This window comes from Halorubrum xinjiangense, assembly GCF_049604745.1.
Lineage (GTDB): Archaea > Halobacteriota > Halobacteria > Halobacteriales > Haloferacaceae > Halorubrum > Halorubrum xinjiangense_A.
Genome location: NZ_CP187140.1, coordinates 827,129 through 881,885, shown reverse-complemented (window position 1 = coordinate 881,885; position 54,757 = coordinate 827,129). Strand labels below are relative to the sequence as shown.

Annotated in this window: 50 protein-coding genes (2 of these 50 cut by a window edge); 19 read left to right on the top strand and 31 right to left on the bottom strand. The window is 68.9% G+C overall.

Translation table 11 applies throughout. The features are described 5' to 3' along the window. Positions 1–1,077 carry the 5' portion of an MFS transporter gene (locus ACOZ35_RS05385; RefSeq protein WP_424015415.1) on the bottom strand. The gene continues 108 nt to the left of window position 1, outside the view, so only the first 1,077 of its 1,185 coding nucleotides appear in the window; the start codon lies at positions 1,075–1,077; its stop codon lies off the left edge, out of view. An 85-nt stretch (positions 1,078–1,162) separates the two neighbouring features. Then, a complete protein-coding gene (locus ACOZ35_RS05380) occupies positions 1,163–2,350 on the bottom strand; it encodes a M24 family metallopeptidase (RefSeq protein ID WP_424015414.1) in 1,188 nt (395 codons plus the stop codon). A 309-nt stretch (positions 2,351–2,659) separates the two neighbouring features. On the opposite strand from ACOZ35_RS05380, the gene ACOZ35_RS05375 reads away from it, so the two are divergent. The 3 genes from ACOZ35_RS05375 to ACOZ35_RS05365 all read left to right on the top strand — a co-directional run bounded on the left by ACOZ35_RS05375 (position 2,660) and on the right by ACOZ35_RS05365 (position 6,602). After that, positions 2,660–3,637 (top strand): transcription initiation factor IIB, encoded by a 978-nt coding sequence (locus ACOZ35_RS05375; RefSeq protein ID WP_424015413.1) that lies wholly within the window; start codon positions 2,660–2,662, stop codon positions 3,635–3,637. Positions 3,638–3,719: 82 nt separating this feature from the next. Beyond that, positions 3,720–4,193: an NUDIX hydrolase gene (locus tag ACOZ35_RS05370; protein WP_424015412.1), complete on the top strand. Its 474-nt coding sequence runs from the start codon at positions 3,720–3,722 to the stop codon at positions 4,191–4,193. 129 nt (positions 4,194–4,322) lie between these two features. Then, positions 4,323–6,602 carry a DUF7527 domain-containing protein gene (locus ACOZ35_RS05365; protein WP_424015411.1) on the top strand — a complete coding sequence of 760 codons (2,280 nt, stop codon included), beginning with the start codon at positions 4,323–4,325 and terminating at the stop codon, positions 6,600–6,602. A gap of 82 nt (positions 6,603–6,684) precedes the next feature. Here the strand turns inward: ACOZ35_RS05365 and ACOZ35_RS05360 are convergent, their stop codons facing one another. Next, positions 6,685–6,990 (bottom strand): hypothetical protein, encoded by a 306-nt coding sequence (locus ACOZ35_RS05360; RefSeq protein ID WP_004595838.1) that lies wholly within the window; start codon positions 6,988–6,990, stop codon positions 6,685–6,687. Positions 6,991–7,283: 293 nt separating this feature from the next. Here ACOZ35_RS05360 and ACOZ35_RS05355 point away from each other — a divergent pair, with 293 nt between their 5' ends. Both ACOZ35_RS05355 and ACOZ35_RS05350 read left to right on the top strand, forming a co-directional pair. Further along, on the top strand, positions 7,284–8,639 hold the full coding sequence (locus ACOZ35_RS05355) for an adenylosuccinate synthase (RefSeq protein ID WP_424015410.1): 1,356 nt from the start codon (positions 7,284–7,286) through the stop codon (positions 8,637–8,639). Between the two features lie 86 nt (positions 8,640–8,725). Then, entirely contained in the window at positions 8,726–9,541 is an 816-nt protein-coding gene (locus ACOZ35_RS05350; protein ID WP_424015409.1) for a hypothetical protein, read from the top strand. Positions 9,542–9,570: 29 nt separating this feature from the next. On the opposite strand, the gene ACOZ35_RS05345 is transcribed toward ACOZ35_RS05350, so the two are convergent. From ACOZ35_RS05345 to ACOZ35_RS05335, 3 genes are all read right to left on the bottom strand, one after another. Beyond that, entirely contained in the window at positions 9,571–10,434 is an 864-nt protein-coding gene (locus tag ACOZ35_RS05345) for an aldo/keto reductase (protein ID WP_424015408.1), read from the bottom strand. A gap of 76 nt (positions 10,435–10,510) precedes the next feature. Then, a complete protein-coding gene (locus ACOZ35_RS05340; RefSeq protein WP_424015407.1) occupies positions 10,511–10,774 on the bottom strand; it encodes a type II toxin-antitoxin system RelE family toxin in 264 nt (87 codons plus the stop codon). Further along, on the bottom strand, positions 10,767–11,042 hold the full coding sequence (locus ACOZ35_RS05335; protein ID WP_050024136.1) for a ribbon-helix-helix domain-containing protein: 276 nt from the start codon (positions 11,040–11,042) through the stop codon (positions 10,767–10,769). The genes ACOZ35_RS05340 and ACOZ35_RS05335 overlap by 8 nt, the downstream gene beginning before the upstream one ends. A 129-nt stretch (positions 11,043–11,171) precedes the next feature. Between ACOZ35_RS05335 and ACOZ35_RS05330 the strand changes: the two genes are divergently transcribed. From ACOZ35_RS05330 to ACOZ35_RS05310, 5 genes are all read left to right on the top strand, one after another. Next, complete coding sequence (locus ACOZ35_RS05330; RefSeq protein ID WP_424015406.1) at positions 11,172–11,660, top strand: Lrp/AsnC family transcriptional regulator; 489 nt, start codon at positions 11,172–11,174, stop codon at positions 11,658–11,660. Further along, the gene (locus tag ACOZ35_RS05325) at positions 11,657–12,796 is read left to right on the top strand and encodes a pyridoxal phosphate-dependent aminotransferase (protein WP_424015405.1); all 1,140 of its coding nucleotides are present in this window, start codon (positions 11,657–11,659) and stop codon (positions 12,794–12,796) included. Before ACOZ35_RS05330 ends, ACOZ35_RS05325 begins: the two co-directional genes overlap by 4 nt. 42 nt (positions 12,797–12,838) lie before the next feature. Continuing rightward, the gene (locus tag ACOZ35_RS05320; RefSeq protein WP_424015404.1) at positions 12,839–13,159 is read left to right on the top strand and encodes an antibiotic biosynthesis monooxygenase; all 321 of its coding nucleotides are present in this window, start codon (positions 12,839–12,841) and stop codon (positions 13,157–13,159) included. Positions 13,160–13,274: 115 nt separating this feature from the next. After that, positions 13,275–14,429 (top strand): acyl-CoA dehydrogenase family protein, encoded by a 1,155-nt coding sequence (locus ACOZ35_RS05315; protein WP_424015403.1) that lies wholly within the window; start codon positions 13,275–13,277, stop codon positions 14,427–14,429. A 70-nt stretch (positions 14,430–14,499) separates the two neighbouring features. Further along, positions 14,500–15,252: a sensor histidine kinase gene (locus ACOZ35_RS05310; RefSeq protein WP_424015402.1), complete on the top strand. Its 753-nt coding sequence runs from the start codon at positions 14,500–14,502 to the stop codon at positions 15,250–15,252. Positions 15,253–15,582: 330 nt separating this feature from the next. On the opposite strand, the gene msrB is transcribed toward ACOZ35_RS05310, so the two are convergent. Next, the gene (gene msrB, locus ACOZ35_RS05305; protein ID WP_424015401.1) at positions 15,583–15,993 is read right to left on the bottom strand and encodes a peptide-methionine (R)-S-oxide reductase MsrB; all 411 of its coding nucleotides are present in this window, start codon (positions 15,991–15,993) and stop codon (positions 15,583–15,585) included. A gap of 108 nt (positions 15,994–16,101) precedes the next feature. Here msrB and ACOZ35_RS05300 point away from each other — a divergent pair, with 108 nt between their 5' ends. Continuing rightward, on the top strand, positions 16,102–16,338 hold the full coding sequence (locus ACOZ35_RS05300) for a CDGSH iron-sulfur domain-containing protein (RefSeq protein WP_424015400.1): 237 nt from the start codon (positions 16,102–16,104) through the stop codon (positions 16,336–16,338). 19 nt (positions 16,339–16,357) lie between these two features. Here ACOZ35_RS05300 and ACOZ35_RS05295 read toward each other — a convergent pair whose 3' ends face one another. Beyond that, complete coding sequence (locus ACOZ35_RS05295) at positions 16,358–17,443, bottom strand: DNA topoisomerase IV subunit A (RefSeq protein WP_424015399.1); 1,086 nt, start codon at positions 17,441–17,443, stop codon at positions 16,358–16,360. Continuing rightward, the gene (locus tag ACOZ35_RS05290) at positions 17,444–21,601 is read right to left on the bottom strand and encodes an ATP-binding protein (RefSeq protein WP_424016035.1); all 4,158 of its coding nucleotides are present in this window, start codon (positions 21,599–21,601) and stop codon (positions 17,444–17,446) included. A 256-nt stretch (positions 21,602–21,857) separates the two neighbouring features. Here ACOZ35_RS05290 and ACOZ35_RS05285 point away from each other — a divergent pair, with 256 nt between their 5' ends. Continuing rightward, entirely contained in the window at positions 21,858–22,913 is a 1,056-nt protein-coding gene (locus ACOZ35_RS05285) for a hypothetical protein (protein WP_424015398.1), read from the top strand. 93 nt (positions 22,914–23,006) lie between these two features. Further along, positions 23,007–23,984 (top strand): oxidoreductase, encoded by a 978-nt coding sequence (locus tag ACOZ35_RS05280; protein ID WP_424015397.1) that lies wholly within the window; start codon positions 23,007–23,009, stop codon positions 23,982–23,984. A 43-nt stretch (positions 23,985–24,027) separates the two neighbouring features. Here ACOZ35_RS05280 and ACOZ35_RS05275 read toward each other — a convergent pair whose 3' ends face one another. From ACOZ35_RS05275 to ACOZ35_RS05260, 4 genes are all read right to left on the bottom strand, one after another. Then, entirely contained in the window at positions 24,028–24,468 is a 441-nt protein-coding gene (locus ACOZ35_RS05275; protein WP_424015396.1) for a twin-arginine translocation signal domain-containing protein, read from the bottom strand. Positions 24,469–24,531: 63 nt separating this feature from the next. Further along, a complete protein-coding gene (locus ACOZ35_RS05270; protein WP_424015395.1) occupies positions 24,532–25,071 on the bottom strand; it encodes a hypothetical protein in 540 nt (179 codons plus the stop codon). A gap of 117 nt (positions 25,072–25,188) precedes the next feature. After that, positions 25,189–25,383: a cold-shock protein gene (locus tag ACOZ35_RS05265; RefSeq protein ID WP_004045866.1), complete on the bottom strand. Its 195-nt coding sequence runs from the start codon at positions 25,381–25,383 to the stop codon at positions 25,189–25,191. A gap of 149 nt (positions 25,384–25,532) precedes the next feature. Further along, a complete protein-coding gene (locus ACOZ35_RS05260; protein WP_424015394.1) occupies positions 25,533–26,303 on the bottom strand; it encodes an MOSC domain-containing protein in 771 nt (256 codons plus the stop codon). Positions 26,304–26,550: 247 nt separating this feature from the next. Here ACOZ35_RS05260 and ACOZ35_RS05255 point away from each other — a divergent pair, with 247 nt between their 5' ends. Further along, the gene (locus ACOZ35_RS05255) at positions 26,551–29,232 is read left to right on the top strand and encodes a heavy metal translocating P-type ATPase (RefSeq protein WP_424015393.1); all 2,682 of its coding nucleotides are present in this window, start codon (positions 26,551–26,553) and stop codon (positions 29,230–29,232) included. Between the two features lie 69 nt (positions 29,233–29,301). Beyond that, positions 29,302–29,958, top strand: coding sequence for an NAD-dependent epimerase/dehydratase family protein (locus tag ACOZ35_RS05250; protein WP_424015392.1), 657 nt, complete (start codon positions 29,302–29,304; stop codon positions 29,956–29,958). 33 nt (positions 29,959–29,991) lie between these two features. Here the strand turns inward: ACOZ35_RS05250 and ACOZ35_RS05245 are convergent, their stop codons facing one another. The 11 genes from ACOZ35_RS05245 to ACOZ35_RS05195 all read right to left on the bottom strand — a co-directional run bounded on the left by ACOZ35_RS05245 (position 29,992) and on the right by ACOZ35_RS05195 (position 42,696). Continuing rightward, positions 29,992–30,267, bottom strand: coding sequence for a hypothetical protein (locus tag ACOZ35_RS05245; protein ID WP_424015391.1), 276 nt, complete (start codon positions 30,265–30,267; stop codon positions 29,992–29,994). A gap of 131 nt (positions 30,268–30,398) precedes the next feature. Further along, a complete protein-coding gene (locus ACOZ35_RS05240; RefSeq protein WP_424015390.1) occupies positions 30,399–30,860 on the bottom strand; it encodes a universal stress protein in 462 nt (153 codons plus the stop codon). 3 nt (positions 30,861–30,863) lie between these two features. Continuing rightward, on the bottom strand, positions 30,864–32,621 hold the full coding sequence (locus tag ACOZ35_RS05235) for a VC_2705 family sodium/solute symporter (protein WP_424015389.1): 1,758 nt from the start codon (positions 32,619–32,621) through the stop codon (positions 30,864–30,866). Beyond that, entirely contained in the window at positions 32,618–33,166 is a 549-nt protein-coding gene (locus ACOZ35_RS05230) for a DUF4212 domain-containing protein (RefSeq protein ID WP_424015388.1), read from the bottom strand. The genes ACOZ35_RS05235 and ACOZ35_RS05230 overlap by 4 nt, the downstream gene beginning before the upstream one ends. 106 nt (positions 33,167–33,272) lie before the next feature. After that, positions 33,273–35,267, bottom strand: coding sequence for an acetate--CoA ligase (gene acs / locus ACOZ35_RS05225; RefSeq protein ID WP_424015387.1), 1,995 nt, complete (start codon positions 35,265–35,267; stop codon positions 33,273–33,275). A 146-nt stretch (positions 35,268–35,413) separates the two neighbouring features. After that, complete coding sequence (locus ACOZ35_RS05220; protein WP_424015386.1) at positions 35,414–37,201, bottom strand: bacterio-opsin activator domain-containing protein; 1,788 nt, start codon at positions 37,199–37,201, stop codon at positions 35,414–35,416. Positions 37,202–37,360: 159 nt separating this feature from the next. Beyond that, positions 37,361–37,600 (bottom strand): DUF2061 domain-containing protein, encoded by a 240-nt coding sequence (locus tag ACOZ35_RS05215; protein WP_424015385.1) that lies wholly within the window; start codon positions 37,598–37,600, stop codon positions 37,361–37,363. A 69-nt stretch (positions 37,601–37,669) separates the two neighbouring features. Next, positions 37,670–39,625, bottom strand: a complete 1,956-nt coding sequence (gene acs, locus ACOZ35_RS05210; RefSeq protein ID WP_424015384.1) for an acetate--CoA ligase — start codon at positions 39,623–39,625, stop codon at positions 37,670–37,672. A 143-nt stretch (positions 39,626–39,768) separates the two neighbouring features. Then, a complete protein-coding gene (gene hflX / locus ACOZ35_RS05205; protein WP_424015383.1) occupies positions 39,769–41,127 on the bottom strand; it encodes a GTPase HflX in 1,359 nt (452 codons plus the stop codon). Beyond that, positions 41,124–41,480: a DUF2209 family protein gene (locus tag ACOZ35_RS05200; protein WP_424015382.1), complete on the bottom strand. Its 357-nt coding sequence runs from the start codon at positions 41,478–41,480 to the stop codon at positions 41,124–41,126. Before ACOZ35_RS05200 ends, hflX begins: the two co-directional genes overlap by 4 nt. 169 nt (positions 41,481–41,649) lie before the next feature. Continuing rightward, positions 41,650–42,696: a threonine aldolase family protein gene (locus ACOZ35_RS05195; RefSeq protein WP_424015381.1), complete on the bottom strand. Its 1,047-nt coding sequence runs from the start codon at positions 42,694–42,696 to the stop codon at positions 41,650–41,652. Between the two features lie 145 nt (positions 42,697–42,841). On the opposite strand from ACOZ35_RS05195, the gene ACOZ35_RS05190 reads away from it, so the two are divergent. Next, a complete protein-coding gene (locus tag ACOZ35_RS05190) occupies positions 42,842–44,368 on the top strand; it encodes a carboxypeptidase M32 (protein ID WP_424015380.1) in 1,527 nt (508 codons plus the stop codon). A 720-nt stretch (positions 44,369–45,088) separates the two neighbouring features. Here ACOZ35_RS05190 and ACOZ35_RS05185 read toward each other — a convergent pair. Together ACOZ35_RS05185 and ACOZ35_RS05180 are read right to left on the bottom strand one after the other, a co-directional pair. Next, positions 45,089–45,706: a hypothetical protein gene (locus ACOZ35_RS05185; RefSeq protein WP_424015379.1), complete on the bottom strand. Its 618-nt coding sequence runs from the start codon at positions 45,704–45,706 to the stop codon at positions 45,089–45,091. A gap of 97 nt (positions 45,707–45,803) precedes the next feature. Continuing rightward, positions 45,804–46,976 carry a 3-dehydroquinate synthase II gene (locus tag ACOZ35_RS05180; protein WP_424015378.1) on the bottom strand — a complete coding sequence of 391 codons (1,173 nt, stop codon included), beginning with the start codon at positions 46,974–46,976 and terminating at the stop codon, positions 45,804–45,806. Between the two features lie 121 nt (positions 46,977–47,097). Here ACOZ35_RS05180 and ACOZ35_RS05175 point away from each other — a divergent pair, with 121 nt between their 5' ends. Next, complete coding sequence (locus ACOZ35_RS05175) at positions 47,098–48,651, top strand: HTTM domain-containing protein (protein WP_424015377.1); 1,554 nt, start codon at positions 47,098–47,100, stop codon at positions 48,649–48,651. 54 nt (positions 48,652–48,705) lie between these two features. On the opposite strand, the gene ACOZ35_RS05170 is transcribed toward ACOZ35_RS05175, so the two are convergent. The 4 genes from ACOZ35_RS05170 to trpC form a co-directional block, all read right to left on the bottom strand. Then, a complete protein-coding gene (locus tag ACOZ35_RS05170; protein ID WP_424015376.1) occupies positions 48,706–49,497 on the bottom strand; it encodes a 2-amino-3,7-dideoxy-D-threo-hept-6-ulosonate synthase in 792 nt (263 codons plus the stop codon). Positions 49,498–49,577: 80 nt separating this feature from the next. Further along, entirely contained in the window at positions 49,578–50,432 is an 855-nt protein-coding gene (gene trpA, locus ACOZ35_RS05165; protein WP_424015375.1) for a tryptophan synthase subunit alpha, read from the bottom strand. Continuing rightward, on the bottom strand, positions 50,433–51,737 hold the full coding sequence (gene trpB, locus ACOZ35_RS05160) for a tryptophan synthase subunit beta (protein WP_424015374.1): 1,305 nt from the start codon (positions 51,735–51,737) through the stop codon (positions 50,433–50,435). Next, positions 51,734–52,564: an indole-3-glycerol phosphate synthase gene (gene trpC / locus ACOZ35_RS05155; protein WP_424015373.1), complete on the bottom strand. Its 831-nt coding sequence runs from the start codon at positions 52,562–52,564 to the stop codon at positions 51,734–51,736. The genes trpB and trpC overlap by 4 nt, the downstream gene beginning before the upstream one ends. A 133-nt stretch (positions 52,565–52,697) precedes the next feature. On the opposite strand from trpC, the gene ACOZ35_RS05150 reads away from it, so the two are divergent. Further along, the gene (locus ACOZ35_RS05150) at positions 52,698–53,162 is read left to right on the top strand and encodes an MGMT family protein (RefSeq protein WP_424015372.1); all 465 of its coding nucleotides are present in this window, start codon (positions 52,698–52,700) and stop codon (positions 53,160–53,162) included. A gap of 28 nt (positions 53,163–53,190) precedes the next feature. Here ACOZ35_RS05150 and cmk read toward each other — a convergent pair whose 3' ends face one another. After that, the gene (cmk, locus tag ACOZ35_RS05145; RefSeq protein WP_424015371.1) at positions 53,191–53,805 is read right to left on the bottom strand and encodes a (d)CMP kinase; all 615 of its coding nucleotides are present in this window, start codon (positions 53,803–53,805) and stop codon (positions 53,191–53,193) included. A gap of 92 nt (positions 53,806–53,897) precedes the next feature. Between cmk and ACOZ35_RS05140 the strand changes: the two genes are divergently transcribed. Beyond that, positions 53,898–54,757: the 5' end (the start) of an ATP-dependent helicase gene (locus tag ACOZ35_RS05140; protein ID WP_424015370.1), read on the top strand. Its footprint extends 2,092 nt past the window's final position; only the first 860 of its 2,952 coding nucleotides appear in the window; the start codon lies at positions 53,898–53,900; the stop codon falls past the right edge of the window.

Sequence of the window (54,757 nt, the reverse complement as noted above, 5' to 3'; positions counted from 1 at the left end):
GGCTCCGACGACGACGCTGCCGGAGGCGCCCGTCACCATGTACGCGGTCCGGACGAGTCCGAAGCCGGCGCCGCGCTCGGCGTCGGACAGCAGGTCCATAAACCGCGACTGGATCGGCGCCCCCCACGACATCGCGAGGCCGACGAGGCCGACGGCCGGTATCACGGCGAGGAGTCCCAAATCAAGCGTCGCGGCCGCGACGAGGGCCCCGTAGCCGACGACGCCGGCGCCCATCGTCACCATCGCGGTGGCGTCGCGGCCGATCCGGTCGGACACCGAGCCGGTCACCGGCTGGGTGCCGCCGTGGACGAGGAAGTAGGCCGAGAACAAAAGCGCCGACAGCGCGCTCGACAGACCGGTTCCGACCTCTAAGAACGTCGGGAGGAAGGAGGCGGTCGCCTGCCACGTGAACGCGCCCATCGTCGCCAGCGCGGTCGTGTAGAGGATCCGCGGCCGAGAGAGCAGCTCGGCGAGCGGGCCGACGGCGAACCGCTCGCCCATCGGCTGGTCGGGGCGCAGGGGTTCGGTCGGTCGGACCCGCCACGCGAACAGGGCGAAGACGGGAATCGCGACGGCCGCGCCGAGGAGGACGCCGGCGCGCCAGCCGTACCGCGACCCGACCAAGGCGGCGGCGGGCGGCGCGGCGAGGCCCGCGAGCGGCCCGCCGGCCACGTGGACGCCGATGGCGCGGCCGGTGTCGTCGAACTGCCGCGTGAGGAACGTCGTCGCGACCGAGTAGTGGAGCCCCGCACCGACGCCCAGCGCGGCCGCAAACAGCCCGAACGCGAGGATCGAGGGCGAGGCGGCGAGAAGCACCGACGCGACCGCGGTGGCGCCGACCGCGACGAGGATGACGCGGCGCTCGCCGTAGCGGTCGCCGAGGACGCCGGAGGGGAACTGCGCCAGCGCGTAGGTGAGCCACATCCCGCTGAGCGCGAGCCCGACGGTCCCGTTGGTGACGCCGAACTGCCTCGTGATCTCCGGGACGAGCGGGCTGACGACCAGCCGCGCCACCATCGTGCCGGTGAACGCGAGCGTACAGAGCGCGAGCGCCGTGTGTTCGTACCGCCAGTTCACGGTCGCCGTTCCCGGTACGGGTCAAAGCGGCTTCCGATCGCGGTCAGACGGGCCGGAGACTCGACCGGTCAGACGAGGGGGCGGTTCACTCAGCGACGAACCGAATCGGGTAGTCGGTGAGGTTCTCGTAGCCGTCCTCGGTGACGACGACGAGGTCCTCGATCCGGACGCCGCCGACCTCGGGGTCGTAGAGGCCGGGCTCGACGGTGATCACGTGGCCCGGCTCCAGCTCCTCGCCCCCGCTCGAGAGCCGCGGCGACTCGTGGACGTCGAGGCCGATCCCGTGGCCGGTCGAGTGGATGAACCCGGTCTCGGTCTCGGGGTCGGTCCGGAAGGTGGGCTCGCCCGCCTCCTCGTACACCTCGCAGGCTGCGGCGTGGACGTCCTCCCCGGTCGCGCCCGGCTCGACCGCGTCGAGCGCGGCCTCCAGCGCGCTCTCGGTGAGGTCGTACCACTCGCGGAGCGTCTCGTTCGGCTCGCCGACGCAGAACGTCCGCGTCATGTCGGCGTTGTACTTCGTCGCTTTCGAGCGCGGGAAGATGTCGACGATGATAGCCTCGTTCGCGCGGAGCGGGCCCGACCCGCGGTCGTGGGGGTCCGCGGCCTGCGCGCCGCCGGCGACGATCGTCTCGTCGAGCGCGCAGCCGTGGCGCAGCAGCGTCACCTCGATCTCCTCGGTCACGCGCTCGCTGGTGAGCGGCTCGCCCTCGCGGAGCAGGACGCCGGGCTCGACGTCGCCGTCCGCCGGAACGTCCTCTCCGGCCACGTCGGCGCCGGCGATCAGCTCCTCGGCGGCGCGCATGGCGGCCTCGTTCGCCGCCTGCGCCTCGCGAATCGCGTCGATCTCCTCGTCGGTCTTCACCGCCCGGACCGCCTGGAGCCGGTCGTCGGTGTCGACGGCGACGTCGACACCGCGCTCGCGGAGGGCGTCCGCGGTGCCGACCGGGCCGCGCGGCGGCATCGAGACGGACTCGACGCCCTTGTCGCGGACGAACGCGGCGTACATGTCGTTGCGCTCCTCGCGGCCGCCGTACTCGTAGTCGTAGTCGGCGTGGCGCTCCACGGTGTCGGCCGCCGCCTCGCTCGTCGCGCGACCGTACTCCAGCCCGCTGACGAGGAGGTGGACCTCGCCGTCGGCGTACAGCGTGAGGAACGGGTCGGGGCCGGTGAACCCGGAGAGATACAGCTGGTTGGCGTCCTCCTGCGAGGCGTCGAGTAGGTAGCCGTCCGTATCGAGGTCCGCGAGGCGGTCGTCGAGTCGCGCTCGGTTCATACCTCCTCTGTTCGGGCGACCGTCAAAGCGGTTGTCCTCGCGGAACCGCGAGGGGCCTCCGGAGCCCCGACCGCTCGCGAAACGCCTATATATCATACCTCGCTCGCCACCCGTCAGTCTCGCGCTCGTCGTCGTTGGACGCCGCCGCTCGACGATACCGAATTATACAGGGTTCTACACGCTGAATTCGGCCGTGTCTCGGCGACGCCAAGCACGCAAACATTTAAGTGCGTCGCTCACTTACCCGAAGGTGAGGAAAACACCGAGACCCGTCTCTCGGTTTCGTTGTTCCCTCCACGCACCAAACCAATGAGCGAGAACCTTCGAACGTACACGACCGAGAACGTCGACGACGAGAGCGAGACCGAGTCGGAGAACGAGGCAGAGGACCTACACTGCCCCGAATGCGGCGGCCAGCTCGCGACCGACACCGAACACGGCGAGACCGTCTGCGTCGACTGCGGCCTCGTCGTCGAGGAAGACGAGATCGACCGCGGGCCGGAGTGGCGCGCGTTCGACTCCAAGGAGAAGGACAGCAAGTCCCGGGTTGGGGCCCCGACGACGAACATGATGCACGACAAGGGGCTCTCGACGAACATCGGCTGGCAGGATAAAGACGCCTACGGCAAGTCACTGTCCAGCCGCCAGCGCGAGAAGATGCAGCGGCTGCGGACGTGGAACGAGCGGTTCCGCACACGCGACTCCAAGGAGCGCAACCTCAAGCAGGCACTCGGCGAGATCGACCGCATGGCCAGCGCGCTCGGCCTCCCGGACAACGTCCGCGAGACCGCGTCCGTCATCTACCGCCGCGCGCTCGACGAGGACCTGCTCCCCGGTCGCTCCATCGAGGGCGTCTCGACGGCATCGCTGTACGCCGCGGCCCGACAGGCGGGGACGCCGCGCAGCCTCGACGAGATCGCCGGCGTCTCCCGGGTCGAGAAGGACGAGATCGCGCGGACGTACCGCTACGTCGTCCGCGAGCTGAAGCTGGAGATCCAGCCCGCCGACCCCGAGAGCTACGTCCCGCGGTTCGCCTCCGACCTCGGCCTCTCCGACGAGGCCGAGCGCCGCGCCCGCAGCCTGCTCGACACGGCGAAGGACCAGGGGATCCACTCCGGGAAGTCGCCGGTCGGGCTCGCCGCCGCCGCCGTCTACGCCGCCTCCCTGCTCGTCAACGAGAAGGTGACCCAGAGCGAGGTCAGCGAGGTCGCGAACATCAGCGAGGTCACCATCCGGAACCGGTACCACGAGCTCCTCGAGGCCGAGGACTCGGTCGCGCTGAACTGACTCCCTTTTCCGGTCGGTCTCGGTCAGTCCCGACGTTCGCCCGAGCCGAAACCGCGAAGGCGGCGCGTTTCTACCCCGGATTATGGAGACGACTCGCCACTTCACGGCGACGACGTACATCGTCCACGACGGGGCGACCGCGCTTCACGACCACGAGCGGCTCGGAATCAAGCTCCCCCCCGGCGGCCACGTCGACCGCGACGAGCTCCCGCACGAGGCCGCGCGCCGCGAGGTCCGCGAGGAGACGGGGTTGACCCCGGAGCTCGTCGCGACGGAGTCACAGATTACGGGCCCGAACACCCGCGGGCTCCCGGAGCCGGCCCACCTCATGCTCCACGACATCAACGTCCACGAGGACGGGTCGGTGGGCCACCAGCACGTCGATCACCTCTACTACGCCCGCGTCGACTCCCGGGAGATCGCTCCCGACGGCGACGACGAGGTCGACCCGGCGCGCTGGCGCTGGTACACCTCGGCGGAGCTGGCGGCGAGCGACCTCCCGGACGACGTCGTCGACCTCGGTCGAGAAGCCATCGCCGCGGTCGCCGACGACTGACCGAATCGGTCGATCACGCCGACCGATCCGGGTCGCAGTCGAGCGGTTCGAACAGCCATTTGCGGCGTCAGACGGCCGTCTCACGCTCCGGAAGGTATTTGGGTCGGTGTTGGCGACGTAAACGCAAGGATGGACGCACAGCGACGGGAAGCGATCACCGAGTGGGACGACCGCTCGTTCTCCGACGGGTTCGCGGGGCTCCGGCGGATCGTCGACGACGGGTTCTCCGGCGCGGCGACCGACGGGACCGGGTGGATCTTCCTCGTCGACGGGCGCGTCGTCGGCGTCGTGGACGCGACGCTCGACGCCTTCGCCGACGCCTCTGGGACCGTCTACCGGGCCCCGGACGACGCGCTCCCCGTGCTCTTCGCGATGCAGGAGCTGGGCGGCGAGCCGCGGGCGAAGTACTACACCAACGACACACCCCTGCGTGAGGCGGACCAGAAGCTCTCGCAGGGCGGGTTCACCGGCTACATCGAACTGTCGGAGAACGTCCTCTCCGGCGACTACTACGTCGCGTACACCGGCGGCGAGTCGATGGCGGCAGCGTACGTCGGCAACGCGCGGCGGCTGGAGACGGGCGACGACGCGTTCGACCTCGCCGCCGACGAGGTCGGCATCTACACGGTGTACGAGGTCGACCTCGACGTCCGCCCGCTCCCAGACGGCGACGACGCGGACGACGCGAACGCTGCGGGAGCCGCGGGCGCCGTGGCCGACCCGACTGACACCGCCGATTCTGACGGCGCGAGCGACGCGGACGACGGATCGCCCGACGGGCTGGCGGACGACGGGAGAGACGGCGAGTCGGAGGCGGACGAAGACGACGATGAGGACCACGACGGTCCAGCGGGCGCCGTCGACCCCGCGCCGAGCGCAGGCCGAGACGGCGAACCGACCGCCGCGAGCCGAAGCGACGAATCGCCGGGCGTCGACGCGAGATCGGCCGCGGACAACCGCGACGAAGCCGAGAAGAGCGACGAGGCAGCGGGGACGGGCGGGTCGACGCCCGACGAGGTCCGGATCGGCGACACCGAGTCCGCCGGCCGAGACGCCGACGGTTCAGCTGAGACGGGCCGCGCGCGCGGGTCGCCGACAGAGTCCGAGGCGACGCCCGCTCCGGCGGCCGAAACCGGGGAATCGCCCGACCCAAACGCCGCCGACGCGCCGGACTCCGAGGACGTCTTCTCGGAGGAGGCCGAGTGGCGGGAACAGAAGTCGATCCCGGCGCTCGACCCGTCCGAGGCGGCCGGGGAGCCCCGGAGCGCCGAGGAGCGCCGCGCCGCGTCGTCGCAGCGCTCTCGCTCGGGCGACGACCGCGGTCGGGTCGAGCGGAGCGGGTCGAACGCGAACGGCGGGTCACCGTCGCCGCGCTCCACCGAGACGGCGTCGGGGCCGTCGGCGGTGTCGAAACGCGACGGGCGCGACGCGCAGGGCGGCGCCGACCCCGAGCGGCTCCGGAAGCTCGAGGCGGCCTTAGAGGAGACGGAGACGGAGCGACAGTCGCTCGCGGAGGAACGCGACCGGCTGGCGGCCGAGCGCGACGAGATCGAGTCGGAGCGCGACGAGCTGGCCGACGAGGTCGACCGGCTCGAATCCGAGGTCGACGAGCTACGGGAGGAGCGCGACAAGCTCCGGCGCGAGCTCTCGAACGCCAAGGAGCGGCTCCCCGACGCAGAGCGGACGCTCACGCCCGCGGAGGCGCGAAACGGGACGAACCTGTTCATCAGGTACGACTCGAAGGAGGGCGCGACGCTGGCGGACGCCCATGAGGGGAGCGCCGACCGCGAGGCGCTCCGCGAGAACCTCCGGGTCGAACACCACACGAGCTTCGAGACGGAGGGCCTCGCGGTGGACGGGCAGCCGTTCGCGGAGTTCTTAGAAGACACCATCGAGTACGGCTTCACCCGCTGGCTCGTCGAGGATCTCCCGTTCGAGGTCCGCGGCACCGGCAACGAGGGGACGCTCCGCGACCTCTACGACGCGCTCCCGGAGATCGACCGCGCCGAGATCGGCGGGACGGTGTCCGTCGAGCTCCGTGAGGGCGGCGAGGAGGTCCGCGAGCAGCGGTCGTTCGACCTCGTGTTGCGAGACCGGATGGGTCACCCGCTTTTCGTCGCCGACCTGAACGACAGCCGGGACCCGACTGCCGAGGGCACGCTGGAGTCGCTCGTCGGGAACGGGCGCGACATTGCCGAGTCGAACGAGACGTTCGCCGGCGCGTTCGCGGTGACGGAGAGTTTCTTCGAGCCGGGCGCCTTAGAGACCGCGAGCGACGCCGTCGGCGGCGGCCTGTTCAGCCGGTCCAAGCGAGCGAGCTTCGTGAAGCTCTCACGCAAGCAGGGATACCACCTGTGTCTCGTCGAGGCGCGCGATGGCGGGTTCCACATGACGGTCCCGGACCTGTAGCCGTCACGGGACCCTATCGGAGACGGTTACGCGGGGCGCAGAAACGCGGCAGTTACGTCACCGGTCGAAATCGAAATCCCGGTCAGTTCTCGAGTTCTGCGGCGTCGTCGATCCGCATGGAGCCGAGCTTCTCGACGGTCTCGTCGAGCTTCTCGTCGAGTTCGTCGACGAACTCGTGGGTCCGCTCCGTGGTGATCGCGCCCTGGCTGGACGGCTCGATGAGGTTCTCCTCCTCGAGGACGCGCAGCGAGTAGCGGACCTTGTGGTGCGGGTAGCCCGTCTCGTTCGACATCTTCACGATGCCGATCGGCTCGTTCTCGATGACCATCCGCAGGACTTGGAGGTGACGTTCCAGCATGTCTACCTCCTTCTCTAGTCGATCTATCATGGCACATGTTAACTCGTCATGCCCCTGTTTAAAAGTTGCTGTCGGCGGCCGGGGAGGCCACGTCAGATCGCACGCTTTGACGTGGGAGTAGTTAACGTGTTCGATCGCGGCACGGCAGACTGGTCGCACGCACGAGGGAGCGCGCGACGGGAGGCCTCGCGGGGCGACGCCGAGAGAATACACGAACGAGCGTATTCTCTGTGGTGGGCGTATTTTTTTGATCCACGTCTGTGTCGGTCTCGCGGTCACAGACCGTAATCGGTTTTACCCCCCGCCGGGAATCGGCATGTCGTATGACACTCACCATCGTCGGCTCCCAGCTCGGCGACGAGGGCAAGGGCGCGCTCGTCGACCGGTGGGGAGGGGACGCGGACGTCGTAGTCCGTTATCAGGGCGGCGACAACGCCGGCCACACCGTCGTCGAAGGCGGCGCGGAGTACAAGCTCTCTCTGGTTCCCAGCGGCGCGGTCCGGGGAACCGTCGGCATCCTCGGCAACGGCTGCGTCGTCAACCCGCGCACGCTGTTCACCGAGATAGACGACCTGCGAGAGCGGGGGCTCGACCCCGACGTGCGCGTCGCCCGCCGCGCGCACGTCATCATGCCGTACCACCGCGTGCTGGACGGGATCGAAGAGGAGGTCAAGGCCGACGACGACGCCGGCGACGAGGTCGGCACCACGGGGCGCGGCATCGGCCCGACCTACGAGGACAAGGCCGGCCGCCGCGGGATCCGGATCGCGGACCTGCTCGATCCCGATGCGCTCCGCGAGAAGCTCGAATACGCCGTGCCGCAGAAGCGCGCGCTCGTCGAGGACGTGTACGGCCTCGAAATCGAGGGGGATGACGACCGCGCCGAAGCCTTCGACGTCGACGCGCTCCACGAGGAGTTCGCCGCGATCGGCGAGCGCCTCGCCGACGAGGGGATGACCGTCAACTGCTCCGACTACCTCCACCGCCGCCACGCGGCGGGCGACGAGATACTCTTCGAGGGCGCACAGGGGACCCACATCGACGTCGACCACGGGAACTACCCGTTCGTCACCTCGTCGAACCCGACCGCCGGCGGCGCGGCGGTCGGCTCCGGGCTCGGCGTCACGACGGTCGGCGACGGCGAGGTCGTCGGCATCGTGAAGGCGTACCTCTCGCGGGTCGGCGAGGGGCCGCTCCCGACCGAGCTCGACGGCGACGCCGACGAGGAGGCGCTCGCCGACGAGATCCGCGAGAAGGGCGGCGAGTTCGGCACTGTGACGGGTCGCCCCCGCAGGATCGGCTGGCTCGACCTCCCGATGCTCCGCCACGCCGCGCGCGTCTCGGGCTTCACCGGCGTCGCGGTCAACCACGTCGACGTGCTCGCCGGGCTCGACGAGCTGAAGGTGTGTACGGGGTACGAGCTGAACGGTGAAGAGCTCGACACCGTCCCCACCACCACCGACCGGTGGGAGCGCTGCGAGCCGATCTACGAGACGCTCGACACGTGGGAGGAATTCGACTCGGCCGCGGTCGCCGAGGCGGGCTACGACGCCTTACCGGAGGCCGCACGCGAGTACTTGGAGTTCCTCGCCGACGAGATCGACACCCCGGTGTACGCGGTCGGCGTCGGCCCCGACCGCGAGGAGACGATCGAACTGACGAACCCGTTCGACGAGTAGCGTCGCCGCCGCGGGGCAAGTCCGGCACAGTGTGCGGGTATCGCGGACGACCGACGCTTTTGTGAGTCGAAGGCGATCCCCCAGACATGGCCGAGCCCTCCACCGGTCCGTCAGACGGCGCGCAGTCCGCTCCGGAACCGCTCGTCGAACGCACGTTCGCACACCTCTCGCGGTTGCTCCCGCTCGCGCTCGTCCCGCTCGCGACCGCGCTGTTGAACGGGAGCGACCTGCTGGCGGCGTCGCGGACGAACGGAATCTCGATCCGGGCGTCGTTCCCCGTCTACCGGTACGACCTCTGGAGCTTCATTGAGTCGCCGACCGGCGGCGGGCTCTCGGTCGCGCTCCCGTTCGGCACCGTGGAGTCGGTCGTGCTCTTCGTCCCGCTGCTCGGCGCCTACGTCGTCGTCTCGGGGGCGCTGAGCGCGGGGTACTTCGGCGCAATCGCCGAGGGGATCACGACCGGACAGTTCGACTTCGCCGCGGGCGTGCGCCGGTTCGGTGTCCGGATGATTCTCCTCGAAGCAATCGTTATCGTCGGGTTGGCGGCCGTCTTCCTCCCGCTGCTCGTCGTCCCGCCGCTGTTTGTGGCCGCGGTCCTCGTGGCGCTCGTGCTCTCGTACCTGTTTTTCCCGACGGTGTACGTCCTCGCCTTGGAGGACCGTGGCATCGAGTCCGCAGCCCGGCGGGCGCGCGAACTCACGGCCCGTCACCAGCCGCTTGGCTTCTTCCTCGCCGTCGCACTCGTCACGGCGCTCTGTTCGGTTCCGCTGAGCCTCCTGACGCACGCTGGGCCCGCGGGCGCCCTGCTCGCTGCGGTCGTCGCCGCGCCGCTGGGGCTCGCGTTCAACGTCGCGACCGCGCTGAAGGTCGCCGAGATGGCCGACGTGGAGACGGTCGAGTGAGCGCTCGACCGGGGTGAGCCGCCCGTTTCTTACTGCGGGTCGACGTCGTTCAGCGCGGCGCGGTCCTCGTCGGTAAGCGACAGGTCCGCGGCCGCGAGGTTGGACTCGAGGTGGTCGACGCTCGACGTGCCCGGAATCGGCAGCGTCACGTCGGAGTGGTCGAGAAGCCACGCGAGCGCGACCTGCCGCGTCGTCGCGTCCCGGCGCTCGGCGACCTTGTCGAGCGCGTCGGCTGACTCGTCGTCGCCGACCGCGTACATCGGTCCCCACGGGATGAAGCCGACGTCGTGGCGCTCGCAGGCGGCCAGCACGTCCTCGTCGTCGCGGTGGCCGACGTTGTAGCGGTTCTGGACGGTGGCGACGTCGACGATCTCCATGGCGGTCTCCAGCTGCTCGACGGTGACGTTCGAGAGGCCGACGTGGGCGATCTGCCCGGCGTCTTTCATCTCCGCGAACGCGTGGACCGACGCCTCGAAGTCGGTGTCGGGGTCCGGGCGGTGGTACTGGTAGAGGTCGATCGTGTCGGTGTCGAGCCGGTCGAGGCTACACAGCACCTGGTTCTTTAGGAAGTCGGGGTCGCCGTGGGGGAGCCAGTCGCCCTCGCGGTTGCGGAGTAGGCCCGCCTTCGAGGCGACGACGACGTCGTCGGGGTCGCCGAGCGCCTCGCCGATGAGTCTCTCTGAGACGCCCGGCCCGTAGGAGTCGGCGGTGTCGACGAAGTCGACGCCGAGGTCGACGGCCCGCTCGAGTACGTCCTTCGCCGCATCCTCGTCATCGGGGCGACCGATGATGTCCTCGCCCGTGATTCGCATCGCGCCGAAGCCGAGGCGGTTGACGGTCAGGTCGCCGCCGATGTCGAACGTCTCGCTCCCGCTGGTGGTGTTCGAAGCCATGGACGAGCATTCGCGTGCCACCCGGAAAGCCGTGGGGATGGCGGAAGGGGACGTGGCGGAGCGGGACGGAACGCGCTCAGGGAGGGAGGTGTCGGTCGTACACGTTCCGGCGGTGACCGACGGCCTCAACGCGGATGACGTCGGCGCCCCGATCCCACGCCACGATAGCGCGGTAGTCGCCGGCTCGCAGCTTGTAGTACGGGTACCCGGAGAGAGATTCCAATCGGTGCTCGGTCCACTCCGTCGCCTCGTCGACCTTGTTCAGGATCCGGTCGGCGGCCTGTGGATCGAGGGATTCGAGATGAGAAAGCGCCTGCTCGGTGTACTCGACCTCAGTCATCCAGACCCAGCCGTTCGCGGGCTTCCTCGGCCGACACCGTCTCGTCGCGTTCCGCCTGCTCCCGACTCTCCGCCAGGTCCGACAGCGTCTCCTCGGAGAGCGTCACCGACGGGTCCACCCAGTCGCGTAGCGCGTCGCGGATCGCCTCGGACTTGCTCGCGTACCCCCGTCGCTCCCACTCTTCGTCGATCCGGTCCAGCAGGGACTTCGGCACCCGAACGTTGATCTTCTCCATCCGATCGTCGCCGGCGTTCGCGTCGGTGCTCATATGCTGTGATACAAGTGTATCACTGAAAAGGATTCGGGGCGCGTGTGCGACGCCGGACTGTCGCGTCTCTGGCTCCGCCCGTGTTGCGTCCGTCGCTACTCATAAACCGCCCCCGCGTAATTTAGGGGCATGGACGCCAAGCGCGAGGTACTCGACGTGTTGGCGCGGAACGCCCGCGAGGACATCGACGACATCGCGGCCCAGACGGGCCTCGACGCGGACGCGGTAGCGGACGCGATCGACGCGCTGGAGGCGAAAAGCGTGGTTCACGGCTACCAGGCCGTCGTCGACTGGGACCGCGTCGACGAGGGGAAGATCCGCGCGGTCGTCGAGATCAACGTCGAACTCGACCGCGAGACGGGGTACGAGCAGGTCGCGGACCGGATCGCGAAGTTCCCCGCGGTCGACGCCTTACACCTCGTCTCCGGCGACTACGACTTCGCCGTCGAGGTGCTGGGCGAGAACATGCAGGACGTCTCCGAGTTCATCTCCGAGCAGGTCGCGCCCATGCCGGAGGTCACACAGACGGTGACCCACTACATCATGGAGACGTACAAGGACGGCGGGATTCGGTTCGAAGACGGCGACGACGACGACCGCCTCTCCGTGTCGCCATGAGACTGTCGGACCGCGCGCGCACCCTCCCCGAGTCCGGGATCCGGAAGTTCTTCGAGCTGGCGGAGGCGCGCGACGACGTCATCTCGCTCGGCGTCGGCGAGCCCGACTTCTCGGCGCCGTGGACCGCGCGAACCGCCGCGATCGACTCACTCGAACGTGGGAAGACCTCCTACACGTCGAACCGCGGGATGGCCGCACTCCGCGAGCGGATCGCCGACCACCACGAGCGCTACGACCAGTCGTACGACCCGGAGTCGGAGGTGCTCGTCACGACCGGCGCGAGCGAGGCGGTCGACCTCGCCTTCCGCGCCCTCGTCGATCCCGGTGACACCGTCGCGGTCCACGAGCCGACGTACATCTCCTACGGGCCGGGGATCGAGCTCGCGGGCGGCGAGCAGCTGACGGTTCCGACCCGCGCCGCGGACGACTTCGCGCTCACCCGCGAGTCGCTGGAGGCGGCCGGCGCGGCCGAGGCCGACCTGCTCGTGCTCTGTTACCCGAACAACCCCACGGGCGCGACGATGACCGACGAGGAGCTGGCCGAGGTCGCTACATTCTGTCGCGACAACGACCTCCGCGTGGTCGCCGATGAGATCTACGCCGCGCTCACTTACGGCGCCGACCACAACTCGATCGCCACCCAACCGGGGATGCGCGAGCGCACGGTCGTCGTCAACGGCTTCTCGAAGGCGTACGCGATGACCGGGCTCCGGCTCGGATACGCGCTGGGTCCCGCGGAGGCGATCGACGCGATGAACCGGATCCACCAGTACACGATGCTGTCGGCGCCGACGACCCCGCAGTACGCGGCCATCGAGGCGCTCGACCGCTGCGACGACGAGGTGACGGAGATGGTCGACGAGTACAACCGTCGCCGGCGACTGGTCGTCTCCCGGTTCAACGAGATGGCCCTCGACACGTTCGAGCCCGGCGGCGCGTTCTACGCGTTCCCCGAGTGCGGCGGCGACGACGAGGCGTTCGCTGAGGAGCTGCTGGAGGCGGAGGGGGTCGCGGTCGTCCCCGGCTCCGTCTTCGGCGAGGGCGGCGAGGGGCACCTCCGCGTCTCGTACGCGACCTCGATGCGCGAGCTGAAGGAGGCGACCGACCGGATCGCGGCGTTCGTGGAGGGTCGATGACCGAGTCCGTCAGGGACCGATGATCGAGTTGGTCGAGGACCGATGATCGACAGGATCTGGCACGGCTGGACGACCCCGGAGGACGCGGACGAGTACGAGCGGCTGCTCCGCGAGGAGATCCTCCCCTCGTTCGCCGACGCGGACAACGACGGCTACCGGGGCGCCAGACTGCTCCGCCGGGAGCCCGACGGCGAGGAGGTTGAGTTCGTCACGATCCTCCGATTTGACTCCATCGAGTCGGTGAAGGCGTTCGCGGGCGAGGAGTACCGGGAGGCCCACGTTCCGACCGCGGCCCGCGAGGTCCTCGAACGATTCGACGACCGCGCGCGACACTACGAGGTCCGCGAGGAGCGCGAGTACTGAGCGGCGACCTCTCATCTCCCCGTCGCCGCGAACGCGCGACGCGTAAACGAACAACTCCTCGCGAATTCATCGCCGTTCGCCAACGATTATCACGTTCGATCCGGATCTACGGGGCATGGAGTTCCAGCTAACGGACGAGCAGAAGCAGCTGCGCGAGGAGGTACGGAAGTTCGCCGACGAGGAGATCCGGCCGGTCGCGACCGAGTACGACGTCGACGAGGCGTACCCCCACGAGGTGATGGACAAGGCGGCCGACATGGGCCTGCTCGCGCCGCACGTCCCGGTCGAGTACGGCGGGATCGGCTACTCCTCGCTGGAGAACGCCATCCTCACCGAGGAGCTGTTCGCGGCCGACCCCGGGATCGGGCTCTGTATCTCCAGCGCCGGGTTCGGTGCGGAGGCGCTGATGGAGTTCGGCACGGAGGAACAGAAGGAGCGCGTCCTCCCCGAGGTGACCGCCGGCGACGCGGTGATGGGCTCGGCCATCTCGGAGCCGCAGGCGGGCTCGGACGTCACCTCGGTCGCGACGCGCGCGGAGAAAGACGGCGACGAGTGGGTGATCAACGGCTCGAAGATGTGGATCACGAACGGCACCGTCGCCGACTACTTCGTCGTCGTCTGCGAGACGGACCCCGAGATTGACGACCGCTACTCCGGCTACTCGCAGATCCTCGTCGAGGGCGACCGCGACGGGCTCACCCGCGACAAGATCACCGGGAAGCTCGGAATCCGCGCGAGCGACACCGCGGAACTGCGCTTCGACGACGTGCGGGTGCCCGAGGAGAACCTCATCGGCCAGCGCGGGATGGGCTTTCTCCAGCTCATGCAGTTCTTCGACGAGACCCGCACCGCGGTCGCCGCGCAGGGCGTCGGCATCGCCCGCGGCGCCGCCGAGCGCGCGCTGGAGTACGCCGAGGAGCGCGAGCAGTTCGACCGTCCGATCAGCGACTTTCAGGCGATCAAACACAAGCTCTCGGAGATGCACACGAACACCGAGGCCGCCCGGTGGCTCACCTACCGCTCGGCGTGGGCGGTCGACAACGAGTCGGGCGACCTGACCGCCCTCGCGTCGATGGCCAAGGAGTTCGCCTCGCGGACCGCGGTCGAGGTCGCCGACGAGGCGGTCCAGGTCCACGGCGGCGCAGGCTACGTTAACGACCACGACGTCGAGCGGCTCTACCGCGACGCGAAGATCACCCAGATCTACGAGGGGACCACGGAAATCCAGAAGAACATCATTGCCCGCGAGCTGCTCGACGAGGGGATGTGAGCCGGCGGGCGTCGGCCACCTGCCGTCCCCAACCGGTACGTAAAATCACGAGGGAGCGTAGGTCCCCGGCATGAGCGACCACGCGGGCGCCGAACCGGGCGACGACGTGATCTTCGACGCGAGCGACGAGGCGGACCCCGAGGAGCGCCTCAAGCGCCAGCGCGACGACCTCCGGCTGTTGAACCAGGTGATGCGACACGACATCCGCAACGACCTCCAGCTCGTCGGCGCGTACGCCGAGCTGCTCGACGACCACGTCGACGAGGAGGGAAGAGAGTATCTGGAGGTGATAAAGCGGAACACCCAGAGCGCCGTCTCGCTCACCACGACCGTCCGCGACCTCGCGGAAGTGATGCTCCGGGACGACGCCGAGCCGAGCCGGGTCGCGCTCGACCGAGTCCTCTCACAGCAGGTCGAGGAGGTCCGCTCCGCCTACTCCGAGGCCGTCTTCACCGTCGAGGGGTCGTTCCCCGAGGCCGAGGTCGTCGGCGACGAGATGCTGAGCTCCGTGTTCCGGAACCTTCTCCGGAACGCGGTCCAGCACAACGACGAGACCCCGCCGAAGGTGACGGTGTCCGCGACGGTCGAGGCGGCCGACGGCGTCGCCGAGGTCCGGATCGCGGACAACGGACCCGGGATCCCCGAGGGGCAGCGCGACGAGGTGTTCGGCAAAGGCGAGAAGGGACTCGACAGCCCGGGCGCCGGGATCGGACTGTACCTGGTCCGCTCGCTCGTCGAAATCTACGGCGGCGACGTGTGGATCGAGGACAACGAGCCGAAAGGCGCCGTGTTCGTCGTCCAACTGCCGCTCTGTGAGGGATGATAAATAGTAGACTCGGAGCCGATCAATTAAAAAAAAAACAACGCGGTGGCGCGCGCCTCCGAGCGGCCGATAGGCCGCGAGGAGCGCGTGCGAGGGAGTCAGTCGCCGGAGCGGAGCGACGGCGACTGACGAGGCTTGGGAGGTGTGAGGTGCGGTTGCTGTGCGGTGGGGTGGGACTCAAAGGGGCAGTCGCGAGGACAGCGCAGGTGACGTAAGGACCACAACGAGGGAGCGAACGAAGTGAGCGACCGAGTGAGGACCGCAGCGAGCGTGCGCTGTCCTCGCGACTGGGGCTTTGGCGGTGTTCACCGCCGAGTCACTAACAACGATTTATTCGTCGTCGTACTCCATCGCTACCGAGTTGATACAGAACCGCTTCCCGGTGGGCTCGGGGCCGTCATCGAACACGTGGCCGAGATGCGAGTCGCAGTTCGCACACCGGACCTCGGTGCGGCGCATCCCGTGGCTGGTGTCCACCGTCGTGGTCACGGACTCCTCCTCGGCGGCGTAGAAGGCGGGCCAGCCGCAGCCGGACTCGTACTTCGTCTCGGCCTCGAAGAGGACGGTACCGCAGGCCCGACAGCGGTACTCCCCGTCGTCGGGATGGTGGTCGACGTACTCGCCGGAGAACTTCGCCTCCGTGCCGCTCTCGCGGAGCACGCGGTACTCCTCCTCGGAGAGCCGTTCGCGCCACTCCTCGTCGGTCAGTTCCTTCGGGTCGCGCTCGTCGGTCTCGCTCATACCACCGATACGGCCCCCACGGGCAAGGGGGTTGCGGCGGTCGGGGCGGCCGCGACGGCGCGTCGGTGTCGACCCAATTGGTTTCACCCTCGCGGCGGATCGGTTCGCATGGCACGCGAAGTCACCCACGAGGAGCGCGGGCCGGCAAAGCTCGACGAGTCCGACATGGGAGACGACGGGATGATATACGTCTGCCAGTGCGGTCTCTCAGACGAGAAGCCGCTCTGTGACGGCTCGCACAACGCGACGACCGACGAGGACGACGGCGTCGTTTATAAATATCCGAACGACGACGCGGACGCCAAGCGGCGAGAGGTCGACGAGATCGTTTACGCCGACGAGTAGGGCGCCCTCGACGACGCGCTTAGATCACGCCCATTTCCCCGAGCCGCTCGGGGAGGTAGGTGTCGGTGACGAAGTCGAGGCCGCGGCTCGCGAGCGACTGCTGTTCGGACTTCTTCCCGATGTCGAGCTGGAGCTCGATCTGCTCTTCCCAGTAGTCGGTCTGGAAGCGCGGGTCCTCCAGCTCGGATTCTAAGGCGTTGATGTCCGAATCCGAGAGCGGGTCCGAGGGCAGGTCGTACTCGACGATGTCCTCCGGCTGGATGCCGATGAACCGCGCCTCGGGCGTCGCGAGGTACTTCGAGAGGTGCGCGGACTTGATCGAGCCGTACGCCACGGAGCCGTAGATCCGGTAGGACCACGGGTCGCCGTCAGTGAACACCACCACCGGGAGGTCGAGCTCGTCGCGGAAGCGCTTCGTCAGCCGGCGCGTGGCGCGCGCGGGCTGGCCGCCGAGGTGGACGACGAGGGCGTCGTGTTCCTCGTCGAACCCGTTCTCGACGAGCCGGTCGCGCATCCCGCCGGTCTCGACGCAGAGGACGAACTCGGCGTCGTTGTCGAGGAACTCGATGGTGTCCGGGTTGTTGGGGATCTGGTAGCCGCCCTGGCCGACGTCGAGCTGACAGTGGATCTCGCGGTCGCCGCGGTTGGTCTGCTCGCGGATCTCCAGCGGGCCCATCACCTTCGCGCCCGACTCCTCCGGGCGCATGTGGAAGTCCTCGCGGGTGACGCCCGTGACGATCTCTAAGTCCTCGACGAGGTCGTTCGACTCGTCTTGGCTCTTGAACTGCGCCTCGTCGTTGTCCCACGACTCCGAGAGGTAGTAGAGCTCACGCAGCGTCGACGAGCGGTCGTCGTCGAGCTGATTCGCGAGGAACTCGATCGTGTAGGCTGCCTTCAGTAGCTTGCGCGCGCCCCGGACCGAGTTGGCGCTGCGCGTCGAGGTGCGGTCGCCGTAGGTCCAGACGCCGCTCGCCTCGTCGTACTCGATGTTGCTCTTCGTCCGCGTGGGAAGCGTCATCTCCGGGATCTTCCCGTCGGCGAACTGGTCGTAGAAGTCCGCCGCCAGGTCGATCAGCTCGTCTCGTGCGTCGCTTTCGGTCGTCATTTAATCGTTCACCGTGAGTTTCTCGGTCTCCACGCCGCCGACGCTGACCTCGAACTCGGGGTCGCCGTCGACCGCGTACGTCAGTTCCCGCTCGTCGCCCGAGGGCACCTCGGGCTTCCACTGGACGAACCACTCGCCGTCCATGTCCACCACCGTCCCGTCCGAGAGGTCGGTGGGCTCCGTCGAGACGATGTCCGTGATCTCCAGCTGTTCGTTCACGTCGGAGTGGTTCTCGACGACGAGCGTCACCGTCTCGTCGTCCACCTCGCGCTCGACGCTCACGTTGTTCATGATCCGCGCCAGCGCGCCGTCGATGTCGGGGCGCGGCCGGCCCGTGACCTCCGAGACCTTGTCGGCCATCTCCGGGAGGATCCGGCCGAGCACGTCCTGTTTCTCCCGGCGCTGCTGCATCGAGCGCCGCTTGTTGAGGAACGACTTCAGCTCGCGGGCGGCCTCCCGCACGGCGAGCTCGATCTCGTCTTCGATCTCGGGGACGTTCGCGAGCGCGTCCTTCGACTCGCTCGTGAACGGAACGTTCGTGGAGGCGACGTGGATGCTTATCACCGCCGGCCCGTTCGGCATCCCCGAGCCGCCGGGCTGGTCGAGCCCGTAGTTGCGCCAGCCGATCGACTTTATCACGTCCGTCGTCGCGCAGGCGCCGCGCTGGTAGACGAGCGGGACGCGGTTCGCGAACCGGAGCAGTTCCACCGACCCCTCCGCCGGAATCTCCCCGCCGTAGGCGATGCCGGCCTCGACGATAAACGGGTCGCCGCCGTGGACCTCGGCGTCGCGGGTCGCGGCCGCGTAGAAGTCGGCGTCGTACTCCTTCCGCAGCCCGGCCTCGACCAGCTCCGCTGTGATCGGCGCGAGGCAGTCGGTCGGCGGCGCGAGGATGTCCGTCGTCCGCATCGCTTCGAGCAGGTCGGCGGCGGCGTCGCGGTCGCCCCCGATCGCCTTCACCTTCGGCGGGTCGTCCGGCACCGTCTGCGCCCGCGACCAGAACGCCTCGACGACGTTCTCGCGGGCGGTCTCCCCGAACGTCGCGTCGCGCTGCTCGGCGACGAAACTGGCCGCGTCCGCCACGAGCCGTTCGAGGTCGTCGCGGGTGATCCGGAACGCGTCGCCGTCGAGGTTCTCGAAGCGCCGTGCGAGCGCCTCGGCCATCGCCTGAACGGCGGCGTCGTCCTTCCGCGTCGACGTCGCCTCGTCGACGAGGGCGTACACATCGGGGACGAGCGGCGACTCTTCGACCTCGTCGTCGTCCGACTCTGTGTCCGCGTCACCCTCGCTGCCGATCCCCGTCACCGCCCGCCACGCGGCGTCGACCGCGTTTTCGCGGACGGTCCCGCCGAACGTCTTGCCGGTGTCGCCCTCGACCGTCTCCGCGGTGTTGTCGACGATCTCAGCGAGTTCGGAGCGGGTGATCCGATCGTGGTTCCCGAGCGTCTCGGCGACGCCGTCCGCGAAGGCGGTCGTCGCCTCCGCGCCCTTGTTGGCGACCGCGTCCGCGACCGCGCTCGCGACGTCGCGGTCGTCGTGTGCGCGCGGCGGCGACCAGGCGAGCTCGCGGCCGTAGTACACGTCGCGGAAGTTGTCGATCACGCTGTCGGCGGTCTTCTTACCGACCCGCGTGAACTCCTCTTGGAGGAACCCGGAGACGGAGTACGACTCGGTCGCCTCCAGCATCTTGATCAGCGTTCCGAGCTCGACGCCGTGCGGGTGCGGGCGGATCTCCTTCGTCTCCGCGGGCAGCTCGTCGGTCGCGCGCTCGAACTTCAGCGGCTCGTCGAGCCCGGGCTCGCGCAGTTCGAGCCGCGCGTGGGGGTTGACGACCGCGGTGTGTTTCACGTAGTCGTGGAGCTGCTGGCGGGCGCGCATGTTCGCCTCCATCTCCAGCTCGATCCGGGTGCCGTGCGGGCGGTCCCAGGTCGTCTCCTCGTCGGCCTGGATCTCCGGCTCGTTCGTGTCCGTGTCGATGATGAGCTCGAAGTACTGCGCCCGCGACTGGCCCTTCGGGCGCGAGGTGATCTTCGCCGGCTGGCCGGAAGTCAACTGAGAGTACAGTACAGCCGCTGAAATCCCGATCCCCTGCTGGCCGCGACTGTTTTTCACGCTCAGTGCGCCCTCGTTGGAGACGACGAAGTTTTCATCAGTCCCGGATTCGCCCGGAACGGAGATGTCGTACACGTACTCCGGCGGCTCGGTCTCGGTTACGTTCTTCACCGAGAGCAAGCACATGTCCGTGTCCGTGATTCCGTGTAGGTCGGTGACCGTTTCCCAGAGCGAATCGAGCAAACCTGTCGCGAAGCCGGCGTCGTCGAGGAGCCCGTACTCCTGAAGGTTGTGTGCGTACCTCGGCTCGTCGATCTGATCCCCGTCCAGAGCGCGTTCGATCAGTGAGGCGTAGGTCTCCGCGTGTTCTCGGTTCGATCCGATTCCGGCACCCATCAGCAATCCGGGAATCGTGTCGGGTACCGTTTCAGTGTCGGCGTCGCTGACACGCACGTCGTCGAGTAGCGCGGTCGGGACTCGCTTGTACTGCTGTGTCCGCGGGGAATCCGAGCTTTTGAGCGCATCGACGGTATCGATGTCGGACCCGTACACCTTCGTCCGGTACTTCGTGGAGATACCGTCGCCGTACCCGTCGGTGTCTTCCGAAACCTCCGTACTCGCGAGGACGCCCTGCATGTTCCAGAGCGTCGAGACCTGACGAGCTAACGTCTCGCTTCGCGTCGTGTGAGACAGTTCGTTGCTCGGGTGCGAATCGGACCCGTCTCCCTCGTAGAGCGCTCCGATAAACCGGCGCTGGAGGTCCGGATCGAGGTCGAAGACGAAGCCCGGAACCCGCTTATTATCGGCGGCATCGCCGCAGACGGATTTCAAGAACAGCGCCAGCGGAGAGCCGAACGCCTTCACGCGCGTCGAGTTGCGCTCTCGTTCGACTGTCGTCGTCGCTCCACCGATCGTCTGTACTGCCTGTTCCGTCGCTTCGATCAGATCCGATTCATGGCTTCCGAACGTGAATCCGACTTGTCGCGGTCCCGCGTGTCCCTCGGACACGTAGTACGCCAGCATCTCGACCAGCGACTCGTCGACCGGGAGCGACACCGGAAGCGTCGTCTCGTCGCCGCCGACCCGGTACGTCTTGAAATCGCAGTCGGCTGCTTTCTCTTCCCAACCGAGTTCCAAGACCGTCTCCGCCGGGAGATACCCTTTCTGGATGTAGTTCTGGTCGAGGCTGTCCTTCAGGATCTCGACACCGTCGTATCGGTAATACGTGCGCTTTCGGTCGCTTTCTCCCGTCGGCTTCCGGCGAACCGTCTCTTCGGTCTGGAGCTGCTTGAGCGTCTCTTGTTCGAAACCGTAGACGTAGACACGCCGATCGGCAAACTCCTCGCGGTCGACGTGCTCGAGGAGATTGATCTCCTCGACGGTCCGATCGGTCGATGGTAGCGTGCGGGGCGTGAGGAGCGTGTCTCCGGATTCGAGTTCGCCGGCTTTCACCTCCTGTGTGTCTCCGTTCGAGTCGACGCTGAACACGCTGTGGTTCCCGGTGACCTCGACGGTTCTCCCCTTCTGGGTCTCTATCTCGTAGGTACGTTCGTCCGTTTCGTGACGGATCGCGTGAGTGACCGGCTGCCAGCTCATTTCCTGCGTCTCGCGATTGAACGATGGAACTTCAATCGCGTCGGGGATCGGAGCAGTCGCGTCACCGTCTCCCGAGAGGTACGCGTCACAGAGTACCCCGATAGGGATGTACTCCACGTTTCCGTCCCGTCTAACGAGCAGTTGTTGGTCCGGAGTTAGCGACTGCTCCCTGGCATGAAAACGACTCCCATACAGGAGCTTCCCGAACACTTTCGGGAGCTGTTCTTTCGTGATGCCCGGCCCGTTGTCCTCGATGACGAGCCGGTAGTAGTCGCCCACCTCCTCGATCTCGATGTAGATGTCGGGGAGGTACCCGGCCTCCTCGGTCGCGTCGAGGGCGTTGTCGACCGCCTCTTTGACGGCAGTGACGAGCCCGCGGGCGCCCGAGTCGAACCCGAGCATGTGTTTGTTCTTCTCGAAGAACTCGGCGATGGAGATCTCGCGCTGGCCCTCGGCCAGCTCCTCCGCGATCCCCTCCTCGTCGCCGATCGTCGACTGGAAGGACGTCATTCGGTACACCTTCCTACCTCCGAGGCACCTAAAAACGCACCGGCGGCGAGGTGAAAGTGGAGCCCGGCGTCAGACGTCATCTCGACCGGCTGTGTGGGTCGCTCTCGCGGACAGAGTGCCGAGACGAGCGCAAACCGCTCCGTGTCGACCGCTCGGCGCCTCACGCGCCGATACATTGAAATAATTTAAATATATTGAATAGTTTGACACGGTGACGTGTCACTTGACACCAACTGTGTCGGGAGGGAGCACACTGATGACAGACGAAGACGCGACGGGAGGGGCGAACCGAGCGCGAAGCACGACTCGACAGCGGGAGGCGAACCGACGGGCGGTGCTCCGGGGCGCGGCCGCGGCCGGCGCCGCTCTCGTCTGGGGGGCGGGGGGCGTCGCGGGCGAACCGGGACGAGGTCGGGAAAACGGCCCCGGCGGATTTCCGCCGACGGGAATCACCGAGTACGGGCGGAGCGTCGACCTCGGGAACGGGTCGGTCAGGACGTTCACGACGGAGACGCCGTCGGGCAAGCCGAAGTACCACGGGGTGGAGTTCGGCCGGGCGGCGCTGGAGGGGTTGCCGGACACGGCGGCTCTCAAGGACGCCGACAACCGCGACGAGGACGACAAGTACGGCGCCAGCGGGCAGGCGACGACGGTCCACTTCAAGCAGTCACTACAGTTCTTCGTCGAGTTCCCGGCCGCGGAGCGAACGCCGTTTACGTTCCTTGGACTCAACTGGAATCCGGACGGTCACTTGGGCGGCAAAGGCGCGTGGGAAGCACCCCACTTCGACATCCACTTCCACATGCTCGACCCGGAGACGGTCGACGCAGTCGAGGGGCCGCAGCTCCCGCCGTACGACACCGGGAACGGCGAGTACACAGACGGCCCGGCTCCGGATCTCGACGGTAAAGTGGCGGAGACGAGCTTCGATTACGACCAGCTTCCGGACGGGTACGAACGCTCGCCCGATCCGGTTGCCGACCAGCGCTACATCACTGATATGGGCGAACACACGGCTCCCGCAGACGCACCCGAACTCCCGGATGGGCCGGGTGAGCCGGGGACCCCGGAAGATTTCGATAACACACTCATCCAAGGGTTCACCGGCGACGCCGAAACGTCGCAGCTGGCGTTCGTCAAGCCGATGATCACCCGGGCGTTCCTCAAGGACTTCGACGGCAACGAGACGTACGAGGTCCCGCAGCCGCAGGAGTACCCGCACGAGCAGCAGCATCCGACCGAGTACGGCGTCCGCGACGTGCCGTCGAAAGACGCGATCGCGGTTGTGCTCGGGGGGTTCGAGCAAGTCTGATCGGACGGCTCCGACCTCGCTTCGGTACAGATTTTTCGGATCACCGGTTCGGGCGCCGACAGGTTTCTCCCCGTGACGCCCCTTCGATACTTCATGGCAGACTGGACGACCGACGAGATGCCGCGACTGGACGAGAAGACGGTCGTCGTCACGGGCGCGAACAGCGGGCTCGGCTTCGAGGGGACCCGCGCGTTCGCCGCCCGGGGCGCGACCGTCGTGATGGCGTGTCGGAGCGTCGACCGCGGCGAGGAGGCGGCCCGCGAGATCCGCGCCGACGCGGGCGGCGAGGTCGACGGCGAACTCGACGTCCGCGAGTGCGACCTCGCTTCGCTCGACTCGGTCGAGTCGTTCGCTGAGGACCTCGGCGCCGACTACGACGCGGTCGACGTCCTCTGTAACAACGCCGGGGTGATGGCGATCCCGCGGAGCGAGACCGCTGACGGCTTCGAGACGCAGTTCGGCGTCAACCACCTCGGGCACTTCGCGCTCACGGGCCGGCTGTTCGACCTCCTCGACGCGGCGGAGGGGATCGACGGCGACGCCCGCGTCGTCACGCAGTCGTCGGGCGCCCACGAGCAGGGCGAGATGGACTTCGCCGACCTCAACTGGGAGGAGTCGTACGGCAAGTGGAAGGCGTACGGGCGCAGCAAGCTCGCGAACCTGCTGTTCGCCTACGAGCTTCAGCGGCGCCTCGACGCGACGAATGGCGACAGCGACGAGACCGACGAGCCCGACGAGCCCGGGATCCGCAGCGTCGCCTGCCACCCCGGCTACACCGACACGAATCTCCAAATGCGGACGGCGGCCGAGAGCGGGAACCCTCTCATGAAGGTCGGCATGAAGGCCGCGAACGCGGTGCTGGGGCAAGACCCCGAGATCGGCGTTGAACCCATGCTATACGCGGCGACGACCGACGTCGACGGCGGCGCCTACGTCGAGCCCGGCGGCCTCATGAACATGCGCGGCCACCCGACCGTCGGCCGGTCGAACGACGCCTCCTACGACCGCGCGGACGCCCGGAAGCTCTGGGAGTACTCGACCGAGGCGACCGGCGTCGAGTACCCGCTCTGAGCGGCACGACACTCTGGGACCCCGTGCGGCCCAGTTCCGCGACTTACAGGAAGGGCGCGTCGGACGAGCACGTGGTCTGCGAGAACGCGACGCCGCCCTCCGGGTTGAAGCGGACGAGGACGCCGATGTCGTACGGATCGTCGTCGGAACAGTCCGGTTGGTAGTGATAATGGTGCGAACTCCGGGTACTCCGGTCTTCGACCTCGATCCGGTACGGCCGGTCCGAGAGGATATCCTCGACCGTCCAAGGGTCGTCCGAGCCCGCGTCCGGCGGAACCTCGACGTTTTTGCGATAGACGAGCGCCTCGCTCCGCTCCGTGACGTCCGACCGGAGGAACCGCACGCCGAGGTCGACGGCGGTGTCGCGCACGTTACTCACGGTGAGGTCCAGCATCGGCCGCGGAGCCGGGACCGCCGAACACCCCGCGAGGCCGGCGAGAGCGCCCGCCGCCCCTGCTCGGAGGAATCGTCTGCGGGAGGGCATGTCACGCGCGTTTCACCGGAGCGACTTGAAGATCCGGCTTCCGGCGCCGGTCTCTCAAACGCGTTAGTGGAGCGTCCCCTCCCGCACGTGGGCGTCGTGCGCGAACAGCGCATATCCCACGTCGACCGCGCGGTGCCCCGTTTCGTCGGCGATCTCGCGGATCGGCTCGATCATCGTCACGTAGTCCGCGGCGTTGAACGACTCCTTGCGGCCGTCGAGGTAGCCGAGCCGCTCTAAGGACGCCCAGACGCGCGTGTCGACGACGGCGTGGCGGTCGCCGTCGAGCGCGGCCAGCACGCACGAGGCGGTCGGTGCCTTGAATCCCGCGAGGCCGGTGATCAGGTGGATCGCCGAGAAGTCACCGTCGACGGCGCGGGCGTTGCGCGTCACCTCACGACACCGGGACTCGGGGTTCTTCTCGACGTGGTAGGCGCTCCGCGTGGACGACTCGTAGGCGATCTCGTACAGCTGATCGCGGGTCAGGTGCCCCTGCGACCGGTACCGCTCGCCGAACTCGTCGAGCCGCTCGGGGAGGACGCCCTGCGTCTCGGCGTAGCGGTCGAGGTTCTCGGCGACGAACGCGTCGAGGTCGTCTGCCTCCATGCGAATCGATCCCGGCTCGCCGACCAAAACGGCGGCGCCGTCGCTCGCGGTGATAATATACGCGGAACGCGTTTCGAGAGCTGTCCGATTTCGCCGGTAGCGGATGCCGCGACCGAGCTACAGCCGAGTGAGGTTCGTCGCGCGCGGACCCTTGTCCGCCTCCTCAATCTCGAACTCTACCTCCTGTCCCTCCTCGAGGTCCGGGCCGCCGACGTCTTCCATGTGGAAGAACACGTCCTCGTCAGCGTCGTCAGTCTCGATGAATCCGTAGCCGCCAGTGTCGTTGAAGAAGTCAACCTTGCCTGTCGCCATCGCACCCTAACAGTCACCCGACGTGGTCATAAGTGTTGCGTGCCGCGCCGGATCGCCGCCGCGTGCGCTCTCTCCGGGGTCTTCGGCGCTCGTGACGGGAATTTCGGCGTTGGACCGAGCGCGTGCGACCGACGAGTCCGCTCTCGCGCTCAGTCGCCGACCGTGACCTCGTCGCCGACGCGGAGCGTCTCGCCGCGGTCGCGCTCGGGTATCCGCGCGATTGTCATCAGCGAGTAGTAGTGGTCGAACGCATCCTCGTCGGCCCACTCGGGGAACGTCGCCTCGCGCCGCTCAACGAACCGCTCGCGGAACTCCGGCGTCGGCTCGCCGGTGTCGGGGTCGCGCTCGGGGACGACGCACCGCCCGCAGGGCGTCACGCCCTCGACGCGGACGCCGCCAATCTCGAACGCCGGCGCCCCGTCGCCGACGAACCGGTCCTCCCAGAACGCCGGGACGCCCGCCACCTCAATGTTCGCGCGGAGGCGACGACGCGCGCTCTCGACGGTCATCCCGTCGAACCACGAGGCGACTTCCTCCAGCGTCGCCGTGCTGACGACGGAGGGGCCCATCTCACGCCGGTCGACGAATCCTAGGGATTCGTCCCGCCGCAGTCGGAGCTCCGCGTCGAAGAAGTCGCCGAACCACTCGGCAGCGTGGGCGGGCTCCCCGTCGAGGTCGAACCGCCGGACGGTCCCATCGGGCGTCTCGACCCGGAGCGTGCCCGACTCGGTGTCGAAGTCGGTCGCGAGGTCGTGGACTCGGTCGGTCCGCTTCCCGTTGATCACGTCGCCGTCGGCGTCGAACAGCGCGAACTCGCGGTCGCGTTTCAGCGTTCCGCCGTCGAGGACTCGGACGCCGTCGACGTCAACCCCGTCTAACCCCTTCACCGGATACACCCTGAGTCGCTCCAAACGGGCCATGACGTGGGTACGAGGCGCCGCTTCCAATAGTCTTTCTTCGCCGCGTTCCGGGGACTCGGTGGAGTGAGTCGGTCCGTGGACTCGGACCGCGGACGGAGTCGGCGAGTTCCGACCGATTTCGCACCGTCGTTTCCCCCTCGGAGGTCACCACCCCTTGATCGCTTTCGATCCGAAGATCCCGGCCGCTGAAATCTTTGGTTTCGAAGGGGAAAGCGCACTAAGGGAGTAGCCCGTAGTACCAACCAAGATGAGCACCAGAACGACCCACCTCGACATCACGGGGATGAGCTGCGCCAACTGCTCGGCGAGCGTCGGCGACGCCGTGGAGTCGATAGACGGCGTCTCGCGGGCGGACGCGAACTACGCCACCGACGAGGCGACTGTCGAGTACGACCCGGAGGCGACGTCGCTCGCGTCGATCTACGACGCGATCGAAGACGCGGGCTACGGCGCGGTCTCGGAGACGGCGACCGTCGCGATCACCGACATGACGTGCGCGAACTGCGCGGACGCCAACCGCGACGCGCTCGAAGCCGTGCCCGGCGTCGTCGACGCCGACGTGAACTACGCGACCGACGAGGCGCAGGTACGGTACAATCCCGCGGAGACCTCGCTGTCGGCGCTGTACGACGCCGTCGAGGACGCGGGCTACTCGCCCGTCCGAGAGAACGAGGGCGCGGACGGGCAGAGCACCGACGGGGAAGGGGACGGCTCCGGCGAGAGCGCGCGCGACGCGGCTCGAAACGCCGAGATACGAAAGCAGCGACGGCTGACGCTGTTCGGCGCCGCGCTCTCCGCGCCGCTGCTCTTCTTCCTCGTAGACAACCTCCTCCTCGGGGGTGCGGTCGTGCCGGACCGCGTGTTCGGCGTTGGGATCCACTGGGTTGCGGCCGCGCTCGCGACGCCGGTCCAGGTCGTGCTCGGTCGACCGTTCTACGTGAACTCCTACAAGGCGCTGGTCACGAACGGGCGCGCCAACATGGACGTGCTGATCGCGCTAGGCTCGACGACGGCGTACGTCTACTCGGTCGCCGTCCTCCTCAACCTGGTCGCCGGGAGCGTCTACTTCGACACGGCCGCGCTCATCCTCGTCTTCATCACGCTCGGCAACTACCTCGAGGCCCGCTCGAAGGGGCAGGCCGGTGAGGCGCTCCGGAAGCTCCTGGAGATGGAGGCCGACACCGCCACCCTCGTCGACGAGGACGGGACCGAACGCGAGGTCCCGATCGACGAGGTCGCGGTCGGCGACCGGATGAAGGTCCGCCCCGGCGAGCAGGTCCCGACCGACGGCGTCGTCGTCGAGGGGCAGTCGGCCGTCGACGAGTCGATGGTGACGGGCGAGTCCGTCCCCGTGGAGAAGGCCGAGGGCGACGAGGTCGTCGGCTCCACCATCAACGAGAACGGGCTCCTCGTCGTCGAGGCGACGAAGGTCGGCGCGGACACCGCCCTCCAGCAGATCGTTCAGACGGTGAAGGAGGCGCAGTCCCGCCAGCCGGAGATCCAGAACCTCGCTGACCGCATCTCCGCGTACTTCGTGCCCGCGGTCATCGCGAACGCGCTGTTCTGGGCGGTGGTCTGGTTCGCCTTCCCCGAGACGCTCGCCGCGTTCGTCGACTGGCTCCCGCTGTGGGGCCAGGTCGCGGGCGGGCCCGGCGCGGTCGGCGGGACCGTCTCGGTGTTCGAGTTCGCGATCGTCGTCTTCGCCTCCTCGGTCCTGATCGCGTGTCCCTGCGCGCTCGGCCTCGCGACGCCGGCCGCGACGATGGTCGGGACAACCATCGGCGCGCAACACGGCGTCCTGTTCAAGGGCGGCGACGTCCTCGAACGCGCGAAGGACGTCGACACCGTGGTGTTCGACAAGACGGGGACGCTCACGAAAGGCGAGATGGAGCTCACGGACGTGGTCGCGGTCGGCGAGCTCCCCGACGGCGGCACGGTCGCCGAGGGCGAGGAGGCGCCGATGACCGGCGACGACCTCACGGACGCCGGCGACGACGCCGCGACCGGCGCGCGGGCCGACGAGGACGAGGTCCTCCGGCTCGCCGCGAGCGCGGAGCGCGGCAGCGAACACCCGCTCGCGCAGGCGATCGTCGACGGCGCCGAGTCGCGCGGACTCGACCTCGCCGACCCTGAGTCGTTCGAGAACGTCCCCGGACACGGGGTGAAAGCGACCGTCGAGGGCGACGAGGTGCTGGTCGGTAACCGGAAGCTGCTGCGCGACGCCGGGATCGACCCCTCGCCCGCCGCCGAGACGATGGAGCGCTTAGAGAGCGAGGGGAAGACGGCGATGCTCGTCGCCCGGATTCGAGACGGCGCGGACGGGGGCGAGCTCCTCGGCGTCGTCGCCGACGCGGACACGGTGAAGCCGAGCGCGAAGGAGGCGGTGAGTCAGCTCCGCGACCGCGGCATCGACGTGATGATGATCACGGGCGACAACGAGCGCACCGCCCGCGCGGTCGCCGAGCAGGTCGGGATCGACCCCGACAACGTCCGCGCCGGCGTCCTCCCCGAGGACAAGTCGGACGCGGTCGAGGCGATCCAGTCCGACGGTCGCCGGGCGATGATGGTCGGCGACGGCGTCAACGACGCGCCGGCGCTCGCGGTCGCGTACGTCGGCACCGCCATCGGCTCCGGGACCGACGTGGCCATCGAGGCCGCCGACGTGACGCTGATGCGCGACGACCCGCTCGACGTCGTGAAGGCGATCCGCGTCTCCGACGCGACGCTCCAGAAGATCAAACAGAACCTCGTGTGGGCGCTCGGCTACAACACGGCGATGATCCCGCTGGCGTCGCTCGGGCTGCTCCAGCCCGTCCTCGCGGCCGGGGCGATGGCGTTCTCGTCGGTGTCGGTGCTGACGAACAGCCTCCTGTTCCGCCGGTACGACCCCGACGGCGACTACCGGCTCCTCGGGTTCCTGCGGCGCTGAGCGCGGACTGATTTTTCTCCCCGCCGCCGGTCCCGAAGCCCCAAGACGACGCGGCGCGTACCACGGCACATGTCGACCCTCCTCGTCGTCGGCGGCAGCGGCTTCATCGGACGCGACGTCTGCCGGTTCGCGGTCCGCGACGACCACGAGGTCCGCAGCGTCTCGCGGAGCGGCCGCCCCGACGTCGACGAGGCGTGGGCGGACGCCGTCTCGTGGACGAGCGCTGACCTCTTCCGCCCGAACGCGTGGCGCGACCGCCTCGACGGCGTCGACGCCGTGGTCCACTCGGTCGGAACGCTCACCGAGGCGCCGACGGAGGGCGTCACCTTCGAGCGCGTCAACGGGGACGCGGCCCTCCTCACGGCGCTGGAGGCGGAACGCGCCGGCGTCGACGCGTTCGTCTTCCTCTCCGCGGCGGCGAAGCCGCCCGGTATCCGAAACGCCTACCTGACGGCCAAGCGCCGCGCCGAGGCCTCTATCGCCGACCTCGACCTCGACGTCGTCACCCTCCGTCCCGGTCCCGTCTACGGTGCGGGACAGCCGCACGTCCCCGGCGTCGCGGACCGCGTCCTCCGGTTCGTCGCGAGCGCCCCGCCGCTCGCGTCGCGGCTCGGCGAGGCGCGGCCGCTCTCCGTCGACACCGTCGCGCGGGCGACGTACCGCGCCGCGCTGAATCCGGACGAACGGCTGCTCGACGTCTCCGACATCCGCGACCTCGCCGGGTGAGCGGCGCGGCGATACCTGATTCGAAAAAGGCCGTCAGCGCGCGCTGCGCTCCTTGGCCATCTCCAGCGAGATGAAGAACCCGAAGTAGGCCGGGATCCCCGCGAGCATGAACATGTACAGCACCCACTGCGGGGCCGTCGAGAAGGCGACGTTGTACAGCGACGACGCGATCCCCACCCACACGAGCGCGAACAGCAGGTCCTGGAGCATCCCGGTGCCGTTCTCGCTGAGCACGTGCCGGGCGCGGTCGGCGACGCTCGGGTCGGTCGGCTGGTCGTCCGGCGTCTCCGGGGCGTCCGAGTCGGGCATGAACTGAGTGTGTGCGGGGGGTTACGTCGGTGTTGCGGAATCGCGCGGCGTCGAGCGCGCGAGGAAACGGTTCGCGGGTCGTGCGGAGGTCGACCGCGGTGCGACCGAGAGCGTCCCGGCCGGACCGGGGCTCAGTCCTCGTCGAGGTAGTCGACGACGAGGATGGGGACGTGCGTCGAGCGCAGGGTGCGCTCCGTGACGCTACCCAGCAGCGCGCGGCGGACGCCCGCGCGGCCGTGACTCCCCATCACGATGAGGTCGATGTCGTGGTTCTCGGCGTAGTCGCCGATCACCTTGTGCGGCCGGCCGCCCGAGACGTGCTCGACGACGTCGACGCCGCGTTCGTCGCCGCGGTCGGCGACCACGCCGGTCGCCTCGTCGGCCTGCTCTTTCAGCTCGCCCATCTCGTCGAACCGGCCCTGCTTGAGCCGGTCGACCTGCTCGGTGCCGAGGCTGAAGTTCACGGAGTCGATGTCGACCACGTACAGCGCGTGGACCTCGGCGTCGTACTTCTCCGCGAGGTCGAGCGCGTGGTCGACGGCGGCCTCCGCGACGTCGCTGCCGTCAGTGGGAACGAGTATTCGGTCGTACATGGATTACTCCGCTTCCTCCGTGGTTTCGTCGTCGTCCATTGCGCGGCCGCCGTCGGTCGCCATGTCCTCGCCGCCGTCGGTCGCCATGTCCTCGCCGCCGTCGGCGACGACGTCCTCGGCGGTCTCCTGTTGGCCCATCGGCTCAGGGCTGTGACACTGCCGGACGATCCGCTTCGTCTCGAGTGACGGCTCGTCGGTGGCCATCGAGACGGCGATGGTGACGACGAACACGATCGGGAGCGTGATGAGCGCCGAGCCGATGGCCGGCATCCACTGCGCCAGCCCCGCCGACAGCGGCGCTTCCAGCGAACCGATGTACGTCGGAACGATCTGGTTGATCATCGGGATCGACCAGAGCGTCAGCCCGGTCGTCATGCCCGCGAGTGCGCCCTGCCGGTTGGCGTTCTCCCACCACATGCCGAGGAAGAACATCGGGAACAGGACGGAGCCGGCGAGCGAGAACGCGTAGCCCACGAGCGCCGCGATCGAGGACGCGGGGTTGAGCGCCGCCAGCGTCGTCAGCGCGCCGAGCGCGACGATCGAGAGGCGGCCGACGAGGATCTGCTGGCGCTGCGTCGCGTCCTCGTTGATGATGTTCGTGTAGATGTCGTGGCTGATCGCCGAGGAGCCGGCGATGAACAGTCCGGCGACCGTCGCGATGGCCGCGGCGATACCGCCCGCCGCGACGATGCCGACGAACCAGGACGGGAGCCCGGACAGCTGCGCCGCCAGCACGACGATGACCTCGCTAGCCGCGCCCGTCATGCCGGGGTCGCCGTACGTCGCGCCGACGTTCTGCGAGTAGAGGTCGGTCCCGAACGCCGCGAACGCGGGAGCGCTCCAGTAGAGGATGCAGATGAAGAACAGCCCCCAGACCGTCGACCAGCGGGCCGTCCGCTCGCTCTCGACCGTGTAGAACCGGACGAGCACGTGCGGGAGCCCGCAGGTACCGACGATCAGCGAGAACGTCGTCGCGACCCACAGGTAGTAGCTCGACGAGGCGAACGGCTCGGAGAACTCGCTGCCGAGCTGGCTGATCAGCGCGCCGTACTCCAGCTGCGGCAGCACCGTGGAGTAGCCGTTCGTGTAGCCGACGACGAACAGCCCGACGACGAACGCGAGGATGAGGATGACGTACTGGACCGCCTGGTTCTTCGTGGCGCCCAGCATCCCGGACAGCGTCAGGTAGCCGACGGTGACGACCATCATGGCGACGACCATCACCTGGTACCCGTCGAGGCCGGGGATGAGACCGCCGTAGTTACCGAAGATGTACAGGCCGACCAAGGCCATCCCCTTCGCCTGCCCGATGGCGTAGACGAAGCCGATGAGGAACGTCGTTATCGCCGCGATAGCGCGCGCGGTGTCGGAGTTGAATCGATCGCCGACGAAGTCCGGCGCGGTGTACTTCCCGAACCGGCGCAGCTGCGCGGCGAGGAAGATGAGGAGGATGAAGTACCCCGTCGTCCAGCCGACGACGTACACCAGCCCGTAGAACCCTGCGAGCGCGATCGAGGCCGCCATCCCGAGATAGGACGCCGCGGACATCCAGTTCGCGCCGATCGCCATCCCGTTCTCGACGTTCCCGATGGACCGACCGGCGACCCACATGTCCTCGGTGTCGGCGACACGGAAGACGAACCCGATCGTGAGGAACAGTCCGAGCATCCCGATCACGAGGACCGCGGGGCCCAGCTTGAACGAGATGTTGAGCGCCTCCGGCAGGAGGTCGCTCTGTAGGAGGAGCGAACTCGCCGTCATTCGTCGGTCCCTCCGTCGGTCGCGACGTCAGCCGTGCCGTGCTCGATACCGTACTTCTCGTCGAGCGCGTCCCGCTTGCGCGAGTACCAGAACGCGAGGATTAGCGCGCTGGTCGGCGCGCCGAACGCGACGAGGAAGTAGTGGAGTGGGAACTGTAAGATTGGCATCGGCTGCGTCATCACCTCGGGCGCGAACCGCGTCAAGGTCACCGGCCCCCACACCGCGAGGACCCAGATGGCGAACCCCGACCACACGATGCGCAGGTGATCGCGCATGTACGGCGTGCTCGGGTTCAGGATGTTCACCTCCGCTCCGAGGTAGTCGGTGTTGTTGTGCGCCTGTGCGGCTCCCGAGGAGGCGACGCCGCCGTCGGTGACCGCGTCGTCAGTTGCGCGGCCACCGTCGGTGACCGCGTCGTCAGTTGCGCGGCCCCCATCGGTGACCGCGTCGTCAGTTGCGCGGCCACCATCGGTGACCGCATCGTCGGTTGCGCGGCCACTATCAGTGACCGCGTCGTCTCGTTCGCGTGAGGTATTGTCTGTCATGTTTTGTCGTATGTTGGGAATCGTTTGTCTCGTATTTTCGTGATGATTGTCGTCGTGTGGTCCGTCGTGGTCGTGAGTGGAACAGTTGAAAACGGGCCGCCGAGCGCTACTCGGCGTCGGCCTTCTGTTGGATCTCCTCGACGATCTCGGGGTTCCGCAGCGTACTCGTGTTCCCGAGCTCCTCGCCGTCGGCGATGTTCTCCAGCAGGCGACGCATGATCTTCCCGGACCGGGTCTTCGGCAGGTCGGGCGTGAACACGACCTGCTCGGGCCGGGCGATCGGGCCGATGGCGTCCTCGACGGCCGCGACGATCGCCTCGCGGAGTTCGTCGCTACCCTCGTAGCCGTCCTCGGTGGTGACGTAGGCGTACACCGCCTCGCCTTTGATGTCGTGGTTCCCGCCGACCACCGCGGCCTCGGCGACGCCCTCGACGCCGACGATCGCCGACTCGATCTCCATCGTCCCCAGCCGGTGGCCGGAGACGTTCAGCACGTCGTCCACACGGCCGAGGACGGTGATGTAGCCGTCGTCGTCGATCTTCGCGCCGTCCTCCGGGAAGTACACCCAGTCGTCGGGGTCGTCGCTGTCGGTGTCGGAGTACTCCGCCCAGTACTCCTCGATGTAGCGCTCGTCGTTGTTGTACAGCGTCCGGAGCATGCCGGGCCACGGCTTCTGTACCGTGAGGTACCCGGCCTTTCCGGGCTCTACCTCGTCGCCGAGCGTGTCGAGGATCTGGACGTCGAGCCCCGGCAGCGGCGGCCCCGCGGCACCGGGCTTCATGTCCTTGACGCCGGGCAGCGTCGTCACCATCATCCCCCCGGTCTCGGTCTGCCACCACGTGTCGACGACGGGGCACTCCTCGTCGCCGATGTGCTTGTAGTACCACTTCCACGCGCGGGGGTTGATCGGCTCGCCGACCGTGCCGAGCAGCCGCAGCGAGGAGAGGTCGTGACGGTCCGGGAACTTCGAGCCCCACTTCATGAACGCCCGAATCGCGGTCGGAGCGGTGTACAGCTGGGTCGCCTCGTGCTCCTCGACGATCTCCCAGAGGCGGTCGCGCTCCGGGTGGTCCGGCGTCCCCTCGTACATCATCGTCGTCGTGCCGAGCGACAGCGGCCCGTAGACGATGTACGAGTGCCCCGTGATCCAGCCGATGTCGGCCGAACAGAAGTAGGTGTCATCCGGCTTGATGTCGAGCACCGACTGCGAGGTCCACGACACCCACGAGAGGTAGCCGCCGGTCGTGTGTTTCACGCCCTTCGGCTTCCCGGTCGTCCCCGAGGTGTACATCAGGAACAGCATGTCCTCGGCGTCGCGCGTGACCGGCTCGACCTCGGCGCCCTCGTGTTCAGCGACGAGGTCGCCGTAGTCGATCTGGTCGTCGCCGAGGTCGTGGCCGAAGTCGTCGCCGTTCGGCCCGAGCCGGTCGACGACCACCGTGGTCGTGTCGTGGTCGACGCCCGCGAGCCCCTCGTTCGCCTTGTCGAGGTGGTCGAGCGGGTCGCCGCGGCGGTAGTAGCCGTCGCAGGTGACGAGGTACTCGGAGTCCGCGGAGTTCATCCGCGTCGCCAGCGCGTCGGCCGAGAACCCGGCGAACACGACGCTGTGGGGCGCGCCGATGCGCGCACAGGCCAGCATCGCGATGGGCAGCTCCGGGATCATCGGCATGTACATCGTGACGACGTCGTCCTCCTCGACGCCCTGCGCCCGAAGGGCGGCCGCGAACTCGTTCACCTCGCGGTGGAGTTCCTCGTACGTGTACGTGCGGTCGTCCTCGTCGACCGGCTCGCCGACCCACTCGATGGCGGCCTCGTCGCCGCGCTCGTCGAGGTGTCGGTCGAGGCAGTTCGCCGACGCGTTCAGCTCGCCGCCCGTGAACCACTCGTAGAAGGGCGGGTTGCTGTCGTCGAGCACTTGGTCATAGTCGGTTTCCCACTCCAGCAGGTCGGCGGCCGTCTCCCAGCACTCGGGCCAGTTCTCTTCGAACTCCTCGTATATTTCTGGGTCGGAGACGTTCGCCTGCTCGACGAACGACTCCGACGGCTCGAATACCTCCTGTTCCGCTAATCTCGCTTCCAGTTGGCCGTCTCCCTCTGTCATGGTACGGTCGTATCCAACCAATATCGGCATATAAACGCTGACGCTAAATACGAAAAATCGTGATAGACTCCGGCCGAACGGGCCGGGAGTCGCACCGTCGGCCGCTGTCGGCGTCCCGTCGACCGTAGGGTGGAGCTACCGTCCGGTCACCCGCCGGGCGGGGTCGCGCGCTCGTCACCCTCCCGAATCGGTCGGTCCGCGTCGTCCTCGAAGACGCCGTCGAGGAGGGCGCGCTGGGCCTTCCGGAGGTGGTTGTGGAACGTCGGCGAGGAGACGCCCATCGCGTCGGCCACCTCCTCGGCGGTGCTCCCGCGCGGCCAGTCGAAGTAGCCGCCGTGGTACGCCGCCGACAGCGCGGCCCACTGGCGGTCCGTGAACCGGTCCGCGACCCCGTCCCGCAGCGATGACTCCGTGCGCGGCGAGCGCGCGACCGACTCCTTGCTCGCGAGCCTGACGCCGGCGAACCGGTCGCGGAGCCCGTCCGCGACCGGCCGGACGTTCGTCCCCTCGGGGAAGTCAGCGACGACGCGGACCCGACCGTCGGCGGCCGACGCGTCGCGCACGGTGGCGCCGTGGTCGATGAGCGCCCTGACGAGCGACCCGTCCGCGAGCCGGACCGACGCCGAACAGCCGTCCTCGCCGGTCTCGATCACCCGGAAGTCGGAGACGCCCGTCGCCGCCTCGACGACCGCCGCGACGTCCTGCGGGCGGGCCCCGTCGACGGAGAGGTAGGCGCGAGAGACGTCGTCGTCGACGTCGACGGTCGACGCCAACTCGATCCGACAGCCCAGCCGGTCGCTTGCGCGGGCGAGGAACGCCCGCTCGTCGGTCGTGTGGAACTCGACCTCGGTGACCGCGTCGGAGTGGAGCAGCTCCCGCCACCGGTCCGCGGTGATCGCGCGGCCGAGACACCCTCCGAGGGCCGCGAGCGCTCGGCGTTCGACCTCGCCGACCGGCTCGTCGTCGTCGGCCGCGACGACGCAGAGCGCGCCGTGGACCACGCCCTCGTAGGCCGCCGGGACCGCGACGGCGGGCCGCCCCGCGGTCTCTTGGCGTCCGGCGGTCGCCGCGGGCGCCCCGTCGGTGATGGCGTCCAGCCACGGCCCCCCGGCGGTCACGCCGCGGTCCGCGAGCGTCTCCCGGTCGACGCCCGCCGCCGTGGCCACGTCGGCCCGCTCTCCCCCGACCGCCCGGCGGACGACCCACGCCTCAGCCCAGCGGTCGGCCTCGATCAGTCCGGCGGCGACGGCCGCTGCGGGGTCCGCTGACCCGGGGTTCGCGAGCGCCTCGAACCCCGGTAAGACGGCCGTCCCGGCCCGCTCCGCGGACGCGTCGCCGGCCGGCTCGTCGCCGGCGATGGCGGCCGCGAGCGCCTCGCCGTCGAGCGGGTCGAGGTACGGGTCGAGCGTGCCCAACGACTCCCAGCCGCCGGCGTCGCGGACCGCTCGCGGGTCGACGTCGCGGTCGACGAGCTGTCGCCGCGCAAACGTCTTCCGGAGGGAACTGGGGGTGACCCGCTCGTCGAGCGCGGCGTCGGTGAGGCCGGCCGCCCGCGCCGCGGTCTCGCTCACGATCATCTGGACGCGCCGAGGTGAGACGTCGACGTACGGGTCGTCGTCGTCGAGCCCCTCGCTCGTCGCGTACCGGTCGAGCTCGGCCGCCAGCGACGCTGAAACGACGGTCTCGCGGTCGACCGATTCACCGTCAGCCGGGAGCGATTCGCCGTCCGCGCTCTCGTCGTCGCCCGCGGGGACCGCGAGGAGGCGCGCGCCCGCGACCGACTCCGCCTCGCGCAGGTGTCGCGGCGCGACACGGGTGATCTCTTCGGTTCGGAGTCCGGCCTCGCCCGCCAGCCTGACGACGAGCGCCGCGCGATACGTCTCCGCGGCGGTGACGAGCGCGTCGTAGGCGTCCGCGTCGAGGCCGTCGACCATTCGTTTCGGAATTCAACTAGTAGCCGAAACAAAACTGTTCCGGAAAATGGCCTTTTCGCGGCAAATAATCCGACTCCGACGCGAAGGATCTTCTTACCGCGGTTGCTTCTCGACCAAACGGTTTCGGCTCTGTTCTACGGTCCGAAACGCGGTCGCCGGTCACCCGGACGCGCTGACGCCCCAGGAGACGTGGTCCCACAGACGCTCGTAGCCGTAGTAAGTGAGCGTCTTTATGACGTTGGTCACGAAGCCAATGCTCGCTGCCTGGCCGACGTCGCCGACGACGAGCCACGCGACCAGCACCGTGATCGTCACCATCAGCGCCCGGTAACAGAGGGTCTTGGCAATCGCGCGGCGACGGGCGTGAACCGCGTCCCGGGTGAAGACGCTCGTGGCCATATCGGATCGTTGGACCCGCGCCGATAAGTAACTATTACACGTGTCTTAGGATCCGAAACGAAACCGTATTTAATTACTATTTCTCCGCACGGTCGACTCGATCTCGCCCACGACCTCCGGGTTGCGGAGCGCGCTCACGTCGCCGAACTCCTCGCCGCGGGCGATGTCCTCTAAGAGTCGCCGCATGATCTTCCCCGAGCGCGTCTTCGGGAGTTCGGGGGTGAACACGACGCGGTCGGGGCGGGCCACGTCGCCGACGGTGCTCGCCAACCGGTCGGCGACGGCGTCGCGGAGGGCCTCGTCTGGCTCGACCCCGCTCTTCGTCGTCACGTACGCCACGATGTGCCCGTCGCCGTCGCCGACGACCGCGGCCTCGGTCACGCCGTCGGCGTCGACGATGGCCGCCTCCAGCTCGCCGGTGTTGAATCGCTGTGCGCGGACGTTGATCACGTCGTCGACGCGCCCGAGGATCGTGACGTAGCCGTCCTCGTCGACGGTCGCGCCGTCGCCGGTTCGGTAGCGCCAGCCGTCCTCGCCCTCAACCCAGTACTCCCGCAGGTAGCGTTCTTCGCCCTCGCGGAGGCCGCGCAGCATGCCCGGCCACGGGGAGGCGAGCGTGAGGTACCCCGACTCGCCCGGATCGACCGGCTCGCCGTGCTCGTCGACGACGCGCGCGTCGATCCCCGGCAGCGGCGGGCCGACCTTCCCCGGCTTCATCGGGGTGATCCCCGGCAGCGTCGCGAGCGCGATGGCCCCGGTCTCGGTCTGCCACCACGTGTCGACGACCGGCGCGTCGCCGCCGCCGACGTGCTCGCGGTACCAGCGCCACGCCTTCGGCGTGATCGACTCGCCGACGGTCCCCAGCAGGCGGATCGACGAGAGGTCGTGCGACTCGGGGTACTCCGCGCCCCACTTCATGAACGAGCGGATCGCGGTCGGCGAGGTGTAGAAGACGCTCACCGCGTTGCGCTCGATCAGGTCCCAGACGCGGTCGCGGTCGGGGTAGTCGGGCGACCCCTCGTACAGCACCGTCGTCGTCCCCGTCGCGAGCGGGCCGTACACGCCGTAGGAGTGCCCCGTGATCCAGCCGATGTCGGCGGCGCACCAGTAGGTGTCGTCGGGGCGCACGTCGAGGACGTTCCGCGTCGTCCACGCGACGTGCGCGAGGTAGCCCCCGGTCGCGTGCTCGACTCCCTTCGGCCGCCCGGTCGTCCCCGAGGTGTACATCACGAAGAGGAGGTCGGTCGCGTCGCGGGCGACGGGTTCGACGGTCTCGCCGTCGTGCGCGTCGACGAGCGCGTCGTACTCGTGTTCGTCGTCGCCCAGCGAGACGGTGAGCTCGTCGCCGAGGCGGTCGACGACGACCGCGGCCGACAGCTCCCCCTCGGCGCGGATCCGAGCGTTGTCCGCCTTCGACTTCTGGTTGAACGCGTCCTCCCGCCGGTAGTAGCCGTCGCAGGTGATCAGGTACTCGGAGTCGGCGGCGTCGATCCGCGTCGCGAGCGCCTCCGCCGACAGCCCCGCGAACACGACGTTGTGGGGCGCGCCGATGCGAGCGCACGCCAGCATCGCGATGGGCAGTTCCGGGATCATCGGCAGGTACAGCGTGACCACGTCGTCTTCCTCGACGCCGAGGTCGCGGAGCCCGGCCGCGAGCGCGTTCACCTCGCGGTGGAGGTCGAGGTACGTGTACGACCGGCGCTCGCCGCGCTTCCCGAACCACCGGATCGCGAGCTGGTTCCGCCGCTCGTCGAGGTGGCGGTCGACGCAGTTCGCCGCGGCGTTGAGCCGCCCGTCCGGGAACCACTTATAAAAGGGCGGCTCGGAGTCGTCGAGGACCGTCTCGTACTCGCGGTCCCACGTCAGGAGGTCGGCGGCCGCGTGCCACGCCTCGGGGCCCTCACGATCGAACCGCTCGTACACCGCGGGGTCGCTCGCGGCGGCTCGCGTCCGGAAGTCGGCCGGCGGCGGGACGGCGTCCTCGTCCCCCTCGACGAGCCGACCGTCAGTTCCGGGGTCGTTCATGACACTGTATGGCCCGCGGAGGCCCGTATACTTTGTCCGGGTCTCCGCCGAGTGAGAGTCGGCGTCGAGTGGGGGTCGGTGCCGGACGCGGCGGTCTCGTGGAAGCCGCCGGTCACCGGTCGCGGCCGACTGACCGCCGCGGCTCAGGCCGATTCCTCGGCGGGCGGCGCCGAGAGCTCGGCGGCCTTCGCCCGGGCGCGGGCGACGATGGAGGGCTTCGCCTCGAAGTCGACCGTCACCTGGTCGCCGGCGTACGTCTCCTCGGCGACGTGCCCGTGGTCGTGGACCCACGAGACGAGGCTCATCGCGTCGTCCGAGACGGGGAGGACGAGCCGCTCGCGCTCCCAGTCGGGGAGTTCGCCCTCGACGCGGTCGCGGAGCTCCGCGACCCCCGCGCCCGTCTTCGCCGAGACGGCGATCGGATCGGGGGCGACGCCCGAGAGCGCGCCCCGCTTGTCCGCGAGCTCACCGGGCTCCAGCCGGTCGATCTTGTTGAACACGGTGACGACCGGCGCCTCGTTGCGCTCGTAGAGGGTGTCGTGGCTCGTCACGAGCTTTTCGCGCATCTCCTCGACCGGCTCGCTGGCGTCGACGACGAGTAACACGAGGTCGGCGCGGTAGACGGAGTCGAGCGTCGACTCGAACGACTCCACAAGCCAGTGGGGCAGGTCTGCGATGAACCCGACCGTGTCGGTGAGGAGGACGTCCCGCTTCTCCATCTCTGCCCGGCGCGTGGTCGTGCCGAGTGTCGTAAACAGCATGTCCTGCGACTCGGCGGTGGTGTCGAGGTCGCGGTGGCGCTCGGCGTTCTCGTCGACCTCCAGCTCGTCCGCGAGCCGGCGCATCAGCGTCGACTTCCCCGCGTTGGTGTAGCCCGCGAGCGCGACCAGGTCGAAGCCGGAGTCACGGCGCTGCTCCCGGCGCGCCTCCTCTTTCTCCGCGATCGACTCCAGCTCGTCGCGGATCTCGGAGATCTGCCGTTTGATGTCGCGCTCGACGCTCTCGTCGTACTCGCCGAGGCCCATGAACCCCGGCCGCTCGTCGCGCTTCGCGAGGCTCGCCTTCGCCTCCGCGCGCGGGAGCTCGTACCGAAGCTCCGCGAGCTCGACCTGGAGCTGCGCCTTCCGCGTGTTGGCGCGCTGGCCGAAGATCTCGAGGATGAGCGTGAACCGGTCGACGACCTCGACGCCCTCGGGGAGCTCCCCGCCGATGTTGAACGTCTGGTACGGCCCCACGTCGTTGTCGATGATCACCGCCTCGGCGTCCGTCCGGCGAACGAGGTCGCGGAGCTCCGCGACCTTCCCCTCGCCGAACATGAACGCGGCGTCCTCCGTGCGCGTCTGAGTGAGTTCGCCGACCACGTCGTAGCCCGCGGCGGCCGCGAGCTGCGATATCTCGGTGAGGTCGGCATCCCCGGAGTCGACGCGCTTGGCGACGACTGCGCGGCGACCCTCGGTCGGCGACTCGGCGTCGGCGTCCGCCGCTTCGGGATTCCCGCTCATCGGAGGAGGTCCCGGGCGGCGTACGCGGCGTGGTGTGCTGCCTGCACTGTTTCGCGCTCGCCTATGCTCTCGACGTATTTAAACTCGGGCTGGAAGCTGACGCCGACGCGCGCGGCCGGCTCCTCGTAGAACTCGCCGCCCTCCGCGACGACTGGCCCTTCCGGCGGGGTCGGGAGGTTTCCGACCGCCTCCGCGGCGAGCGCGACGGTCGCCTCCAGGGTCGGCCCCTCGCGCGCGGCGGCGAACCCGATCCCCTCAACCGATCGGATCCGAGAGGAATCGACCCGCGCGTGGACCGCGGCCGCGACCATCAGGTACTCACCGTCCTCCTCGTGGCGGCCGCTGATGTCCACGCCGACGACCTCAGGGACGGGCGTGGCTCACCACGGTTCGACCGGTCCGCGCGTCCGCGTCGACTGCCTGTGCGTCCATGCCAGGATGTTGGTCTCCGGGCGAATTGAACGTTTCCGTCGGGCGTCCGACAGCGGCGCCGCTTAGGTGGACGCACGGCAGCGGCGGCGCTCAGTCCCGCAGGTCGTCGACGACGGCCGCGATCCGGTCGACCGCCTCGTCGACGTCGGCCTCGTCGACGTCGAGGTGCGTGGTGAACCGCGTCGTGTAATCGGCGAACTCGACGCAGCCGACGCCGGCCTCTTTACACGCCGCGTAGAGCGATTCGGCCGGGATGCCGGCGTCCTCGGTGTGCGCTACGACGATGTTGGTGTCGGGCGCGGGCGCGTCAACGCCGTCGAGCGCGTCGAGGCCGGCCGCGAGCCGCTCCGCGCTGGCGTGGTCCTCGGCGAGGCGGTCGACGTTCTCCAGCGCGCGGAGCCCGGGCGCGGCGATGATGCCGGCCTGCCGCATCCCGCCGCCGAACAGCTTGCGGACGCGGCGCGCGTCCTCGATGAACGCCTCGTCGCCGGCGAGGATCGAGCCGACGGGCGCGCCGAGCCCTTTCGAGAGGCAGAAGGTGACGCTGTCGACGGGGTCGACGATGTCGCTCGCGTCGACGCCGAGCGCCACCGCGGCGTTGAACACGCGCGCGCCGTCGAGGTGGACCGGCACGTCGGCGTCGCGGGCGGCCTCGGCCGCGGCCGCGATCCGGTCGACGGGAATCGCCGTTCCGCCTCGGTAGTTGTGGGTGTTCTCCAGAGAGAGGAGGCCCGTTCCGGGGCGGTGGAGATCCTCGTCGACGAGCCCCTCGCGGACCGACTCGGGCGTCGGGACGCAGCGCTCGCCGGCGTCGATCGTCCGGGTCTGGACGCCGGAGAGCTTGGCCGCACCCGCCAGCTCCCACCGGTAGATGTGCGACTCGCGCTCCAAGAGGAGCTCCTGGCCCGGCTCCGTGTGCGCGTGGACCGCGATCTGGTTCGCCATCGTCCCCGAGGGGACGTATAAGGCGGCCTCCGTGCCGACCGCCTCGGCTGCCCGGCGCTCCAGCTCGTTGACGGTCGGGTCGTCGCGGTACACGTCGTCGCCGACCTCGGCGGTCGCGGCCGCCTCGCGCATCTCCGCGGAGGGCGCCGTGACGGTGTCGGACCGCAGGTCGATGAAGTCGTCGTCGGACATCGGTTGTAGGTCGTTCCGTGGCGGCGGGCATATATCCCGCGCTCGCGGCCGATCGCGGCGGCGAGGGAATTTCGGCGGTTCCGAGCGCGGAACGAGCGGTTCCGGGTTCGGTCCCTTCTTAACGGCCGCGGTCGATCCGTGGCGTATGGCAACGGAAGCCGCGCCAGACGACGCAGCCGACGCACCGGACGCCTACGACGCCCTCCTCGACCGCGTCCAGCGGTGGAACGCGGTCGGCAGCGCCTCCGGCGTCCTCGGCTGGGACCAGCAGGTGATGATGCCCGAGGGCGGCACGCCCGCCCGGTCGAAGCAGCTCTCGGCGCTCTCCTCGGTCCACCACGACATGGTCACCGCCGACGAGACGGGCGAGCTGCTCGACGAGCTCGACGACGCCGACCTCACCGACGAGCAGGCGGCGGTCGTCCGCGAGGTCCGCCGCGAGTACGAGCGCGCCGACGCCGTCCCGGTCGAGCTGGTCGAGGAGATCTCCGAGACCGGCTCCGAGGCACTCCAGGCGTGGGAGGAGGCGAAGGCCGAGGACGACTTCGACGAGTTCGCGCCGTACCTCGAGAAGCACGTCGAGCTGAAACGCGAGTACGCCGAGCACATCGACCCCGACCGCGACCCCTACGAGGTCCTCTTCGAGGAGTTCGAGCCGTGCCTCTCGATGGAGCGCGCCGAGTCGATCCTCACCGAGCTCCGCGAGGCGCTCGTCCCGATGATAGAGGAGATCCGCGAGTCCGACGTCGAGCTCGCCGTCGACACCTTCGAGGGAACGTTCCCCGAGGACGACCAAGAAGCGCTCTCCCGCGAGGCGCTGGAGCTCGTCGGCTACGACTTCGACCGCGGCCGCCTCGACGTCTCCTCGCACCCGTTCACCTCGGGCAACCAGTTCGACTGCCGCGTGACGACTCGGTTCGACGAGACCGACCCGCTCGGCGCCGTCGGCTCGACGATCCACGAGTACGGTCACGCGCAGTACAACCTCGGGCTCCCGCAGGAGGAGTTCGGCACGCCGCTCGGCGAATCCCGCGACCTCTCGGTCCACGAGTCGCAGTCGCGCCTCTGGGAGAACCACGTCGGGCGCAGTAAGGCGTTCTGGGACGAGTTCCTCCCCGTCTTCCAGGAGCACTTCCCGCAGACGGAGGAGGCGACGGTTCAGGACGCCTACGAGGCGTTCAACCAGGTGTACGAGGACAACCTCATCCGCGTCGAGGCCGACGAGCTCACCTACCACCTCCACATCGTGATCCGGTTCGAGATCGAGCGCGACCTGATCCGCGGCGACCTCGACGTCGAGGACGTGCCCGAGGTGTGGAACGACAAGTACGAGGAGTACCTCGGCATCCGGCCCGACACCGACAGCGAGGGCTGCCTCCAGGACATCCACTGGAGCCACGGCAACTTCGGTTACTTCCCCACCTACTCGCTCGGCTCCGTGATGGCCGCCCAGCTGTTCGAGGCCGCAGAGGCGGAGATCGACGACCTCGACGGGAAGATCGCCGACGGCGACTTCGACGACCTCCAAGACTGGCTCGGCAAGAACGTCCATCAGCACGGCTCCCGCTACGAGACGAACGAACTGGTCAAGCGCGCGACGGGCGAGGACTTCTCGGCGGACGCCTTCCTCGAGTACGTCGACGAGAAGTACGGCGAGCTGTACGGGATCTGACGTAGCTGCGAGGATTCGTCTGCTCCGCGACCGATTAGGGGAGTGGATGAGTCAGACCGGCGGCAGCGGTACGATATTTAAATACCCGTGAGCGGCGACGATTACTTATAAATGAACACGGCGGTGGCGCGTGCCGGTGAGTGCCGCAACGCGGCGCGAACCGCACGCGCGAGGTCGCCGGCGCTATGCGCCGGCTGCCAGAGGGACCTTCGGTCCCTCGCTGGAGTCAGTCGCCGGAGCGAAGCGACGGCGACTGACGAGGATGGGGAGGCGTGAGGCTGTGCGGTGCTGTGCGGGGTGGGACTCAAAGGGGCAGCCGCGAAGCCGCCGCAGACGACGCAAGCACCGGAACGAGTGAGCGGAGCGAACGAGTGAGGAGCGCAGCGAGTGTGCGGCGGCTTCGCGGCTGGGGCTTTGGAGGTTATCTCCGCCGATTCATCGCTAACCAGTTATAAGCGAGCGGCTGGGGCTTTAGCGGTGCTCTCTATCAGCCTACGGATGTTTATTTATAAACGATTGACGGAGACTTTGGAAACCCCCACCGCGGACTCGCCGCCACTTATAAACAACCACTCGGCCGATCTGCGTCACCTCCGCTATTGATCGCTGTACTGACCGCAACCGTGCTAGCCACCCCGAAAGAGCGTATGCTGCGAAATGCGTAATCCGTATTTCGTACTGCTGTGATATCGTGTATTCAACCCATGCGTTCAAACGCCGTTACACCCCCAGCCGGAACCCGGTCATCAGGACGATGATCGCCAGCATCACGGCGCCCTCGAACAGGCCGACGATCAGGTTCTTCTTCTCGATCGATTCGAGCCGCGAGGCGTCCGGGTCCGGCGACAACGTCTCGTAGTACGCGCTGAGCTGGAGCCGGTGGGGGACCGCCAGCCCGAACGCAAACAGCCCCCAGCCGAGCCCGAGCGCGAGCCCGGACCACGCGCCGCCGAACCCGTAGCCGAGCCCGAGGTCGGGCGTCAGCAGGACCGTTCCGGACAGCACCGTCGTCAGCGAGAAGCCGACGAGGAAGAAGACGGCCTTCGGGATCAGCGTCTCGTTCACCGCCGCTGCCGCCTCCTCGTCGAGGCCGCCTAGCGTGGGGCCGATAATCGCCGGGAAGATCATCGCGAACCCGAACCACACCGCGCCGGCGGCGACGTGCGTGTAGAAGAGCAGTTCGGTGCTCGCGAGCGCGAGGCTCGCGGCGAAAAACGCCAGCGGCACGAGGAAGGTCCCGGCCGCGAACGCCGGGTTCGCGGCGTCCGCGAGGTGCCGAACTCGTTCGACGAACCCCAACTCGGCGACGCGACGACCCCCTTCGGTAGCGACTGCCATGCCAACCGGATCCGTGTTGTCTGTGAAATGCGTTCTGGTCGACACGACTGCCGCCGGTTCTCGCCCCGACCTGGGGTTCGTCGCGGTCGCGCGACCCCTACTTCTCGATGATGCTCTCCTCGACGGCCTCGCCGAAGTGGCGCGCGACGTCCTCGTAGTAGACGAGCGCCTCGTCGCCGGGCTCGACGTCGGTGACGGGCTTCCGTCCCTCGCTCGTGGCGATCTTCACGGTCTCGGCGTTCTGGATGAGCGTCTCGATGCGGTCGGTGCCGTCCTCCGTCTCGATCTCCGCCTGGATCCGGAACATCGGGCGCTTCTCGATCTTCACCCGGCCTACGACCGCCTCGCGGGTGTGGCCGTCGGTGTCGACGACTTGGACCTCGTCGCCGCTCGACAGCTCGGCGAGGTAGTTGGTGCCGCCCTCGGCGTTGCGGACGTACGCGTGGACCGCGCCGGCGTTCACGCGGAACGGACGCGAGGCGACGTACGGCGACTCCGCGGTCTCGGCGTGGACGAAGAACAGCCCGCGCGACATCGAGCCGACTAACATTCCCTCGCTGTCGTCCATCAGCGACCCGGTGTCGATACAGACGCGGTCCGCCATCCCGGTCTGTTCGACCTCGGTCACCTCGGCGTGCCGGAGGTCCAGCGTCTCGCGGTCGGCCGCGTCGCGGGCCTCGACCGCGCCGCGGATCTCGTCGGGGTCGTCCGCGTCGAGGAGGACGCCGTCGGCGCCGATCTCCAGCGTCTCGAAGGCGGTCCGGGCCTCCGCGGCGGTCGTCGCGCCCGCGACGAGGTGCGTCTCATCGCCGACCCGCGCGATGAGGTTCTCCAGCGGGATGATCGACCAGTCCTCGCCGATGACCACCGTGAACTCGGCCTCGTCGGCCGCGGCCTCGGCGAACGCCTCGTACTCGGTGCCGAGGACGCGGACGTACGCGCCCTGCGCGCGGTCGTCGCGGCGGCGCAGCGTGGTCAGGTCCGCCGACCCGGAGAAGTCGTCCGGCATCGAGACGGTCCCGTCGCCCTCGCCGCCCTTGCCGACGAAGTACGCATCGGCCTCGACGTCGCTTTCGGCGTCGTCGATCACGTCGGCGTCGGATCGGAACGCCGCAACGTTCACGTCGCCCAGTTCGCGGACCCGGCCGACGTCGTCCTCGTCGACGAGCACCCAGTCCGCGCCGGCCTCGATGGCCGTCGTGACCCGTCGCTTGCGCGCCTCCCAGTCGCCGACGTCGCCGTCGGCTTTGACCCAGACCGTGCGTGTCATTGTCGAAACCTCACGGCGCGCCGGCTTGAAAACTGCGAAAGGGTCGTGCGTTGCGGGCGTCGGCTCGGCGGACGACAAAGCACTTATCGCTGAGATAGTATCGTCTGACGTACACCCCCGCATGACGCAACCAAGCCAGCGCCTCTCGGATGCTGGGTCTCGATTCGCCGCGGCGCGCGAGTCCCTCCGCGAACGCGCCCGGCCCCACCTCGGGATCGATCCGCGGGCCCTCGGCGCGTTCCGAATCGGGGTGGCGCTGGTGATCCTCTCTGACCTGCTGATCTACCGGCTTCCGGCGGTGCGGACGTTCTACACGGACGACGGCGTCCTCCCCCGCGCGACGCTCGCCGAGGTCTTCCCGCTGTTGGAGCGGGCGTCCCTCTACGCGATGTCCGGGTCCGCGCGGGTACAGACGGGGCTGCTCGCGGTTACCGCCGTCGCCGCCGTCTGCCTGCTGGTCGGCTACCGCACGCGGGCGGCGGCGGGCCTCTCGGTCCTCCTGCTCGCGTCGCTGTACGCGCGGAACCCGTACGTGCTCAACGGCGGGAACACGGTGCTTGTCGCCTTCCTGTTCTTGAGCCTCTTCCTCCCGCTCGACGCCCGCTGGTCGCTCGGTGCGGGCCGCCGGAGCGTTCGCGGGGAGCCGAACGACGCTGACGGAGGTGCGGGCGCCGGGGGAGGAGACGCCGGTGACCCGCGGATCTGTTCGATCGGCACGGCCGTCACGCTCCTGACGCTCGTGTCGATATACGCGGCGAACGCGGTCTCGAAGTACCGGAGCGGCGCCTGGATGTCGGGGACTGCCGTCCCCCGGATCTTCCAGTTGGGCGAGTTCACCGTCGGGCTGGGGCCGCTCGTCTCGGAGTACACCGCGGCCCTCACCGCGATTAACTGGCTCTGGATCGCGCTCCTCTCCGTCTCCCCCCTGCTGGTCGTCGCGACCGGGGGGCGCAGGACCGGGATCGCCCTCGCGTTCGTCTCAGCGCACCTCGGCATGGCCGCGACGATGCGGCTCGCGGTGTTCCCGTTCGTCATGGGCTCGGTCCTGCTCCTGTTCCTCCCGCCCGGTGCGTGGGACCGCGTCGAGGCCGTCGCGTCGAGGGTCTCCGAGTCCACGGGGCTCGCGGGGACCGATCGACCGCACCGGAGCGACGGCGGGACCGACGCACGGACCCCGTCTCCGACCCCGTCACGGACTCGCCGCGGGATCAGGGCGTGCGCCGCCGCGCTGCTCGTCGGCTTCTTCCTCGCGCTCGTGTGGTGGCAGGCGGCGGGGATCGGGCTCGTCGACCTCCCGGCACAGGAGTCGACCGGACAGCTGTCGGAGGTGAGCTGGTCGTTCTTCGCGCCGAACCCTCCGGACGCCTCGGGCTGGTACGTCGTCGCGGGTACGCTCGAATCCGGCGACACGATCGACCTGCGCGACGGCGGCGCGGTCTCGTACGACCGGCCGCCGGACGCGGCGGAGACGTATCCGTCGACCCTCTGGCACCAGTTCGGCTTCAGAATGAAGAGCGCCGGCGAGTCGCAGTATCGACCGGTGGCGGCGTACGCCTGCGAGCAACCGGACCGCGACCTAGAGTCCGTCGCGGTCGTCCACGTCGAACAGGCCGTCGACGCGGACGGTCCGGTCGGGGAACCGGACGCAGAAGAGCAAGTGCGCGTCGCCTGCTGAAGCGGACCCCGAACGCGACCGACCCGTTACGCCTCGACGAACGCGACCGGCCCGTTACGCCTCGATGAACCCACCCGCCCGCAGCGCCTCCTCGACGGCGGCGTCGTCGTGGACCACCGCAGAGACCGCGCGGGCGATCCCCTCGGGGTCGTCGTGCTGGAAGATCGACCGCCCCATCGACACGCCGGCCGCGTCGCCGTCCATCGCGCCGCGCACCATCTCCACCGTCTCGCGGTCAGTCCCCTTCGAGCCGCCGGCGATGACCACCGGAAGCCGGGTCGACTCCGTCACGCGCTCGAAGGAGTCACCGTCGCCGGAGTACCCCGTCTTCACCACGTCCGCGCCGAGCTCCTCGGCGAGCCGGACGGCGTGCCCGAGGGCCTCGGGATCGGTTTCGTCGACGCCCGGGCCGCGCGCGTACGCCATCGCGAGGACGGGGAGTCCCAGGCGCTCGGCGTCGGCAGTGAGCTCCGCCAGCTCCTCGATCTGGTCCGGTTCGTGGTCGGAGCCGACGTTGATGTGGAAGGAGACGGCGTCGGCGCCGGCGCGGACCGCGTCCTCGGCGGTGCCGGTGACGCGCTTGTCGCTCTCGTCGGGGCCGATCGTCGTCGATCCGTTGAGGTGGACGATGTAGCCCGCGTCGTTCTTGTTCTCGTGGACGCGGGGCGCGATCCCGCGCTGGGTGAGCACCGCGTCCGCGCCGCCGCTCGTGACGCCGTCGATCGTCGACTCGATGTCGACGAGCCCCTCGACGGCGCCCATCGTGATCCCGTGGTCCATCGGGACGATGAGGTATCGGTCGTTCGTGGAGATGCGGTCGAGTCGTGCCGAGAGTCCTGCTGTCATTGTGGGGTGGGTCGTTGTGTGAGAGTGTGGCAATCGGAGGTAAGTGGGTTTCGTTCGGGGACGTATTGGTTCGTTTCGGCTCAGGCGGACTCGACCGTCCCGGCCCGCGAGCGGTAGCCGCGCTCCGCGCCGTCCTTCAGTTCGCGGGAGAGCGCCTCCAGTCGGTCAGCGACCTCAGCGGTCGACAGGTCCTCGGTGACGCCCTCGGCGACCACGTCGACGAGCGCCGAGCCGACGATGATCCCGTCGGCGCCGCCCGCGACGATGCGCTCGGCGTGGTCGCCGGTCGAGATGCCGAATCCGACCGCCTTCGGCACGTCGTACTCCCGGAGTCGGTCGAGGCTCTCCGTGGTCTGGTCGGAGACGTCGTCGCGGGCGCCGGTGGTCCCGAGCCGTGCCTGAACGTACACGTACCCCGACACGCGGTCCATGAGGCGGTCGAGGCGGTCCGCGCGCGTCGTCGGCGCGACGATGAAGACGAGGTCGAGCCCGAACTCGTCGCACGCCTCGCGCAGCGGGTCCGCCTCCTCGGCCGGCAGGTCCGGGACGACGAGGCCCTCGATGCCGGCCGCGGCGGCGCGCTCGACGAAGGGACGGGGGCCGGTCTCGTCGCCATATTGGTAGATGAGGTTGTAGTACGTCATACAGACGAGCGCGGCGTCGACGTCCAACTCCTCCGCGAACGCGAAGAACCGCTCCGGGGTCATCCCAGCGTCGAGCGAGCGGACGAGCGCCTCCTGGATCGTCGACCCCTCCGCGATCGGCTCGGAGAAGGGGAGGCCGAGCTCGATCACGTCGGCGCCGCCGCGGTCGAGCGCCTCGACGTACGCCTTCGACGACTCGTAGTCCGGGTCGCCGACGACGAGGTATGGGACGTAGGCGGGGCCGTCCGCGAAGGCGGCGGCGATGGCCTCGGAGTTGCCCGTCTCCGCCATTCAGATCCCCTCCGTGAACATCGACATGTCGGGCGCGTTCGGGAGGTCACGCTGATCGGTTTCCTCGATGGCTGCGTCGAGGTCCTTGTCGCCGCGCCCGGAGACGTTCACGACGACGCGCTCGCCCAGTTCCTCGTGGTGTTCTTCGAGGAAGCCAAACGCGTGGGCCGTCTCCAGCGCGGGGATGATCCCCTCGGTGTTCGAGAGCCGGTGGAACCCCTCCAGCGCGGCGTCGTCGTCGACGGCGACCGGGCTCACGCGCCCCTCGTCGACGAGGTACGCGAGCTCCGGCCCGACGCCGGCGTAGTCGAGCCCGGAGGACACCGAGTGGCTCTCCATGATCTGGCCGTCCGAGTCCTGGAGGAGCTTCGTCCGCGCGCCGTGGAGGACGCCCTCCTCGCCGGCGTACAGCGACGCGGAGTTGGGCGCAACGCCCGCCTCCTCGTCGACTTCGAGCGTGGAGCCGCCGGCCTCGACCGCGTGGAGCGCGACCGACTCGTCGTCGACGAAGTCCGCGAACGTCCCCATCGTGTTCGACCCGCCGCCCGCGCAGGCGACGACATCGGTCGGGAGCCCACCCGTCTTCTCGATCGCCTGCTCGCGGGCCTCCTCGGAGATGACCGCCTGGAAGTCGCGGACCATCACTGGGAACGGGTGCGGACCGACGATCGACCCTATCACGTAGTGGGTGTCCTCAACGGTCGCCGCCCAGTCGCGCATCGTCTCGGAGATGGCCTCCTTCAGCGTGCCGCGGCCCGTCGTCACCGGCTTCACCTCAGAGCCGTTGAGCTTCATCCGGAACACGTTGGGGCGCTGGCGGTTGATGTCGCGCTCGCCCATGTAGATCGTACAGGGCATATCGAGGTGCGCGGCCGCCATCGCCGTCGCGGTGCCGTGCTGGCCGGCCCCGGTCTCCGCGATGATGCGCTCCTTGCCCATGTACTTCGCCAGCAGGACCTGCCCGAGCGCGTTGTTCAGCTTGTGCGCGCCGCCGTGGAGGAGGTCCTCGCGTTTGAGGAACACGTCCGTGTCGTAGCGCTCCGAGAGTCGGTCGGCGCGCTGGAGGGGCGTCGGTCGCCCGCCGAAGTCCGCGAGGCGCTCCCGGAACTCGTCCATGAACCCGTCCTCGTTGTCGAGGACGTAGCGCTCGTAGGCGTCGGTCAGCTCTTCGATCGCAGGCATCAGCGCCTCCGGGACGTACTGGCCGCCGTAGCGGCCGAACTTCCCGTCGTCGCGGCCGCGCTCGCGGCCGGGGCGTCGTGAAAGCTCTCCAACCTCGCTCGTCGATGATTCGGTCTCGCTCATGTGGGTGTCTCCGTGGTGTCAGTCGTGTCGTCGAGTGTCGGGTCCGCGTCTTCGTCCGTCTCCGCCCGCACCAGTTCGCGCGTGTTCGCCTCCACGTCGCCGTCCATGATGGCGCTGCCGACGAGCAGGGCGTCGGCGCCCGCCGCCCGCATCCGGCGGACGTCCGCGGGCGAGCCGATGCCGCTCTCGGCGATCAGCGTCACGTCGTCGGGGACGCGGGGCGCCACGGACTCGAAGGTTCCGAGGTCGACGACAAGTTCGGCCAGATCGCGGTTGTTCACACCGATAGTCGTCGCGCCCGCGTCGAGCGCGCACTCCAGCTCCTCGCGGTCGTGGACCTCCACGAGGACCTGAAAGCCGCGGTCGCGGGCGGCCGCGAGCAGGTCCGGGAGGTCGTCGCCGACGAACCGGGCAATCAGGAGGACGACGTCGCTCTCGACGGCGTCCAGTTGGGCCTCGTCGACGACGAAGTCCTTTCGGAGGACCGGCACGTCGACTGCCTCGCGCACGCGTTCGAGCGTGTCAACGCTCCCGCCGAAGTGCTCCGGCTCGGTGAGCACGCTCAGCGCGGCCGCCCCGCCGGCGACCATCCCCTCCGCGAGCGCGACCGGGTCGTCCTCGCGGCTGCCCTCGGTCGTCGGGCTCGTCGGCTTCACCTCGGCGATCACCGGAACGCGCCCGTCGGCCTCGGCCCGGTCGAACGCGGCCGAGAGGTCGCGGGGGGAGACCGAGACGGCCTCTCCGGCCCCCGCGGCCGCGTCAGCGCGGTCCCGTGCGGCGACCAGGATCGATCTGACCGCCGGCGCCAGCTCGTCTGGATCGTCCATTACTATACACTAATGTACGTATCTGTTCATAAGGCTTGCGGGGGGACCGGACCGACCCACTCGGCTCCCGGCCGGCGGCGCGAACCGGTCTTGCGGGAGACATTTTAAGTGATCAACCCTACCAATGAAGGGTATGAGTGTATCGGGCACGTCCGGCGTTTTCGCCCGCGAGTTCGACGCGATCGACCGGACAGTCCAGATAGGTTTCGCGGGGGGCCGCGTCATCTCGGTGTCGTTCCCCGACGAACCGCCCGGGGACGCCGACGGCGAACACGACCTGTTGGACCGGATCGGCGCGTACCTCGGCGGCGAGCGCGACGAGTTCGCCGAGGTGGCGCTCGGCCTCACCGTGCCGACGGATCAGCGAGAGGTGTTGGAGGCGCTCCGGAGCGTCCCGTACGGCGAGGAGATCTCCGTGAGCCGACTGGCGCGGCTCGGCGGGTTCGACCCCGACGACCCTGACGACTTAGATACCGTGACCGGCGCGCTCGACGACAACCCGATCCCCGTCCTGCTGCCGGACCACCGGGTGAGCGGCGGGCCGTACGCGACGCCGGGCGACGTTCGGAGCGCGCTCCGGCGCGTGGAAGGAATATAAGCCGACGGCACCGCCGCGAACGCGTCGGTCAGATATCGAAGTCGGGCGTGTCGAACGCGCCCTCGTCGGCCTCGACGTCATAGCGCTCGATTCCGGTGAGCGCGAGATCGAGCGTCGCCGCGGCGTCCCACCGGCCCGTGTTGATGACGAGGTCGTAGATGGAGCGGTCCGACAGGTCGACGCCGTAGTAGGACTTGTATCGCTGCTCCTCGATGACCTCGCGGACCTGCATCTCCGAGGTCATCTCCTCGCGGCCGGCCGTGCGGTCCGCGCGGACCTCGTCGGGTGCGTCGAGCCAGATCCGGATGTCGGCGCGGTTGCCGGCGATCCAGCCCGCGAGCCGCGACTCCAGCACGAACGCCTTGTTCGCGGCGCCCCACTTCTCGGCGATGCGGCGAAGCCGGCGGTCGAGCGCGCGGTCGATCTCCTCGGATTCGCCGGTCTCGGCGATCAGCTGCGAGAGGCTCATGTCCCGCTCGGCGGCGATCTCGCGGAACAGTTCGCCGCCGGAGACGTAGCCGCAGTCGAGCGCCTCGGCGATCCCCTCGACGAGCGTCGTGGCCCCGCAGCCCGGCGGGCCGGAGACGGTGACGAACAGGTTCCGGTCGATCCGTCGGTCGGGCTCCGGCGAGGTGCCGCTCATACGTGTTGCGCCACGGATGGCCGCCGGATAAACGGGTCGGTTGCGCGAATTTCCGCGGAGCCGACGCAACCGATTTCCCTTCCCGAGCCCTCGTGATCGCCGTGAGCGAGACCACGGATCGCGGCGACGAGGCCGCCGCCCGGGCCCTCCTCCGCGACGCGGTCGAGCGCGGCGCGATCGCGGACCCCGACTTCGACCCGGAGACGGTCCCGATCGCCGACGCCGACGTCCTCGCGCGACTCTCGCCGCCGGTCCGTCGCTGGTGGGTCGAGCGGTTCGGCGGGTACGTCGGCGAGAACGGCGGCTTCTTCACCCCGCCGCAGCGCGAGGCGATCCCGCACGTCGACGACGGGGAGAACTGCCTCGTCGCCGCGCCGACGGGCAGCGGGAAGACGCTGGCCTCCTTCCTCGCGGTCCTCGACGACCTCTTCGCGCGCGACCGCGCCGGGGAGCTGGACAACTCCGTCTACTGCCTGTACGTCTCGCCGCTGAAGTCGCTCGCGAACGACATCGAGCGCAACTTGGAGGCTCCTTTAAATGGTATCGGCGAAGCGGTGGCCGCGGCGGAGGTGGGCGACGGCGACGCGACGGGAGACTCCGACAACCCCGATGACGCCTACGACCCCAGCGTCAGACAGGCGATCCGCCACGGCGACACCTCGAAGGCGGACCGACAGGCGATGCTCTCGGAGACGCCGCACGTGCTCAACACCACGCCGGAGACGCTGGCGATCCTGCTCAACTCGCCGAAGTTCAAGGAGAAACTCCGCACCGTCGAGTACGTGATCGTCGACGAGATCCACTCGCTGGCCGCGAACAAGCGCGGGACGCACCTCTCCGTGTCGCTGGAGCGCCTGACCGAGTTGGCGCGGAACGGTGAGCGGGAAGGAGAGACCGAGATCACCCGGATCGGCTGCTCGGCCACCGTCGAACCGCTCGACGGGATCGCCTC

What these genes read in the sequence shown, in the direction of transcription:
- ACOZ35_RS05380 (WP_424015414.1), bottom strand. Translation starts at nt 2,350, where the DNA reads ATGAACCGAGCGCGACTCGACGACCGCCTCGCGGACCTCGATACGGAC.
- ACOZ35_RS05375 (WP_424015413.1), top strand. Translation starts at nt 2,660, where the DNA reads ATGAGCGAGAACCTTCGAACGTACACGACCGAGAACGTCGACGACGAG.
- ACOZ35_RS05370 (WP_424015412.1), top strand. Translation starts at nt 3,720, where the DNA reads ATGGAGACGACTCGCCACTTCACGGCGACGACGTACATCGTCCACGAC.
- ACOZ35_RS05365 (WP_424015411.1), top strand. Translation starts at nt 4,323, where the DNA reads ATGGACGCACAGCGACGGGAAGCGATCACCGAGTGGGACGACCGCTCG.
- ACOZ35_RS05360 (WP_004595838.1), bottom strand. Translation starts at nt 6,990, where the DNA reads ATGATAGATCGACTAGAGAAGGAGGTAGACATGCTGGAACGTCACCTC.
- ACOZ35_RS05355 (WP_424015410.1), top strand. Translation starts at nt 7,284, where the DNA reads ATGACACTCACCATCGTCGGCTCCCAGCTCGGCGACGAGGGCAAGGGC.
- ACOZ35_RS05350 (WP_424015409.1), top strand. Translation starts at nt 8,726, where the DNA reads ATGGCCGAGCCCTCCACCGGTCCGTCAGACGGCGCGCAGTCCGCTCCG.
- ACOZ35_RS05345 (WP_424015408.1), bottom strand. Translation starts at nt 10,434, where the DNA reads ATGGCTTCGAACACCACCAGCGGGAGCGAGACGTTCGACATCGGCGGC.
- ACOZ35_RS05340 (WP_424015407.1), bottom strand. Translation starts at nt 10,774, where the DNA reads ATGACTGAGGTCGAGTACACCGAGCAGGCGCTTTCTCATCTCGAATCC.
- ACOZ35_RS05335 (WP_050024136.1), bottom strand. Translation starts at nt 11,042, where the DNA reads ATGAGCACCGACGCGAACGCCGGCGACGATCGGATGGAGAAGATCAAC.
- ACOZ35_RS05330 (WP_424015406.1), top strand. Translation starts at nt 11,172, where the DNA reads ATGGACGCCAAGCGCGAGGTACTCGACGTGTTGGCGCGGAACGCCCGC.
- ACOZ35_RS05325 (WP_424015405.1), top strand. Translation starts at nt 11,657, where the DNA reads ATGAGACTGTCGGACCGCGCGCGCACCCTCCCCGAGTCCGGGATCCGG.
- ACOZ35_RS05320 (WP_424015404.1), top strand. Translation starts at nt 12,839, where the DNA reads ATGATCGACAGGATCTGGCACGGCTGGACGACCCCGGAGGACGCGGAC.
- ACOZ35_RS05315 (WP_424015403.1), top strand. Translation starts at nt 13,275, where the DNA reads ATGGAGTTCCAGCTAACGGACGAGCAGAAGCAGCTGCGCGAGGAGGTA.
- ACOZ35_RS05310 (WP_424015402.1), top strand. Translation starts at nt 14,500, where the DNA reads ATGAGCGACCACGCGGGCGCCGAACCGGGCGACGACGTGATCTTCGAC.
- msrB (WP_424015401.1), bottom strand. Translation starts at nt 15,993, where the DNA reads ATGAGCGAGACCGACGAGCGCGACCCGAAGGAACTGACCGACGAGGAG.
- ACOZ35_RS05300 (WP_424015400.1), top strand. Translation starts at nt 16,102, where the DNA reads ATGGCACGCGAAGTCACCCACGAGGAGCGCGGGCCGGCAAAGCTCGAC.
- ACOZ35_RS05295 (WP_424015399.1), bottom strand. Translation starts at nt 17,443, where the DNA reads ATGACGACCGAAAGCGACGCACGAGACGAGCTGATCGACCTGGCGGCG.
- ACOZ35_RS05290 (WP_424016035.1), bottom strand. Translation starts at nt 21,601, where the DNA reads ATGACGTCCTTCCAGTCGACGATCGGCGACGAGGAGGGGATCGCGGAG.
- ACOZ35_RS05285 (WP_424015398.1), top strand. Translation starts at nt 21,858, where the DNA reads ATGACAGACGAAGACGCGACGGGAGGGGCGAACCGAGCGCGAAGCACG.
- ACOZ35_RS05280 (WP_424015397.1), top strand. Translation starts at nt 23,007, where the DNA reads ATGGCAGACTGGACGACCGACGAGATGCCGCGACTGGACGAGAAGACG.
- ACOZ35_RS05275 (WP_424015396.1), bottom strand. Translation starts at nt 24,468, where the DNA reads ATGCCCTCCCGCAGACGATTCCTCCGAGCAGGGGCGGCGGGCGCTCTC.
- ACOZ35_RS05270 (WP_424015395.1), bottom strand. Translation starts at nt 25,071, where the DNA reads ATGGAGGCAGACGACCTCGACGCGTTCGTCGCCGAGAACCTCGACCGC.
- ACOZ35_RS05265 (WP_004045866.1), bottom strand. Translation starts at nt 25,383, where the DNA reads ATGGCGACAGGCAAGGTTGACTTCTTCAACGACACTGGCGGCTACGGA.
- ACOZ35_RS05260 (WP_424015394.1), bottom strand. Translation starts at nt 26,303, where the DNA reads ATGGCCCGTTTGGAGCGACTCAGGGTGTATCCGGTGAAGGGGTTAGAC.
- ACOZ35_RS05255 (WP_424015393.1), top strand. Translation starts at nt 26,551, where the DNA reads ATGAGCACCAGAACGACCCACCTCGACATCACGGGGATGAGCTGCGCC.
- ACOZ35_RS05250 (WP_424015392.1), top strand. Translation starts at nt 29,302, where the DNA reads ATGTCGACCCTCCTCGTCGTCGGCGGCAGCGGCTTCATCGGACGCGAC.
- ACOZ35_RS05245 (WP_424015391.1), bottom strand. Translation starts at nt 30,267, where the DNA reads ATGCCCGACTCGGACGCCCCGGAGACGCCGGACGACCAGCCGACCGAC.
- ACOZ35_RS05240 (WP_424015390.1), bottom strand. Translation starts at nt 30,860, where the DNA reads ATGTACGACCGAATACTCGTTCCCACTGACGGCAGCGACGTCGCGGAG.
- ACOZ35_RS05235 (WP_424015389.1), bottom strand. Translation starts at nt 32,621, where the DNA reads ATGACGGCGAGTTCGCTCCTCCTACAGAGCGACCTCCTGCCGGAGGCG.
- ACOZ35_RS05230 (WP_424015388.1), bottom strand. Translation starts at nt 33,166, where the DNA reads ATGACAGACAATACCTCACGCGAACGAGACGACGCGGTCACTGATAGT.
- acs (WP_424015387.1), bottom strand. Translation starts at nt 35,267, where the DNA reads ATGACAGAGGGAGACGGCCAACTGGAAGCGAGATTAGCGGAACAGGAG.
- ACOZ35_RS05220 (WP_424015386.1), bottom strand. Translation starts at nt 37,201, where the DNA reads ATGGTCGACGGCCTCGACGCGGACGCCTACGACGCGCTCGTCACCGCC.
- ACOZ35_RS05215 (WP_424015385.1), bottom strand. Translation starts at nt 37,600, where the DNA reads ATGGCCACGAGCGTCTTCACCCGGGACGCGGTTCACGCCCGTCGCCGC.
- acs (WP_424015384.1), bottom strand. Translation starts at nt 39,625, where the DNA reads ATGAACGACCCCGGAACTGACGGTCGGCTCGTCGAGGGGGACGAGGAC.
- hflX (WP_424015383.1), bottom strand. Translation starts at nt 41,127, where the DNA reads ATGAGCGGGAATCCCGAAGCGGCGGACGCCGACGCCGAGTCGCCGACC.
- ACOZ35_RS05195 (WP_424015381.1), bottom strand. Translation starts at nt 42,696, where the DNA reads ATGTCCGACGACGACTTCATCGACCTGCGGTCCGACACCGTCACGGCG.
- ACOZ35_RS05190 (WP_424015380.1), top strand. Translation starts at nt 42,842, where the DNA reads ATGGCAACGGAAGCCGCGCCAGACGACGCAGCCGACGCACCGGACGCC.
- ACOZ35_RS05185 (WP_424015379.1), bottom strand. Translation starts at nt 45,706, where the DNA reads ATGGCAGTCGCTACCGAAGGGGGTCGTCGCGTCGCCGAGTTGGGGTTC.
- ACOZ35_RS05180 (WP_424015378.1), bottom strand. Translation starts at nt 46,976, where the DNA reads ATGACACGCACGGTCTGGGTCAAAGCCGACGGCGACGTCGGCGACTGG.
- ACOZ35_RS05175 (WP_424015377.1), top strand. Translation starts at nt 47,098, where the DNA reads ATGACGCAACCAAGCCAGCGCCTCTCGGATGCTGGGTCTCGATTCGCC.
- ACOZ35_RS05170 (WP_424015376.1), bottom strand. Translation starts at nt 49,497, where the DNA reads ATGACAGCAGGACTCTCGGCACGACTCGACCGCATCTCCACGAACGAC.
- trpA (WP_424015375.1), bottom strand. Translation starts at nt 50,432, where the DNA reads ATGGCGGAGACGGGCAACTCCGAGGCCATCGCCGCCGCCTTCGCGGAC.
- trpB (WP_424015374.1), bottom strand. Translation starts at nt 51,737, where the DNA reads ATGAGCGAGACCGAATCATCGACGAGCGAGGTTGGAGAGCTTTCACGA.
- trpC (WP_424015373.1), bottom strand. Translation starts at nt 52,564, where the DNA reads ATGGACGATCCAGACGAGCTGGCGCCGGCGGTCAGATCGATCCTGGTC.
- ACOZ35_RS05150 (WP_424015372.1), top strand. Translation starts at nt 52,698, where the DNA reads ATGAGTGTATCGGGCACGTCCGGCGTTTTCGCCCGCGAGTTCGACGCG.
- cmk (WP_424015371.1), bottom strand. Translation starts at nt 53,805, where the DNA reads ATGAGCGGCACCTCGCCGGAGCCCGACCGACGGATCGACCGGAACCTG.